The sequence below is a fragment of the Microcystis wesenbergii NRERC-220 genome, assembly GCF_032027425.1.
GTDB classification, from domain to species: Bacteria; Cyanobacteriota; Cyanobacteriia; order Cyanobacteriales; family Microcystaceae; genus Microcystis; species Microcystis wesenbergii_A.
In genome coordinates this window covers 2687631-2744546 of sequence record NZ_JAVSJA010000001.1, presented here as the reverse complement: position 1 = coordinate 2744546, position 56916 = coordinate 2687631, and the positions used below count along the sequence as shown (strand labels likewise).

The 56916-nt window shown below is 43.3% G+C and carries 58 protein-coding genes, 1 tRNA gene and 2 pseudogenes (1 of these 61 cut by a window edge); 24 read left to right on the top strand and 37 right to left on the bottom strand.

Going from position 1 to position 56916, the window contains the following annotated elements; translation table 11 throughout:
• Both rcbX and RAM70_RS13610 read left to right on the top strand, forming a co-directional pair.
• Positions 1-300: the 3' portion of a RuBisCO chaperone RbcX gene (gene rcbX, locus RAM70_RS13615; protein WP_002732424.1), read on the top strand. It extends 99 nt beyond the left edge of the window; the window shows 300 of its 399 coding nt (coding positions 100-399); its start codon lies off the left edge, out of view; its stop codon occupies positions 298-300.
• Positions 301-315: 15 nt separating this feature from the next.
• Positions 316-651 (top strand): ribulose bisphosphate carboxylase small subunit, encoded by a 336-nt coding sequence (locus RAM70_RS13610; protein WP_002741682.1) that lies wholly within the window; start codon positions 316-318, stop codon positions 649-651.
• Between the two features lie 154 nt (positions 652-805).
• On the opposite strand, the gene RAM70_RS13605 is transcribed toward RAM70_RS13610, so the two are convergent.
• The 8 genes from RAM70_RS13605 to RAM70_RS13570 form a co-directional block, all read right to left on the bottom strand.
• Complete coding sequence (locus tag RAM70_RS13605; RefSeq protein ID WP_312674202.1) at positions 806-1123, bottom strand: type II toxin-antitoxin system HicB family antitoxin; 318 nt, start codon at positions 1121-1123, stop codon at positions 806-808.
• A gap of 11 nt (positions 1124-1134) precedes the next feature.
• A complete protein-coding gene (locus RAM70_RS13600; RefSeq protein ID WP_312675916.1) occupies positions 1135-1248 on the bottom strand; it encodes a type II toxin-antitoxin system HicA family toxin in 114 nt (37 codons plus the stop codon).
• 204 nt (positions 1249-1452) lie between these two features.
• Complete coding sequence (locus tag RAM70_RS13595; protein WP_312674200.1) at positions 1453-1764, bottom strand: transcriptional regulator; 312 nt, start codon at positions 1762-1764, stop codon at positions 1453-1455.
• Positions 1761-2117, bottom strand: coding sequence for a type II toxin-antitoxin system RelE/ParE family toxin (locus RAM70_RS13590; RefSeq protein ID WP_002735616.1), 357 nt, complete (start codon positions 2115-2117; stop codon positions 1761-1763). The genes RAM70_RS13595 and RAM70_RS13590 overlap by 4 nt, the downstream gene beginning before the upstream one ends.
• Positions 2118-2128: 11 nt before the next feature.
• Positions 2129-7273, bottom strand: coding sequence for a tetratricopeptide repeat protein (locus RAM70_RS13585; RefSeq protein WP_312674196.1), 5145 nt, complete (start codon positions 7271-7273; stop codon positions 2129-2131).
• A 39-nt stretch (positions 7274-7312) separates the two neighbouring features.
• Positions 7313-7921, bottom strand: a complete 609-nt coding sequence (locus tag RAM70_RS13580) for a COP23 domain-containing protein (RefSeq protein WP_312674194.1) — start codon at positions 7919-7921, stop codon at positions 7313-7315.
• Positions 7922-7980: 59 nt separating this feature from the next.
• Entirely contained in the window at positions 7981-9096 is a 1116-nt protein-coding gene (locus RAM70_RS13575) for a S1C family serine protease (protein ID WP_312674192.1), read from the bottom strand.
• A 260-nt stretch (positions 9097-9356) separates the two neighbouring features.
• On the bottom strand, positions 9357-9851 hold the full coding sequence (locus RAM70_RS13570) for a tetratricopeptide repeat protein (RefSeq protein WP_312674190.1): 495 nt from the start codon (positions 9849-9851) through the stop codon (positions 9357-9359).
• Between the two features lie 178 nt (positions 9852-10029).
• Between RAM70_RS13570 and RAM70_RS13565 the strand changes: the two genes are divergently transcribed.
• On the top strand, positions 10030-10587 hold the full coding sequence (locus tag RAM70_RS13565; protein WP_002763043.1) for a Uma2 family endonuclease: 558 nt from the start codon (positions 10030-10032) through the stop codon (positions 10585-10587).
• A 45-nt stretch (positions 10588-10632) separates the two neighbouring features.
• Here the strand turns inward: RAM70_RS13565 and RAM70_RS13560 are convergent, their stop codons facing one another.
• Positions 10633-10809 (bottom strand): hypothetical protein, encoded by a 177-nt coding sequence (locus tag RAM70_RS13560; protein ID WP_312674189.1) that lies wholly within the window; start codon positions 10807-10809, stop codon positions 10633-10635.
• Between the two features lie 239 nt (positions 10810-11048).
• On the opposite strand from RAM70_RS13560, the gene RAM70_RS13555 reads away from it, so the two are divergent.
• Together RAM70_RS13555 and RAM70_RS13550 are read left to right on the top strand one after the other, a co-directional pair.
• A complete protein-coding gene (locus tag RAM70_RS13555; protein WP_041803658.1) occupies positions 11049-11285 on the top strand; it encodes a DUF4160 domain-containing protein in 237 nt (78 codons plus the stop codon).
• A complete protein-coding gene (locus RAM70_RS13550) occupies positions 11269-11517 on the top strand; it encodes a DUF2442 domain-containing protein (protein WP_002785172.1) in 249 nt (82 codons plus the stop codon). The genes RAM70_RS13555 and RAM70_RS13550 overlap by 17 nt, the downstream gene beginning before the upstream one ends.
• A 196-nt stretch (positions 11518-11713) precedes the next feature.
• On the opposite strand, the gene RAM70_RS13545 is transcribed toward RAM70_RS13550, so the two are convergent.
• The 6 genes from RAM70_RS13545 to RAM70_RS13520 form a co-directional block, all read right to left on the bottom strand.
• The gene (locus RAM70_RS13545; RefSeq protein ID WP_002788060.1) at positions 11714-12010 is read right to left on the bottom strand and encodes a type II toxin-antitoxin system HicB family antitoxin; all 297 of its coding nucleotides are present in this window, start codon (positions 12008-12010) and stop codon (positions 11714-11716) included.
• 11 nt (positions 12011-12021) lie between these two features.
• Positions 12022-12210: a type II toxin-antitoxin system HicA family toxin gene (locus RAM70_RS13540; RefSeq protein ID WP_016514488.1), complete on the bottom strand. Its 189-nt coding sequence runs from the start codon at positions 12208-12210 to the stop codon at positions 12022-12024.
• Positions 12211-12227: 17 nt separating this feature from the next.
• Positions 12228-14936, bottom strand: coding sequence for a tetratricopeptide repeat protein (locus RAM70_RS13535; protein ID WP_312674182.1), 2709 nt, complete (start codon positions 14934-14936; stop codon positions 12228-12230).
• Between the two features lie 231 nt (positions 14937-15167).
• On the bottom strand, positions 15168-17630 hold the full coding sequence (locus tag RAM70_RS13530) for a CHASE2 domain-containing protein (protein WP_312674181.1): 2463 nt from the start codon (positions 17628-17630) through the stop codon (positions 15168-15170).
• A gap of 15 nt (positions 17631-17645) precedes the next feature.
• Entirely contained in the window at positions 17646-18773 is a 1128-nt protein-coding gene (locus RAM70_RS13525; RefSeq protein ID WP_312674179.1) for a DUF1822 family protein, read from the bottom strand.
• A 2-nt stretch (positions 18774-18775) separates the two neighbouring features.
• The gene (locus tag RAM70_RS13520) at positions 18776-20023 is read right to left on the bottom strand and encodes an RNA polymerase subunit sigma-70 (protein ID WP_312674178.1); all 1248 of its coding nucleotides are present in this window, start codon (positions 20021-20023) and stop codon (positions 18776-18778) included.
• A gap of 272 nt (positions 20024-20295) precedes the next feature.
• On the opposite strand from RAM70_RS13520, the gene ftsH3 reads away from it, so the two are divergent.
• Both ftsH3 and miaA read left to right on the top strand, forming a co-directional pair.
• On the top strand, positions 20296-22149 hold the full coding sequence (gene ftsH3, locus RAM70_RS13515) for an ATP-dependent zinc metalloprotease FtsH3 (RefSeq protein ID WP_312674176.1): 1854 nt from the start codon (positions 20296-20298) through the stop codon (positions 22147-22149).
• A gap of 306 nt (positions 22150-22455) precedes the next feature.
• Positions 22456-23403, top strand: coding sequence for a tRNA (adenosine(37)-N6)-dimethylallyltransferase MiaA (gene miaA, locus RAM70_RS13510; RefSeq protein ID WP_312674174.1), 948 nt, complete (start codon positions 22456-22458; stop codon positions 23401-23403).
• Here the strand turns inward: miaA and RAM70_RS13505 are convergent.
• The 3 genes from RAM70_RS13505 to RAM70_RS13495 are packed head-to-tail and all read right to left on the bottom strand — an operon-like array spanning position 23345 to position 26677.
• Positions 23345-24751 (bottom strand): DUF2079 domain-containing protein, encoded by a 1407-nt coding sequence (locus RAM70_RS13505; protein WP_312674172.1) that lies wholly within the window; start codon positions 24749-24751, stop codon positions 23345-23347. The genes miaA and RAM70_RS13505 overlap by 59 nt on opposite strands.
• 12 nt (positions 24752-24763) lie before the next feature.
• Positions 24764-25621: an amino acid ABC transporter substrate-binding protein gene (locus RAM70_RS13500; RefSeq protein ID WP_312674170.1), complete on the bottom strand. Its 858-nt coding sequence runs from the start codon at positions 25619-25621 to the stop codon at positions 24764-24766.
• Between the two features lie 18 nt (positions 25622-25639).
• Positions 25640-26677 (bottom strand): AI-2E family transporter, encoded by a 1038-nt coding sequence (locus RAM70_RS13495; protein ID WP_045356336.1) that lies wholly within the window; start codon positions 26675-26677, stop codon positions 25640-25642.
• Between the two features lie 638 nt (positions 26678-27315).
• Between RAM70_RS13495 and RAM70_RS13485 the strand changes: the two genes are divergently transcribed.
• Both RAM70_RS13485 and RAM70_RS13480 read left to right on the top strand, forming a co-directional pair.
• Complete coding sequence (locus RAM70_RS13485) at positions 27316-28098, top strand: pentapeptide repeat-containing protein (protein WP_312674166.1); 783 nt, start codon at positions 27316-27318, stop codon at positions 28096-28098.
• Between the two features lie 48 nt (positions 28099-28146).
• A complete protein-coding gene (locus RAM70_RS13480; RefSeq protein ID WP_312674165.1) occupies positions 28147-28599 on the top strand; it encodes a DUF8637 domain-containing protein in 453 nt (150 codons plus the stop codon).
• Between the two features lie 17 nt (positions 28600-28616).
• On the opposite strand, the gene RAM70_RS13475 is transcribed toward RAM70_RS13480, so the two are convergent.
• The 5 genes from RAM70_RS13475 to RAM70_RS13455 all read right to left on the bottom strand — a co-directional run bounded on the left by RAM70_RS13475 (position 28617) and on the right by RAM70_RS13455 (position 33621).
• The gene (locus tag RAM70_RS13475) at positions 28617-29282 is read right to left on the bottom strand and encodes a ParA family protein (protein ID WP_002739071.1); all 666 of its coding nucleotides are present in this window, start codon (positions 29280-29282) and stop codon (positions 28617-28619) included.
• A gap of 236 nt (positions 29283-29518) precedes the next feature.
• Complete coding sequence (gene gatB, locus RAM70_RS13470) at positions 29519-30991, bottom strand: Asp-tRNA(Asn)/Glu-tRNA(Gln) amidotransferase subunit GatB (RefSeq protein ID WP_312674160.1); 1473 nt, start codon at positions 30989-30991, stop codon at positions 29519-29521.
• A gap of 497 nt (positions 30992-31488) precedes the next feature.
• A complete protein-coding gene (locus tag RAM70_RS13465) occupies positions 31489-31866 on the bottom strand; it encodes a hypothetical protein (RefSeq protein WP_045356419.1) in 378 nt (125 codons plus the stop codon).
• A 42-nt stretch (positions 31867-31908) separates the two neighbouring features.
• Positions 31909-32796 carry an alpha/beta fold hydrolase gene (locus RAM70_RS13460; RefSeq protein ID WP_312674158.1) on the bottom strand — a complete coding sequence of 296 codons (888 nt, stop codon included), beginning with the start codon at positions 32794-32796 and terminating at the stop codon, positions 31909-31911.
• 117 nt (positions 32797-32913) lie between these two features.
• The gene (locus RAM70_RS13455; protein WP_045356327.1) at positions 32914-33621 is read right to left on the bottom strand and encodes an SIMPL domain-containing protein; all 708 of its coding nucleotides are present in this window, start codon (positions 33619-33621) and stop codon (positions 32914-32916) included.
• 334 nt (positions 33622-33955) lie between these two features.
• Here RAM70_RS13455 and RAM70_RS13450 point away from each other — a divergent pair, with 334 nt between their 5' ends.
• On the top strand, positions 33956-34939 hold the full coding sequence (locus RAM70_RS13450; protein WP_312674156.1) for an RpnC/YadD family protein: 984 nt from the start codon (positions 33956-33958) through the stop codon (positions 34937-34939).
• Between the two features lie 207 nt (positions 34940-35146).
• On the opposite strand, the gene RAM70_RS13445 is transcribed toward RAM70_RS13450, so the two are convergent.
• Positions 35147-35794 carry a PEP-CTERM sorting domain-containing protein gene (locus tag RAM70_RS13445; protein ID WP_045356323.1) on the bottom strand — a complete coding sequence of 216 codons (648 nt, stop codon included), beginning with the start codon at positions 35792-35794 and terminating at the stop codon, positions 35147-35149.
• Positions 35795-36043: 249 nt separating this feature from the next.
• On the opposite strand from RAM70_RS13445, the gene RAM70_RS13440 reads away from it, so the two are divergent.
• The gene (locus RAM70_RS13440) at positions 36044-36646 is read left to right on the top strand and encodes a Uma2 family endonuclease (RefSeq protein WP_045356321.1); all 603 of its coding nucleotides are present in this window, start codon (positions 36044-36046) and stop codon (positions 36644-36646) included.
• A gap of 121 nt (positions 36647-36767) precedes the next feature.
• Here the strand turns inward: RAM70_RS13440 and murA are convergent, their stop codons facing one another.
• Entirely contained in the window at positions 36768-38081 is a 1314-nt protein-coding gene (gene murA / locus RAM70_RS13435) for a UDP-N-acetylglucosamine 1-carboxyvinyltransferase (protein ID WP_312674155.1), read from the bottom strand.
• A gap of 191 nt (positions 38082-38272) precedes the next feature.
• On the opposite strand from murA, the gene RAM70_RS13430 reads away from it, so the two are divergent.
• Both RAM70_RS13430 and RAM70_RS13425 read left to right on the top strand, forming a co-directional pair.
• A tRNA-Leu gene (locus RAM70_RS13430) sits at positions 38273-38356 on the top strand.
• 62 nt (positions 38357-38418) lie between these two features.
• Positions 38419-39207 carry a TrmH family RNA methyltransferase gene (locus tag RAM70_RS13425; protein ID WP_288000015.1) on the top strand — a complete coding sequence of 263 codons (789 nt, stop codon included), beginning with the start codon at positions 38419-38421 and terminating at the stop codon, positions 39205-39207.
• Positions 39208-39227: 20 nt separating this feature from the next.
• On the opposite strand, the pseudogene RAM70_RS22980 reads toward RAM70_RS13425, so the two are convergent.
• The 5 genes and pseudogenes from RAM70_RS22980 to RAM70_RS13395 form a co-directional block, all read right to left on the bottom strand.
• Positions 39228-40105 (bottom strand): annotated as a pseudogene (locus tag RAM70_RS22980) (TIGR02391 family protein).
• Positions 40106-40258: 153 nt separating this feature from the next.
• Entirely contained in the window at positions 40259-40444 is a 186-nt protein-coding gene (locus tag RAM70_RS13410) for a hypothetical protein (protein WP_312674151.1), read from the bottom strand.
• Position 40445: 1 nt separating this feature from the next.
• A complete protein-coding gene (locus tag RAM70_RS13405; protein ID WP_312674149.1) occupies positions 40446-41012 on the bottom strand; it encodes an ATPase in 567 nt (188 codons plus the stop codon).
• A 155-nt stretch (positions 41013-41167) separates the two neighbouring features.
• Complete coding sequence (locus RAM70_RS13400) at positions 41168-41656, bottom strand: DUF29 domain-containing protein (RefSeq protein ID WP_312674148.1); 489 nt, start codon at positions 41654-41656, stop codon at positions 41168-41170.
• A 272-nt stretch (positions 41657-41928) separates the two neighbouring features.
• Entirely contained in the window at positions 41929-42621 is a 693-nt protein-coding gene (locus RAM70_RS13395; protein ID WP_045356417.1) for a Crp/Fnr family transcriptional regulator, read from the bottom strand.
• A 354-nt stretch (positions 42622-42975) separates the two neighbouring features.
• Here RAM70_RS13395 and RAM70_RS13390 point away from each other — a divergent pair, with 354 nt between their 5' ends.
• Positions 42976-43164, top strand: coding sequence for a hypothetical protein (locus RAM70_RS13390; RefSeq protein WP_002737442.1), 189 nt, complete (start codon positions 42976-42978; stop codon positions 43162-43164).
• Positions 43149-43445, top strand: coding sequence for a type II toxin-antitoxin system RelE/ParE family toxin (locus RAM70_RS13385; protein ID WP_045356305.1), 297 nt, complete (start codon positions 43149-43151; stop codon positions 43443-43445). Before RAM70_RS13390 ends, RAM70_RS13385 begins: the two co-directional genes overlap by 16 nt.
• Positions 43446-43660: 215 nt before the next feature.
• Here RAM70_RS13385 and RAM70_RS13380 read toward each other — a convergent pair whose 3' ends face one another.
• Complete coding sequence (locus RAM70_RS13380; RefSeq protein ID WP_312674140.1) at positions 43661-45112, bottom strand: GTP-binding protein; 1452 nt, start codon at positions 45110-45112, stop codon at positions 43661-43663.
• A 158-nt stretch (positions 45113-45270) separates the two neighbouring features.
• Between RAM70_RS13380 and RAM70_RS13375 the strand changes: the two genes are divergently transcribed.
• Together RAM70_RS13375 and RAM70_RS13370 are read left to right on the top strand one after the other, a co-directional pair.
• Positions 45271-46179 carry a transglutaminase family protein gene (locus RAM70_RS13375; protein WP_045356301.1) on the top strand — a complete coding sequence of 303 codons (909 nt, stop codon included), beginning with the start codon at positions 45271-45273 and terminating at the stop codon, positions 46177-46179.
• 373 nt (positions 46180-46552) lie between these two features.
• A pseudogene (locus RAM70_RS13370) lies at positions 46553-47283 on the top strand (IS4 family transposase); the annotation flags it as partial.
• Between the two features lie 404 nt (positions 47284-47687).
• On the opposite strand, the gene RAM70_RS13365 reads toward RAM70_RS13370, so the two are convergent.
• Positions 47688-48425, bottom strand: coding sequence for a phycocyanobilin:ferredoxin oxidoreductase (locus RAM70_RS13365; RefSeq protein WP_045356299.1), 738 nt, complete (start codon positions 48423-48425; stop codon positions 47688-47690).
• Positions 48426-48719: 294 nt separating this feature from the next.
• On the opposite strand from RAM70_RS13365, the gene RAM70_RS13360 reads away from it, so the two are divergent.
• Positions 48720-51032 carry a transglutaminase TgpA family protein gene (locus RAM70_RS13360; protein ID WP_312674136.1) on the top strand — a complete coding sequence of 771 codons (2313 nt, stop codon included), beginning with the start codon at positions 48720-48722 and terminating at the stop codon, positions 51030-51032.
• A 163-nt stretch (positions 51033-51195) separates the two neighbouring features.
• The gene (locus tag RAM70_RS13355) at positions 51196-51351 is read left to right on the top strand and encodes a hypothetical protein (RefSeq protein WP_190381345.1); all 156 of its coding nucleotides are present in this window, start codon (positions 51196-51198) and stop codon (positions 51349-51351) included.
• 107 nt (positions 51352-51458) lie between these two features.
• Here RAM70_RS13355 and RAM70_RS13350 read toward each other — a convergent pair whose 3' ends face one another.
• Genes RAM70_RS13350 through RAM70_RS13340 form a run of 3 tightly spaced genes read right to left on the bottom strand, consistent with a single transcriptional unit; the run spans position 51459 to position 52234 of the window.
• Positions 51459-51725, bottom strand: coding sequence for a Txe/YoeB family addiction module toxin (locus RAM70_RS13350; RefSeq protein ID WP_072024749.1), 267 nt, complete (start codon positions 51723-51725; stop codon positions 51459-51461).
• A gap of 43 nt (positions 51726-51768) precedes the next feature.
• Positions 51769-51915 carry a hypothetical protein gene (locus tag RAM70_RS13345; RefSeq protein WP_190381750.1) on the bottom strand — a complete coding sequence of 49 codons (147 nt, stop codon included), beginning with the start codon at positions 51913-51915 and terminating at the stop codon, positions 51769-51771.
• 1 nt (position 51916) lies between these two features.
• Entirely contained in the window at positions 51917-52234 is a 318-nt protein-coding gene (locus tag RAM70_RS13340; protein ID WP_312674133.1) for a type II toxin-antitoxin system Phd/YefM family antitoxin, read from the bottom strand.
• Between the two features lie 225 nt (positions 52235-52459).
• Here RAM70_RS13340 and RAM70_RS13335 point away from each other — a divergent pair, with 225 nt between their 5' ends.
• Positions 52460-52708 (top strand): hypothetical protein, encoded by a 249-nt coding sequence (locus RAM70_RS13335; protein WP_045356295.1) that lies wholly within the window; start codon positions 52460-52462, stop codon positions 52706-52708.
• Positions 52709-53034: 326 nt separating this feature from the next.
• A complete protein-coding gene (locus tag RAM70_RS13330) occupies positions 53035-53499 on the top strand; it encodes an SRPBCC family protein (RefSeq protein ID WP_045356293.1) in 465 nt (154 codons plus the stop codon).
• 73 nt (positions 53500-53572) lie between these two features.
• Here the strand turns inward: RAM70_RS13330 and RAM70_RS13325 are convergent, their stop codons facing one another.
• A complete protein-coding gene (locus RAM70_RS13325) occupies positions 53573-53776 on the bottom strand; it encodes a ssl0294 family protein (protein ID WP_002778572.1) in 204 nt (67 codons plus the stop codon).
• Positions 53777-53846: 70 nt separating this feature from the next.
• On the opposite strand from RAM70_RS13325, the gene RAM70_RS13320 reads away from it, so the two are divergent.
• The 3 genes from RAM70_RS13320 (at position 53847) to RAM70_RS13310 (ending at position 55995) form a co-directional block, all read left to right on the top strand.
• Positions 53847-54362, top strand: a complete 516-nt coding sequence (locus RAM70_RS13320) for a DUF1499 domain-containing protein (protein WP_045356292.1) — start codon at positions 53847-53849, stop codon at positions 54360-54362.
• 37 nt (positions 54363-54399) lie between these two features.
• Positions 54400-54897, top strand: coding sequence for a DUF427 domain-containing protein (locus tag RAM70_RS13315; RefSeq protein ID WP_045356290.1), 498 nt, complete (start codon positions 54400-54402; stop codon positions 54895-54897).
• Positions 54898-55113: 216 nt separating this feature from the next.
• The gene (locus tag RAM70_RS13310; protein WP_045356288.1) at positions 55114-55995 is read left to right on the top strand and encodes a 4-hydroxybenzoate solanesyltransferase; all 882 of its coding nucleotides are present in this window, start codon (positions 55114-55116) and stop codon (positions 55993-55995) included.
• A gap of 289 nt (positions 55996-56284) precedes the next feature.
• Here RAM70_RS13310 and RAM70_RS13305 read toward each other — a convergent pair whose 3' ends face one another.
• Positions 56285-56851: a hypothetical protein gene (locus tag RAM70_RS13305; protein WP_045356286.1), complete on the bottom strand. Its 567-nt coding sequence runs from the start codon at positions 56849-56851 to the stop codon at positions 56285-56287.
• Between the last annotated feature and the right edge of the window lie 65 nt (positions 56852-56916).

Genomic DNA, 56916 nt, shown 5'->3' with positions numbered 1-56916 from the left:
AATCCGACTTTGGCTATTTGGCTGAGTCACTATACTTCTAGCCATTCCATTCAGGATGGCGAGGCCTATATTGCGGGGTTGATGACTGAGAATAAAGAGTTAGTTTTGCGGATCATGACGGTAAGAGAACATTTAGCCGAACAGGTTTTAGAGTTCTTGCCAGAGATGGTAAAAACGGGAATTATTAATGACAATACCGAACATCGTCGGCAACTTTTGGAACGTCTCACCCGTACTGCTATAAGTCAACCAGAGACATCGGAATTAAATCTCGATGTTGATGATCTACCCAACCCATAAGGAATCAAGAAACCCATGAAAACTTTACCTAAAGAGAAGCGTTACGAAACCCTCTCCTACTTGCCCCCCCTCACCGATCAACAAATTGCTAAACAAATTCAATACATGATCGATCAGGGTTATATTCCTGCTGTGGAATTTGAAAAAGATCCCAAACCCGCGGATTATCATTGGACGATGTGGAAACTGCCTTTATTCTCTGTTTCTGGTCCCCAAGAAGTTCTTAATGAAGTTCGCGAGTGCCGCACCGAGTATTCTGATTGCTACATCCGCGTTATCGCTTTTGACAACATCAAACAATGTCAAACCATGAGCTTTATTGTTCATAAACCCAATGCCGGCCGCTACTAATTTGGTTGTCATCTAATTATTAACTATTGAGGGGGGTTCTTAAACCTCCCTTTTTTTTGATAGAAAACGGTTTTCTTGAAGAAACCCGTTTTCTACTCATGCACTGATGCAAAAAGGGGAATAAATAATCAGTCTTTAATAACCAGATTTAGTATCAGACAGATTTAGGTGTTGGGTGTTGGGTTTCGCTTTTCCTTGGATGGTTTAAAATAGCTTCTGATACCTCAATGAGCAGAAAAGCGATCGCATCTTGATGATCCGCGTCGGTTAAAATGGTTTCTAGGGTGCTAGGGGTGGGAATTTCGTCCCCATCTGCCAACATGAAGGAAATATGACCTTTTAAGGCTTCAGTTGCCATTTTTTTCGCTTCTTCGATGGTTTCTCCTGCACTAATACAACCCGGAAAGTCATAAAATTGTACCCCATAATCACTATGGTTATCTTTATGAACGGTGGCTAAATAAGTAATCATTGATTTCTCCTTTATCGTAATTTAATACCTGCTTGTTTTTCGATACTGATTAGGGTTTTAAGGGGAATATCCTTTTTAGGGTGAGGAACAGTCACTTTCCCTTTTTTATGGGGATGTTTAAAAATCCGTTGAGTAACGCACAGAAAACGGGTTTCTCCGAGAAACCCGTTTTCTACTCATGCACTCATGCAAAAAGGGGAATAAATAATCAGTCTTTAATAACCAGATTTAGTATCAGACAGATTTAGGTGTTGGGTGTTGGGTTTCCCTTTCCCTGAGAATTGAGAGGTTTTCTTTAACATATTTATTCGCTCAACCCAACCTAGAAACTACGGGCGCTCACTACTTAATTTAATCACTTGTTGCTCAGAAAATTTAAGGGTAAGTTCCCATTCTCCCCCTAATTCCCTCATCATACTGGTTAAATTTTCTAGGGTAAGATGTTGTTTTAAATCATCTGATTTTGCTGAAAAACAGGGCTGTTCACTTTCGCTTTCCGTGATTTCTCCTGAAGAAAGTCTTAGGCGTTGAAGAAGTTCATCAATGATTTGCATTTCTTGTAAAAGTTCTTGGGTTTTAGCTTCAATTTTTGCCCTTCTTTCAGAGGGCAGTTTATCCATTTCTTCATCAAAGGTAATCATAGATTTTGCTCCGTTAAGGTTTTTAAATAGGCTTCAAATCTTTTTTCGGCGATGGGAATGTTTTTTTCATACCATCTTTTATCGCCAGTTTTATTCCCTCCTACTAGCATGATAGCTTGACGGATAGGATCGAAAGCAAAAAGCACTCGCCAAGGTTGTCCTTGATGCTGTACTCGCAATTCTTTAAGGTTGGGGTAACGACTGCCTTGAAGAGTGTCAACATAAGGTCGTCCTAACAAGGGTCCTTTTTGTTTAAGTAGCCCAATATAAGCCAAGATTGAATCTTGTACAGTTTCTTCTTGTTCGTATAGCCAATCTCGAAAGGCTTCATCAAAGATAATATTCCATTCCATCTTTTTTTGTCCTAATTTTTACTCATTTCTTGGCGAATCATGCTGATTAGTTTTTGAGCTTGTTGATAACCTGCTTCATTCCCTTGTTGACGATATAATTCTGAGGCTTTTTCGGCATCAGCAAGGGCTTTTGGAAACTCTCTTGTCAGGGCATAAACAACCCCCCGATTGACGTAAGCATCAGCATCATTAGGATTAATGTCAATGGCTTTGTTGTAGTCAGAGAGGGCTAAATCGTATTTCTGCTGGTTATAGTAAAGATTCCCCCGATTGTTGTAAGCATTAGCATAATTAGGATTAATGTCAATAGCTTTGTTGTAGTCAGAGAGGGCTAAATCGTATTTCTGCTGGTTATAGTAAAGATTCCCCCGATTGTTGTAAGCATTAGCATAATTAGGATTAATGTCAATAGCTTTGTTGTAGTCAGAGAGGGCTAATTCGTATTTCTGCAAGTCAGAGTAAAGATTCCCCCGATTGTTGTAAGCATTAGCATAATTAGGATTAATGTCAATAGCTTTGTTGTAGTCAGAGAGGGCTAATTCGTATTTCTGCAAGTCAGAGTAAAGATTCCCCCGATTGTTGTAAGCATTAGCATAATTAGGATTAATGTCAATAGCTTTGTTGTAGTCAGAGAGGGCTAATTCGTATTTCTGCAAGTCAGAGTAAAGAATCCCCCGATTGTAGTAAGCATCAGCATAATTAGGATTAATGTCAATAGCTTTGTTGTAGTCAGAGAGGGCTAATTCGTATTTCTGCAAGTCAGAGTAAAGATTCCCCCGATTGTTGTAAGCATTAGCATAATTAGGATTAATGTCAATAGCTTTGTTGTAGTCAGAGAGGGCTAATTCGTATTTCTGCAAGTCAGAGTAAAGAATCCCCCGATTGTAGTAAGCATCAGCATAATTAGGATTAATGTCAATAGCTTTGTTGTAGTCAGAGAGGGCTAAATCGTATTTCTGCAAGTCAGAGTAAAGAATCCCCCGATTGTAGTAAGCATCAGCATAATTAGGATTAATGTCAATGGCTTTGTTGTAGTCAGAGAGGGCTAATTCGTATTTCTGCAAGTCAGAGTAAAGAACCCCCCGATTGTAGTAAGCATCAGCATAATTAGGATTAATGTCAATGGCTTTGTTGTAGTCAGAGAGGGCTAATTCGTATTTCTGCAAGTCAGAGTAAAGAACCCCCCGATTGTAGTAAGCATCAGCATAATTAGGATTAATGTCAATAGCTTTGTTGTAGTCAGAGAGGGCTAAATCGTATTTCTGCAAGTCAGAGTAAAGATTCCCCCGATTGACGTAAGCATCAGCATCATTAGGATTAATGTCAATGGCTTTGTTGTAGTCAGAGAGGGCTAAATCGTATTTCTGCTGGTTATAGTAAAGATTCCCCCGATTGTTGTAAGCATTAGCATCATTAGGATTAATGTCAATGGCTTTGTTGTAGTCAGAGAGGGCTAAATCGTATTTCTGCTGGTTATAGTAAAGATTCCCCCGATTGTTGTAAGCATTAGCATAATTAGGATTAATGTCAATGGCTTTGTTGTAGTCAGAGAGGGCTAATTCGTATTTCTGCTGGTTATAGTAAAGATTCCCCCGATTGTAGTAAGCATCAGCATCATTAGGATTAATGTCAATGGCTTTGTTGTAGTCAGAGAGGGCTAAATCGTATTTCTGCTGGTTATAGTAAAGATTCCCCCGATTGACGTAAGCATCAGCATCATTAGGATTAATGTCAATGGCTTTGTTGTAGTCAGAGAGGGCTAATTCGTATTTCTGCTGGTTATAGTAAAGATTCCCCCGATTGTTGTAAGCATTAGCATAATTAGGATTAATGTCAATGGCTTTGTTGTAGTCAGAGAGGGCTAATTCGTATTTCTGCTGGTTATAGTAAAGATTCCCCCGATTGTAGTAAGCATCAGCATAATTAGGATTAATGTCAATAGCTTTGTTGTAGTCAGAGAGGGCTAAATCGTATTTCTGCAAGTCAGAGTAAAGATTCCCCCGATTGACGTAAGCATCAGCATCATTAGGATTAATGTCAATGGCTTTGTTGTAGTCAGAGAGAGCTAATTCGTATTTCTGCAAGTCAGAGTAAAGAACCCCCCGATTGTTGTAAGCCATAGCAAAATTACGATTAATTTCAATGGCTTTGCTGAAGTCAGAGAGGGCTAATTCGTATTTCTGCAAGTCAGAGTAAAGAACCCCCCGATTGTTGTAAGCCATAGCAAACTTAGGATTAATTTCAATGGCTTTGTTGTAATCATCTAATGCTAATTCGTATTTCTGCTGGTTATGGTAAAGAAGCCCCCGATTGTTGTAAGCATTAGCATAATTAGGATTAATGTCAATGGCTTTGTTGTAGTCAGAGAGAGCTAATTCGTATTTCTGCAAGTTTTTGTAAAGAACCCCCCGATTGTTGTAAGCATTAGCATAATTAGGATTAATGTCAATAGCTTTGTTGTAGTCAGAGAGGGCTAATTCGTATTTCTGCTGGTTATAGTAAAGAAACCCCCGATTGTTGTAAGCGTCAGCATCATTAGGATTAATGTCAATGGCTTTGTTGTAGTCAGAGAGAGCTAATTCGTATTTCTGCAAGTCAGAGTAAAGAACCCCCCGATTGTTGTAAGCCATAGCAAAATTACGATTAATTTCAATGGCTTTGCTGAAGTCAGAGAGGGCTAATTCGTATTTCTGCAAGTCAGAGTAAAGAACCCCCCGATTGTTGTAAGCCATAGCAAACTTAGGATTAATTTCAATGGCTTTGCTGTAGTCAGAGAGGGCTAAATCGTATTTCTGCAAGTTTTTGTAAAGATTCCCCCGATTGTAGTAAGCCTTAGCATCATTAGGATTAATGTCAATGGCTTTGCTGTAGTCAGAGAGGGCTAATTCGTATTTCTGCAAGTCAGAGTAAAGAACCCCCCGATTGTTGTAAGCCAAAGCATCATTAGGATTAATGTCAATAGCTTTGTTGTAGTCAGAGAGGGCTAATTCGTATTTCTGCTGGTTATAGTAAAGAATCCCCCGATTGTAGTAAGCCATAGCATAATTAGGATTAATGTCAATAGCTTTGTTGTAGTCAGAGAGAGCTAATTCGTATTTCTGCAAGTCAGAGTAAAGAACCCCCCGATTGCCATACCAAGCAGCACGGGGAGCGAGATGAATTGCCTGAGTAATCGCCGCTAATCCCTCATCATAGCGTTTTAATTCACTTAATACTACATATTTCTCGTTATAGTAATTGGGGTTATTGGGAAACAGAGAAATCGCCTGATTAATCACCGTTAAGGCTTGCTCATAATTTTCTAAAGAGCGATAAACTACACTTTGCAGTTGTAAAATACTACTGTGAAAGTTCTTTAAATCTTCCCCTTTAGGTAAGGTATTAATCGCTTGTTGCAAAGCTTCTATAGCTGGTTGATATTGACCTAAATTACCTAACGCAAATCCCTTCCCATACCAAGCTAAATAGACATTATCGGGGTCATTTTGCTTAATCGCCTCATCAAAGGCTTTAATTGCTTCCTCATACCTTCCTAACCGATGTAATTGTCCCCCCCTTTCTATCCAAATATCCGCTGTTGCATTCGTATTAGGAACAATAATACTATCAATCGCTTTAATAATTTCTTGTTTTTGTTGCTGACTAACTTGGGGTTGAGTAGTGGTTAATAATTGCGGTTTTACCTTCAATCTTTCTTGCAATCCGATAAAAGTGCTAATGGGAATCCCTAAACTAAACCCTAACTGAATTTTCCCTACCCCTGCTCCTTCTGAACGTCCATGAATCCCTATTACTCTCCCCTGGGAGTCTAAGACTGCACCGCCACTCATGCCCCCAAATGTGATGCTGGTATAAACTAATTCATAGCCTCCGGTTAAAGAAGCAACACTTTGTAATGTTCCACTTTGTTGAGTGCTTAAGTCACTTTGGCGGGTTTGTATTAATCCCCCTTCTTTATCGTTAATTGTACCGCCACTAAACAACCATTTCGAGGGATTGTTGCCAATTTTCGGAAATCCTGCCGCAAAAACATAATCTCTGGTATTTGGGTTATAATTCGCTATTTCCGCAACGGGATAATTGTCTCGGCTTTCAAACTGAAAAACTGCTAAATCTACCCCTTCCTGCCGGATGATGGTGCTTTTCTCGATGTTTCGAGTTTTGCCGTCCCTGGTGACGAAGGTGTAGGTGAAATTGACACAGGTTTTCTCCTCGGCGATTTTTTCGCAGAGGACGTGAGCGGCGGTTAAAACTGTGTAAATATTCCCTTCTTTAGCGATAATTACGCCACTTCCATTGGCTTTACTGCTACTATCAATCCGCACGGTGAAACCCTTGGCTTTTGTTTCTAATTCGGCGATATAGTCAGTAGGGGCGGTGGTTTCTATATCGGGGTTCACCTGCGGTAGAGGTAGGTTATAGGCGCTGAGGATTTCGGGACGGATGTAGGTTAATAGGGTATTGATGGAAATGCCCCAATTAACCGCTCTCATCTGTTGGATTTCTGCGTCTGTGGGTTTTGTACCGTCTTCGTAGATGTAGTTAGAGAGAATCGGATAGGCCGATCGCCCGTTAATACCGATTAACTCATCGTCGAAAAAGATACCACCGCCACTCATTCCCTGCACGATCTCGCCACTATAACCGACGCTGTAGCCCTCCCGGAGGGGTCGATCGCTCGTCTGTTCAATTTTCCCGTTATCGGTGGTGTACTGCCCCGTTTCTGCGGAATAACCAGTTACGGTGATATCTAGTCCCGCTTCCAGGGGAATGGCGCTAATTTTAGCGATCGCATAATCCCTGGTATCGCTAAACTCCAGTAGGGCCAGATCCTTATCTTCCAAAAGGGAATTCGGCGCGATCGAGGCTGTGCGGGTTTGGCCGTCGTGGGTTTGGATCTGTAGGGTGGTCGCGCCGCGGGTAACGTGAGCGTTGGTCAAAACGAGGTATATACTGCCTTTTTTCCCGATAATGATTCCCGATCCCCGATTTATCTCGCTAGTAATCTTAACAGTGACTTGACGGATCGATCGCTCGATCTGCGCGTTTGGGCTGTCTTCCGCCACGATCGCCGGAGCAGAGAAAGGGGATATCGCTTTAACCGGTACGACGGGCAGAAGTAGGAGGCTTAGGAGTAGGGGAAAGGGTTTCAACATGGTTATTATGGGGAAATTCGGGGTAAAACAGCGAAAATTCTAGCGGGTGGGAACGCAATTATTTTGCGGGCCAGCCGATCTCGTACCACAGGGCGCGTCGCGATCGGCGAGTGGTGCTTTGGCGAAAAACTCCGTCATCGAGATATAGGTTTTATCTCCGGAACTCTGGAGGAGCATATCCGAGCTTTTCCCCTCTAGGATGTCCATGAGTTGTTGCAAGACCAGATCGGGGTTATCGTGGGGTTTGAGGGTAAAAAGTTGGCTATTGCCGTCGCAGGGATCGCCGGATCGTGAAACGCTGCAGATGATCGGGTATCCTTTCGCCCGGCCGGTGGTAAGGTAGTTAAAACGCCCTTGGTCATAGGCTTTCTGGAAATTTTGCGTGACTTCCTGGCAACGAACCGGGGAACGTTTGGAGAAATATTCCGATTTCCAGCCGATAATCCGCACATTGCCGTTCCTTTCGGGAATCCAAGCGAGGGTGGCGGGGATTTTCTCTCCCGATGCGCGATCAAACACCTCTTTACAGAAGAAGGTGACGCCATTCGGGGTGGTCGATTGGCTGAAACCGGGGGCGATACCACCGAGGAGGACAGTGGCGAGGAGGCCGACGCAAGCGAGACGGTGGGAAATATATCTAGAGTTCATAGGGATAGTTCCTCAGAAAATAGGGATTAGAATCGTGATTAGGGTCAAAATGGGATTATTTAAGGGTTAGCGGCGGCGTTGAGGGTGTAGCGACCCGATTCACCCCCTTCGCGAGAGTTGGCCACTAGGATATAAACTCCATCGGTGGGTAATTCGGTTACGAGTCGAGCGTTAAAATCCCCGGGAGCGCGATCGTCGTTGTCCGCTATTTTCTCGAATTTCTCCCCCTCAGAGGATTTAACAACGCGGTACAAGGTCAAGACGGGATTAATCTGTTGGCTGCTCATGTCTAGGACAACTCTCTGTCCGGCGCGACCTTGAAATTGATAGAGGTCGTAGTAGCTGCCATCCTGCAACTGAGCATCGCCTTCCCTTAACTCGCCCTGGATTGCCTGACCGTTGAGGGCAAGGCTGAGGATGGGCTGCTCTTGATTCCCCCTAGCCAGGGTAGAGACGGAAGAGACATCCCCTCGCTCCACTGCCTTCAGGAAAGCTTGCAGGCGATCGAGGGAGATGGCAAAATTAATGCCACTTTTGGTATAGCCGATCGGCTTTCCTTGGGAGTTATAAACTAAACTTTGGTTATCGCCTTGATAATGTACGCCGACTACTTGTCCCTGAGAGTTTAACACCGGACCTCCCGAATTACCGGGGTTTGTATTGGCACTGTGTTGAATTTGCCCCTTCTGGGGGTCGAGGCGGCTGATAATCCCTTGGGTGAGGGTATTTTGATAGTCTTCTTCTAGGGGTGTACCGATGACGAAAACGCTTTCGCCGACCTTGGCGGAGTTCGGACGGGCGAGGGGAAGATAGGGCAGGTTTTGGCGGTTATAAATCCGCAGGACGGCTAAATCCACGCCATTTTTAGCGAAGCCGATCACGTCTGCCGAGGCCTGCTGTCCGTTGGAAAATTTCACCGTCACCACCCGGGGGCCGTCCGCAACAACGTGGGCGTTGGTAATGATGATACCGTCGGGACTGACGAGAAAGCCGCTACCGTGGCCGCTGCCATTTTTGACGGTGACGACGGCGGGGCTGGCTTTCTGATAGACTCTAGAAGCGGTCTGATCCTGGGCGAGGAGGGGTGGAACGTTTTCCATCAGGAAGTTTCCTGGTTGAACCAGTAGGCCAGTGGTGGCCAGTAGCACCGATAGGGTGAAAGTAATTGGTTTCATCGGGTTGGCTCCTCTTTAGTCGAGGGATACTTGCAAGGATGTTATCGTTGGTTTTTTCCCAATTATGCGATCAAGTTTTAAGTCTTCAGGTTGCTTTTTTCACAAAAGTTTAGAGGGGGAGAGCGATCGCTCTCCCTTGCAACTTATACCATTTTTCTTTATTCTTGGCAGGTATCTTACCCCCCCTTGCCCCCCCGACGTCGGGGGGGTTGGGGGTGAGGGCGATTAACCATCTCTGCCATTACTTATGAAAAATGGTATTACGCACCTATCTGCCGTAGTGCTTCTATGGCGCTGTTGTACATTTCTGTGTTTCCCTGCTGGCGAAATAATTCGGCGGCCGTTGTTAGATCGGCGATCGCATTTTGTCTCTGGTTAAATGCGAGGTGGACGTATCCGCGGAAATGGTAAGCGTAGGCAGCGCGGGGGTTTAGTCGGATCGCGGTGTTCAGGTCTTGAAACGCCGGCCGCCATTGTTCGCGAATCGTGTAAATCATGCCCCGACTGAGGTAAGCTTCGGCATAGTCCGAATCGAGTTCGATCGCTCTGGTGAATTGAGCGAGGGCGAGATCATATTTTTCCTGTTGGATGTAGTTAATTCCCCGGTTAAAGTAGGCGATCGCTTCTTTGTAGTTCGCTTGAGCGATCCGGGTTTCGGCTGGTTGTCGGCTTTCTAGGGCCATAACGGGGTGAACAGTGGCGAGGGTGGAGAGGCCGATTAGGCTGACGGTGGTGAGAAGGGCGAAGGATTTCATGGGTAGTGCCTCGGTGAGGATGATTTGAGCTTCTACCTAATTCATCGGTTGCTTTTTTGGGAATATGCAGGATAGGGCGATCAATTTTTTTTCCTTTCGGGTACAAAAGGAAAAAGCGCGGCAATCGGCATCGCTTTGTTATCATTTAGTGAAAAATACTTGTTTTTTTTGATGCAATATGGTAAGCAAATCCCCGACGATTACTGATGCGGAATTAATTCGCCTCAGTTGTCAGAACCCGGAATTAGGCTTTGAACGCAATGCAGATGGAACGTTAGTCACTATGCCCCCGATCGGAAGTATTTCAGCGAATCGAGAACTGAAAGCCGGCGCTCGCCTGCTCTACTGGGTCGAACAGAACGGGTTAGGAGAGGTATTTAGTTCTAGCGGCGGTTTTAAACTGGCCAATAGCGCGGTACGCTCTCCCGATGTGGCTTTCGTGGCGAGAGAACGTTTACCGTCCGGTTGGCAGGAAAGGGAGGATGAATTTCTCGATCTCGCGCCGGATTTCGTGATCGAGATCCGTTCTAAAACCGATAGTTTATCCAAGTTAAAGCGGAAAATGGAGGAGTATCGGGAGAACGGGGTGAAGTTAGGATGGTTGATCGATCGCCACAATAAACAGGCTTTCGTCTACCGTCAGGACGGGACGATTACCTGTTATCCCGAGAACGCGATTTTAAGCGGGGAAGATGTGGTTCCGGGGTTCACCCTAGCGCTAGAAATCTTGCTGTAAGATCGATCGCTTTTTTCGGGGTGAGATTCAAAATCGATCGAGTATCTAGACCGCGCCTAATTGCCGTAGGAATTGCAGGGCTTTTTCGCGTGCTGGCGCGTTCCCTTGCTGGCGGAACAGTTCGGCGGCTTGTCGGAAATCCTCGATCGCTTTTTCCTTGTCTAGCCGATAGACGTAAGGAAACCCAACAATAAACCCAAGGAAACCCAACAATAGACCCAAGGAAACCCAACAATAGACCCAAGGAAACCCAAAAAAAAGATTCAGACGGATTTAGGTGTTGGCTGTTGGGTTTCGCTCCGATGACCCAACCTAGGAAAGGATGCGATCGCTTTTCGTTCTCTAAAACAGTGATCGCACCAAGATGACAAGCACTGTAGCATAACCCACCGAATATTATAAAATTGATGGTGCGTTACATTTCATGCTTGGCGAAATCCGGCAAAATAAGCTTTAACCTCATGCCAGAAATTTTCAGACTGGAAGGCTATGTTTTCTTTTTCTATGCCAATGAAGGCAATGAACCCATGCACGTTCACGTTCGACGGGGCGGCGGATATGCTAAATTTTGGCTAGAGCCGCTAGAATTGGATTATGCTAAAGGTCTAAAAACCAAAGAAATTGTTCGGGCTGAAGTTATCATTACAGAAAATATAGAAATAATACGGAGGAAATGGCACGATGTATTTGGTACATGAAAGCATAGTAAAAGCTCAAAAAGTTTGGGTTGAAGATAAATGGATTTGTATTCGTTTAGAAGACGATAGAGAAATTCGTTTTCCTGCTTATAAAAATAAACGCTTATCAAAAGCAACCTTTGAACAATTAGCAGAGGTTGAGTTAATTTGTGATGGCACGGGATTACATTGGGAAACCTTAGATGAGGATTTGTCCATCATTGGCATTTTAGAAGGAAGATTGGGTGCTTAAATGTTAAATGCTTAAAAAAAATCGGCTCTACCGAACCTAGTAATCATAGCAATTATCGTCGATTGGGTTGACCCAAGGAAAACCAAAAAAAAGATTCAGACAGATTTAGATTTTGGGTGTTGGGTTTCGCTTTCCCTGAGAATTGAGAGGTTTTCTTTAACATATTTATTCGCTCAAACCAAGCTAGGGACTGCACCTAGTTTTTTACACACAATTCCTGATGGTTTAAAATAGCTTCTGATACCTGAATGAGTAGAAAAGCGATCGCATCTTGATGATCCGCGTCGGTTAAAATGGTTTCGAGGGTGCTAGGGGTGGGAATTTCGTCCCCATCTGCCAACATAAAGGAAATATGACCTTTTAAGGCTTCAGTTGCCATTTTTTTCGCTTCTTCGATGGTTTCCCCTGCACTAATACAACCCGGAAAGTCATAAAATTGTACCCCATAATCACTATGGTTATCTTTATGAACGGTGGCTAAATAAGTAATCATTGATTTCTCCTTTATCGTAATTTAATACTGGCTTGTTTTTCGATACTGATTAGGGTTTTAAGGGGAATATCCTTTTTAGGGTGAGGAACAGTCACTTTCCCTTTTTTATGGGGATGTTTAAAATGATGATGACTTCCTGTTGTACCTACTTGATACCATCCCTCATCCTTCAGTTTTTTGATAATTTCTCGACTTTCCATAATTGATGATTTCTATTTCACCCCCCTAATTGTTGTAAAATCTGCATCACCTTTTCATAAGCAGCCATATTATTCTGTTGGCGGAATAATATGGCTGCTTGTTGTAGATCAATTTTTACTTTTTCGGGTTGTCCTAATATGGCATATAAAACACCACGATTGTAGTAAGCCACAGCATCATTACGATTAAGTTCAATAGCTTTGTCGTAGTCAGCTAAAGCTAATTCGTATTTTCGTTGGTTATAGTAAAGAGCCCCCCGATTGACGTAAGCATTAGCAAAATTACGATTAAGTTTAATAGCTTGGTTGTAGTCAGCTAAAGCTGAATCGTATTTCTGCTGGTTATAGTAAAGATTCCCCCGATTGTAGTAAGCCTCAGCATCATTAGGATTAATGTCAATGGCTTTGTTGATGTCAGAGAGGGCTAATTCGTATTTCTGCTGGTTATAGTAAACACCCCCCCGATTGCTGTAAGCCTCAGCATCATTAGGATTAATGTCAATGGCTTTGCTGAAGTCAGATAGGGCTAATTCGTATTTCTGCTGGTTATAGTAAAGAATCCCCCGATTGACGTAAGCATTAGCATGATTAGGATTAAGTTCAATAGCTTTGTTGTAGTCATCTAATGCTAATTTGTATTTTTGTTGATCTTGGTAAAGAACCCCCCGATTGCTATACCAAGCAGCACGGGGAGCGAGATTAATTGCCTGATTAATCGCCGCTAATCCCTCATCATAGCGTTTTAATCGACTTAATACTGAGGATTTCTCGTTATAGTGATTGGGGTTATTGGGAACCAGAGAAATCGCCTGATTAATCACCGTTAAGGCTTGCTCATAATTTTCTAAATAGCGATAAACAACACTTTGCAGTTGTAAAATACTACTGTGAAAGTTCTTTAAATCTTCCCGTTTAGGTAAGGTATTAATCGCTTGTTGCAAAGCTTCTATAGCTGGTTGATGTTCGCGTAATTCAAATAACGCTAATCCCTTCCCATACCAAGCTAAATAGACATTATCGGGGTCATTTTGCTTAATCGCCTCATCAAACGCCTTAATTGCTTCCTCAGACCTCCGTAACCGCCATAATTGTCCTCCCCTTTCTATCCAAATATCCGCCTTCGCATTGGTATTAGGAACAATAACACCAGTAATCGCTTGAATAATTTCTTGTTGTTGTTGCGGACTAACTTGGGGTTGAGCAGTGGTTAATAATTGCGGTTTTACCTTCAATCTCTCTTGCAATCCGATAAAAGTGCTAATGGGAATCCCTAAACTATACCCTAACTGAATTTTCCCTCCCCCTGCTCCTTCTGAACGTCCATGAATCCCTATTACTCTCCCCTGAGAGTCTAAGACTGCACCGCCACTCATGCCCCCATAAGTGATGCTGGTATAAACTAATTCATAGCCCCCGGTTAAAGAAGCAACACTTTGTAATGTTCCCCCTTGTTGAGTGCTTAAAGGACTTTGGCGGGTTTGTATTAATCCCTGTTCTTTCTCGAGAATTGCACCGCCACTAAACAACCATTTCGAGGGATTGTCGCCAATTTTGGGGAAGCCTGCGGCAAAAACAAAATCACCGGTATTTGGGTTATAATTCGCTATTTCCGCAACGGGATAATTGTCCAGGCTTTCAAACTGAAAGACTGCTAAATCTACCCCTTCCTGCCGGATGATGGTGCTTTTCTCGATGTTTCGAGTTTTGCCGTCGCTGGTGACGACGGTGTAGGTGTGATCGGCACATCTGGTGGTGCCTTTGATTTTTTCGCAGAAGACGTGATCGGCGGTTAAAACCGTGTAAATATTCCCTTCTTTAGCGATAATGACACCGCTACCGTTTCCACCGCTCGTACTATCAATCCGCACGGTGAAACCCTTGGCTTTTGTTTCTAATTCGGCGATATAGCGAGTAGGGGCGGTGGTTTCTATATCGGGGTTCACCTGCGGTAGGGGCAGGTTATAGGCGCTGAGGATTTCGGGCCGGATGTAGGTTAATAGGGTATGAAGGGAAATGCCCCAGTTAACCGCTCTCATCTGTTGGATTTCTGCGTCTGTGGGTTTTGTGCCGTCTTCGTAGATGTAGTTAGAGAGAATCGGATGGGCCGATCGCCCGTTAATGCCGATTAACTCCCCATCAACAAAAATGCCGCCGCCACTCATTCCCTGCACGATATCGCCACTATAACCGACGCTGTAGCCCTCCCGGAGGGGTCGATCGCTCACCTGTTCAAGGGTTCCCTTTGTCGTCCGATACTGTCCCGTTTCGGCAACATATCCCGCGGCCACCACTTCTAAACCGATGCTGTTTTGATTGATGGTAAACTTTGCGATGGTGGCGATCGAATATTCCCGGGTATCGCTAAACTCCAGCAGGGCGAGATCTTGATTCTCCGATAGGGAATTGGGGACAATGCGGGCCGCACGGCTGTGGCCGTCGTAAGTTTGTACCTGTAGGGTTTTCGTGTTGCGGGTAACGTGGGCGTTGGTTAGGATAAGGTAATTATCGCCTTTTTTAGCGATAATTGTCCCCGATCCCCGATTTGTCTCGCTAGTAATCCGAACGGTGACTCGTTGTAGGAATTGCTCCTCGGTAAGCTCCCGATCGCCCTGTGCCGTCAGAATGGGATGATTAGAAATATTTCCGGCAGCCGGGGTGATAAGGGTTAACCCGGGTTGAGGCAGTAGGGAGAAAAGAAGGATGAGGGCGATCGAAGGTTTGATCATGGCTGTTACCTAGGGTTTGCTGAATAAATGTGAAATGTAGGCAAGGTAAGAGTTTTGTCGTTTTTCTCGTGAAACAGGTGCAAGATTTTGAGAGAATCGTGCTTCAAAACCTTGCGTCTTCATCGGCCCGGGTCCTGTAGGGGCGAAGCATTCGGGCAATCACCTATCGGTGAAACCGGAGATTTTCTATCCGAATGCTTCGCCCGTACTTTTTCAGCAAGCCTTACCTTGCTATTTTAAGTAGTAAGAACGAAGAAAAAAGAAGATACCGGAGGTGGTGAGAAGTGCGATCGCTGGGGGGATAATCGGAACCCAGAGACCGAAATAACTAAAGAGAAGCCAACCGATACCGGTGAGGGAAATCATAGCGATCGCCACTGTCAAAAGTACCGTTTTTACCCGAAGAAAACGCCACGTTAATAATCCCCCCACCAGGGACCAACCCAGCACCCAGAAAGCCTCCTGTAGGGGATTCCAAAAAGCGATCGAGGTACGTTTTCCTTCCATTGTATCGAGAATTTGACTGACCGCGTGCGCGTGCAAATAAACCCCCGGAATTGCTTCCGATGGGTTGCGACTAAAGGGGGTTAAAAAATCATCAATCCCGGGTTCTGTTACTCCAATCAGGACAATTTTTTCCCGGACTGATTCGGAATTAAAACGCGGATCTAAAACCTGTCGGAGAGATTTTTTCGGGGCAATTTTGATGATTGCATCGATGCCATTATCGGCGATTCGACGGTAAGCGAGCATAACTTGACGGCCGGATCGGGTATCGGATTGACTGGTTCTGTAGGGGCCGCGGTTGGATTGTAGCCAGTCACCGAGATGAGTATCCCCGATATTAATTTCTAGAATTCCCCGCTCCAGTTTATTGCAGTCAAAATCTTGATTCTGGGATTCTAGATATCGTTTGGCAATTAGGAGACTAAAACTAGGAGCATAATCTTTAAAATTACAGGACATTGAGTCAACTTTGGCCAAAGAATCCGGGGGAAGACAGGGAGAGGTGCGATCGAGTTTTGCCTGATATAAAAAACGACGAATTCGGGGAACTCCGGCAATGGTTTCGTCTGGGACTATGTTACTAAAACCACTCTGATTTTTTGGCAGTTCCGGGGGTGGGGGAAATCCGTCCGGTTGCGGGTAATTATTAAACTTACAAATCGAGATAAAATTAGGAGTATTTTGTAATTGTTTGGCTAGGGGTGGATAATCTTGACTGGCAGCGATGGGACGGAGGATATCTAAGGCGATAATTTGCGGTTCGTAGGGCAGTAATTTATTTAAAAGCTGCGATAATGCTTCTCCTGCGAGGGAACGTTTTCGATCGCTTCCCGGTATTGTTGGTCTTTTCATACCCATGCGATCTTGATATTCCCAATCTTGGCGATCAATGGTAATAATTAATAATCTTTCATCGGGTTTATCTTTGGGTTTTAGTTGCATCAGACGATCATAAATATTTAATTCTAAGGGTTCTAAAATTCCTGTTTCTCTTATTGCCAAGACTGTCATCATTACGGCTAAACCTAAACCGAAAGTTAGAGCAAATCGTCGCCAATTTTGTTGTTTTTGAGGGGAGTTACTAAAACTATGCCAAGTGGGGGGTTCTTCGGTGGGATTGGGGCAAACTACGGGCAGCCAACTGGCACAGGGATAGTCTTTTTCCCAGTCATCGTGCAGATTTTTTTGGGCTTCATGTACGGCACTATAGAGAGATTTATTATTGGTAAAAGCGGTTAAAAAGTATTGCAGAAATTTGGGAGAAACAGGATCGGGTAATTTCTCGCGCATAAAGATTAGATGGGGTAATGCCATCCCTTTTTCCCGTGATAGTTGTTGTGCTAAACCAATACCATCACAGGAGTTAAATATCGCTAACTTTAACCCGTTTTTAGTGGCTTCTCCCAGGGAAAAGCTAAAATCAGCTATCTTTAATTTATGAGTTTCTGTTAGTTGAATTTCGCAATCTTGGCCATCTTCTGTACTGGCACTATGACCGCTAAAAAAGAGAATATTCCAAGTTTCTTGACGCAATAACTGATTTAATTTTTGCGGGTGGGGAGCTTTTTCCCAGATAATTTCCGCTCCTGCTTTTCCCGCAATATCGTCTAAAGTTTTGCGATCTTCTTCGAGAAATTTTAAGTCGGTGGCATAGCCTAAAATGGCTAAAATCCGAATTTTTTCATGATTTTTTAATTGTCTGGCTAAGGTATCGTATTCTGAGACAATAATGGCTATATCTGCGCCGGTATTTTGGAGAATTTCCCATTTTTCCCAGGGGAATCTTTGTAGCCAAATATTATCGGTTTGTACCCAGATACGAAAGTTATTACCAGAGCGCAGAATTGCGGTTTTGATCGGTTCAAATTCTGGGCTATTATTCAACCATTTGTTTAAGTTATCCTCAAATAATTTGGCTTTTTCTTGGCAGTTTTTAAAAACTAAACTCTGCTGAGAACTATTGGTAATTTGTTGGGGATTGCTATCTTTTAAGACTTTAAAAAATCCCTCTAATTCACTATAGTGACGTTGCCATTGACGGTAAAGAGTTAATAACTCTAAATTAGCTGGTAGCCTTGCTTTGATCACAGTTTGGGGACGAGAATTAAGATCGGGACGAATTTCTAATTTTACTTTAAATCCCCGATCAAATGTGCCATCTAGTTCGAGAGTTAGGAGTTTAATCATTAAGTTTTTCCTCGCTTATACTTGTAAATATTCGGTTACTATTGCCGATTCTAAAGCCACTTCAATAAAGAATTTATCCCCCAATTCAGCATCAAATCGATAACGAATAAATTCATCGTTATCTGTGGCAATTACTTCTCGAAAAACCTGACCAGTTTCGGTGAGAATACTTAATTTTAAATGGGGGGGTAAAGTGCTTGTTTCTCCCGTGGGGTAAACAGTCGCTTGCAGGCTAAATACTTCTTCAGTTTTAGCGATAGTAATCATCAAAGCGAGGGAATTTCCCAGTAATTCTACTCCTAAATCTTTGATGCGTTTAATTTCTGTATTTTTGAATGCTGGAACCAGTGACAGTGAGCTAAAATCGAGGATACTTTGCCAATCAATGGGGAAATTATCAGTAAACCAATTGGTTAACTTGACGGGGGATTTTTGCCGACGGGTAATTAAAATTTTTCTCCAGTTACTATTGACGATAACTGCTGCCCATTCTTGAAAAGCAATAGCTTTTCTGGGAAAGATTAACTGAGGATTAGCTAAGATGTCTAGTAAGGTTGTCAATCTATCTAAAGATAGTTTTTCCTCCATCTTTTCCGGTTCAATCTTCACTGGTTGTAATTGACACTCTCCCCATAAATTCAAAGAATCTGATCCTGATTGCAGTTGATTTCTCGGTAGAGAGTAGTTAAGATTACGCTTAATATATTGTCCTTTTTCCTTAATATCTTTATGGGTAGTATAACCCCAAATTCTCAGATAACTTTCGGCAGTGTTTACCTGTACAGCTAGATAATAATCACCAATTAATTGAGGAATATCTACCCATTCTTGAGGAATTTCGAGCGCTTCTAGATCCAGAGTTTCGCTGGCAATAACTATTACTGACTTTTCGCCTAATTTAACGGTAAAACCATTAACTCCTAGTTGCCAGAAATCCTCTTGATTTTCTACTAAGCTAACCCCAGGCATCCCTGACTGTAGATAGTTAAAAATAACTTGTTGACAGAGATAATTAACATAAAATCTCTGACGAATACTGGCATCAGTAAAACTGGCACTTTTTGCCCAACTTATCTCTTGAATATCTGCGGGTATTTCTAGCCAAATGCTATCAGGAGTTAGTTCTAACCAATCATTAACCATAATTAATCCTCCTGAGTTGTTGCGCTGGTTTGATAGTAGTATGTTAGCCATGGTTCTATTGCCTTACTAATAACTTCTCTATCGTGAGACTGGAAAGAAATATGCAGGTTTTCGCTGGCCCAGGGTAAAAACTTTTTAGCGAGGTGACGATAAACTTTATCCAGTTCCCTAGAAACCTGATATTGTTTGATAACCACCGTGGTAATTTCTGTAATCTTAGCGGCAATTGCCACTTGTCCCAACCCTGAACCATAAGTCATCTCTAGAATTAACTGAATTTGCGGATGCAGTTTTGCCTGTTGCGGCTGCTGACAAATCTGTGAAATTTCTGCGCGTAACCAAGCTAGAATTTTTTGGTGATTTTGTTGCGACTCGCGAAAATTTTCCGCCGCTTCTAATTGCTGCCAAGGGGTATCATGGAGAGTATCTTCGATCATTTCCTCCCTCGTGCTACTTTCCCCATCCCCGAAAGGTTGCTGTAGAGAAATTGTTTTTCCTTGGGGAAATAAATGATCAGAAATAGCTTTTCCCGCATCCTCTAACCATCGGTTAATTGTCGCAGAACTGATTTTGATGGTAGAGTGGCTATCCGAGTTATAAGCAGCGGCGATTTTTTGCCAGATTTCTGGACTAGGTTCCTGAATTTTACCATCGGTTTTGATTTTTGCCTGGGCATAAATTTCTTTATAGTAATCCCAAGCTAAAAGGTAATTTTCGAGAGTTTCTCCCACTAATCCCCTCGCCAGGAGAGCTTGGCTGAGACGCGCTCCGGTAGAATTAAGTAGTAGGCTCCAAGTATTATGGCCGAATGCTTGACTAATCTGACGGATGCGATCGATTAAGCGATATTTAATCCTCTGATTGGCAAAATTATCGAAGCGAGTAGAGAATAAAGGCTTAAAGTCAGCTAAGATAGCCTCAAAACCAAGAATTCCTTCGTTAAAGTAGTCTTCGATCTGATAATCTAGTTTAGCTTGATATTTTTGATAGATTTCGGCAGCAGCCCAGTAGCAAGGTTCCTGCAAATAAGCGTATAAATGCCCACGAAAAAGATGATTTTGGGAACCGGGATTCTGATACTGTTGGTGAAAGAATAGAGACCAATATTCCTCGGACTCGACATTAGGATCGATTGGGCCATAGCTTTCCATGTTACGACGCAAACGCCGATCGCAATTCCATTCTGTCCTATTTTGCTGCAAAACTAAAAAGCAACAAAACTTCTCCAGCAAAGTCTCTCGTTTTTTCATCTAGCTAGTCCCCGTGGAGGTCAACTAAACTCTCTATCGTTCCACTTGCAGCTTTTATGCAGTATTTTGGCATTTTGTTACAAATTGATCATACTCGGTCTAGGAGAGTCACATTGACATACTCCCCAACCCCCAACAGCTAACCCCGATGGAGGACCAGAACGGGCATATTAAAAAAAAACCTGTCCACTGTTCCTGAGAAACGTTAACATAAGTTAACAACCCCTTGACAATCGATAAAATCATCCTCAATTTATCAGGAGTTCGACAGCGTGAACAAAAACGGTAATAACAAAAAATGGCGCAATGCGGGACTATATGCCCTATTGTTAATCGTAGTCCTTGCCTTGGCCTCAGCTTTCTTCGATCGCCAGCCAGCAGTGCAACAAACTTGGAAGTATAGTGAATTTTTACAGGAAGTACGGGAAGGTAAAGTAGAAACCGTGCGCTTAAGTGCCGACCGGCAACGAGCGATCGTACCCACCCAAGACGGTACGAACGTATTGGTTAACCTACCCAACGATCCGCAATTAATCAACATCTTGGCAGAAAATAACGTTGATATTTCCGTACTGCCCCAAAGAGAAGAAGGAGTATGGGTAAGAGCCTTCAGTAGCCTATTTTTCCCTATATTGCTTCTTGTTGGTCTATTTTTCTTGCTCCGTCGCGCCCAAAGTGGCCCCGGTTCCCAAGCGATGAACTTCGGCAAATCGAAAGCAAGAGTACAGATGGAACCCCAAACCCAGGTTACTTTCGGTGATGTGGCCGGGATTGAAGGGGCAAAATTAGAATTAAACGAAGTGGTGGACTTCCTCAAAAATGCCGATCGCTTCACGGCAATTGGGGCAAAAATCCCCAAAGGAGTCCTTTTAGTCGGTCCTCCGGGGACAGGTAAAACCCTACTCGCTCGCGCGGTAGCTGGAGAAGCAGGAGTCCCGTTTTTTAGCATTTCCGGTTCGGAATTCGTGGAAATGTTCGTCGGGGTGGGTGCTTCTCGCGTCCGCGACCTATTTGAACAAGCGAAAGCGAATGCACCTTGTATCGTCTTTATCGATGAGATTGATGCTGTCGGTCGTCAACGGGGTGCCGGTTTAGGGGGTGGTAACGATGAACGGGAACAAACCCTCAACCAATTATTAACGGAAATGGACGGTTTTGAAGGTAATACAGGTATTATCATTATCGCCGCCACTAACCGTCCTGATGTGTTGGATGCCGCTTTATTACGTCCGGGTCGTTTTGATCGCCAAGTGGTGGTGGATCGTCCCGATTACGCTGGCCGTAAGGAAATCCTTAATGTCCACTCCAGAGGCAAAACTTTGGCCCAAGACGTGGATCTCGATAAAATCGCTCGTCGTACCCCCGGTTTTACCGGTGCCGATCTAGCTAATTTGCTCAACGAAGCCGCAATTTTAGCCGCACGTCGCAATTTAACCGAGATTTCCATGGATGAGATCAACGATGCGATCGATCGTGTTCTGGCCGGTCCTGAGAAGAAAAATCGCGTCATGAGCGAAAAACGCAAAACTTTAGTTGCTTACCATGAAGCTGGTCATGCTTTGGTGGGTGCTTTAATGCCGGATTACGATCCCGTCCAGAAAATTAGTATTATTCCTCGCGGTCGCGCTGGGGGTTTAACTTGGTTCACTCCTAGCGAGGATCGCATGGAATCCGGGTTGTATTCTCGCGCTTATCTGCAAAATCAGATGGCTGTAGCTTTGGGGGGTCGTTTAGCTGAAGAAATTATCTTCGGTGAGGAGGAAGTGACTACGGGTGCTTCTAATGACCTGCAACAGGTGGCACGAGTAGCGCGGCAAATGGTCACTCGTTTCGGCATGAGCGATCGCCTGGGGCCGGTGGCTTTAGGTCGTCAAAATGGTAATGTTTTCCTAGGTCGTGATATCGCTTCCGATCGAGATTTCTCCGATGAAACTGCGGCAGCTATTGACGAGGAAGTGCGTAACCTAGTGGAACAGGCCTATCGTCGCGCTAAAGAGGTTTTAGTCAATAACCGCGTCATCTTGGACCAGTTAGCGCAAATGTTAGTGGAAAAAGAAACCGTGGACGCGGAGGAGTTACAAAATATCCTCGCTCATAACGATGTGAAAATGGCGGCTTTAGCTTAAGTTTTGTAACATTTTCTTGACAAACAGCATCCTGAAGGGTGCTGTTTTTTTTGTTAAATGACAAACTTAATTTCTTGCTGATAAGCTGTTAATCAGCTTAACAATACCCTGTTTAAGTGCGTCTTAAGTAAGTGGTTATAATTAAATTGAAGATATATCCCCCCTTAATCCCCCCTTGATAAGTAGGGTTGATTCATGAATCAACCCTACCTTGATGAGGGGATGTCTGATAATTTTTAACGCCTACCTACTTAGCTTAACATTCCTGTCTTTTCACTGATTACTGTTCACTGTCATGTAGCATTGATGACTACTTCCTCTTTACCTATTTTAATTGTTATTTGTGGGGCAACTGCCACGGGAAAATCAAGTTTAGCCCTACAATTGGCTGAAAAGTTTAATTCAGTAATTCTCAGTGCCGATTCCCGACAAATCTATCGAGAATTTAATATTGGCACCGCTAAACCTAGCTTAGAAGAATGTCAGCGGATTCCCCATTATCTAATTGATATTTGTGATCCTCAAGATAATTTTACCCTAGCACAGTACCAAGAACAAGCTGAGGATTTAATCACCACTCTCCACTATTCTCCTCTGTTTTTGGTCGGTGGTACGGGACTTTATATCAAGTCCATTGTCAAAGGTTTAAAAATACCGAGGGTTTCTCCTCAACCGGATTTAAGACGGCAATTACAAGCTTTAGGACAATCCTATCTTTATCAAATTCTGATGCAGGTAGATGAAGAGGCCGCTAAAAAAATTCATCCCCATGATCAGGTCAGGACTTTACGCGCTTTAGAGGTTTTTTATCTGACAGGAAAACCTATCTCTAGTCAGCAGGGAGAAAATCCCCCCACTTATCCAATTTTACAAATTGGTTTAGATTGTTCCCCAGAAAGTTTAGACAAGCGGATCACTGTTCGCACTGATCAAATGATTGCAAAAGGATTAGTAGCAGAGGTGCAGCATTTGGGGGATAAATACGGTTGGGATTTGCCACTTTTGCAGACTTTGGGTTATGCAGAAATTAAGCAATATCTCCTCGGAGAAATTTCTTTAGAACAGGCGATCGATTTAATTATCCTCCACACCCGTCAATTTGCCAAACGTCAGCGCACTTGGTTTCGTGCCGATGCTGATATTGTTTGGTTTCCCATCGATAAAGAAAATTTATTGGAATCGGTGGAACGACAAATTATTTTGTTCCTTGAGGGGTTGTCAAGGCCCGATATAAAAACACATGATCCTGATTAACGATTAACTGAAAGTTCTCATTTTGATTCAGTTTATTTAAGTGATCATCAATTAGTTCTGGTGAACTAGACCAACCGGGATGACGGCGATCGAGTAGGATATAATTAAATTGATTTAAATCGAGGGATTGGGAACCTTCGATCGCTAATTTGATCATTTCTCGATGGGTAAGATGGGGGGCAATTCTAGAAGTAGTCAAGACACTCTCACTGGTGGTAATTTGGGTTAGAGCTTTTTGGGTGGCGGACCAAGTATCGAGGGAATTTAAATATAGTGACCAAAAATAGCCGTATTTAGCTAAGGCAAGAAAGGCAATAGTTGCCCAAGTAATTATCCATTTAGGTTTTTTTAACCAGTTACCATTATGGGCTAAAGTGGCGATAACCGCTAGAAATAAAAAGGGCAAAATTGGCAGGGAATATTGAGTGGTTAAGTTTTTTTGTGGGGCATGATCTGCCAATAAATTTAAAGCGAGTGCGGGAATAGCAGCAATTATTGGGGCAGAATAACGCCAGGATAAACCCCAAACTAAGGGAATAATTAATAGGATTAAGTATTCTAGATTATTGCCAGTAAAGATTTTTCCCAAGACAAGATCGGGTTTGAGGAAAAGATTAAAGATAATTGCCGGTAAACTATCTCCTAGATAACTATATCGAGAATCAGCCATTTCAATAACTGCTGATTTTCCTGTCAGGAGAGGGATTAATAATTTCGTGGCGATAATAAACCAAAGAATGCCAGTGATAATAGCAATTATTCCTGGGATTTTTTTCTTTTCCCAGAGAAGTAACCAGATACCCATTCCCAACAATGTTAAAGAGAGAATTGCTTTACAACCGAGAATAACAATGATTCCTAGACAAAATCCCCAGAGATTATTTAATCTTGCGGCCAAAATTGTCCAAAAAATGGCTGAAACTGCGATAACTTCAGGATGAAAATCAAAGAGATTAACGTTAAAAATCAAAGGATAGAGCAGATAAACTAAGGCTAATGTATAAGCTTTTTTTTCTTCTAATCCCGCTTCTATTGCCAATTGCCAGAGGGGAAAAACGGCAATAGAAAGGGAAAAAGCTTGTAAGAAAAGCAACCAATAAACGCTAGGATAAATTTTATAAAGTAAGGCTATAGGATAGAGAATAAAAGCGATATGGTCGCCTAAAATATGGTAGTCAACAAAAGATATAATCGGTGGTTTACCTTGAGAAATTAGGTAAACTCCCTGATCGAACCAACCAAGATCGAGAGCGTTAGATTGAAATAAAATATGTCTGATGCTGCTGCAAATAAACAGGATTATTGTGCCGCAAATAACTAACCAAAATAAATAATTTTTTTTGTGCATAATTATCAAGTTTTACCTGGATTCTTCGGGATTATTACGACAATACTGCCAGGTATGTATAAAATAGGAAGCAACTTCATTAAACCATGTTTTAAAAATATTTCTGTTCTCACTGGTGACGATAACCCCATTAATAAACTCTTGCCATTGGGAATCATTAGCGGGAAGAATAAAACCATAATAATCACAATTTAAAGGATTGCGGGGGATAAGTTGATAATCTTTTCCTAGGGATAAACCGAGAATGACAGCTTCTCCAATTAGCAGAATACCATCACTAGCAAAAGCATCTATTCTATTCCTTCTTAAACTTTGGATACCTCGCAGTCTTCCCGTCACTCCTTGAAATTCCTGATAGGTAGCAAGAGGATATTTTTGTCTTAATAATTCTTGAGTGCTGGTATCTCGCAAAACTCCAATACTTATACCTTCTAAGGACGAGGAAAAGTTAAAATTCTTCTGACTATCACTCCGAACTAAAAACTGAGTTCCCGTCACAAAAAAAGGACGGGAAAAACTGACAACATTGGGTATATTTTTTCTGATACTATTAGGACCACACTCGAAATCAACGGTTTTATTTTCCAATAACTGGAAGCGATTAAATAAAGTTGATTTATAAATTTTGACACTGATGATTCGGAGGTTTAATTTATGCTTGAGTTCCTCCCTGAGCAATTGGATAAAATCTAAGCATAATCCCTGCAAATTATTATTACTATCTCGATAGCCAAAAGGAATCGCATCTTCTCTCATCGCTACTTCTAATAATCCCGTGCGTTTAATTTTTTCTAGCACTGTTTCAGACTTAGCTGGGAGAGCAGCAAAAACATTAGATAAAATAACGAGAGTAAGAATGATTAATTTCATGGTTTTTGCCGAGATTATTTAAGATTTGTTATGACCGTGATCCCATTGATCTAAAATGTCTTTGAATAATAATTCATCTAACCATGTTTTTACTACCACTGTCAAAGGTAAAGCCAATAATAAACCTAAGATGCCAAACATTTGAGCAAAGAAAATTTGAGCGATTAGGGTAATTGCCGGTAGTAAAGATACCTGTTTAGCCATGACAGTGGGTGTCAGCCAATAACTTTCGACATTTTGGATAATAAAATAGAGAATCAGAATAGCGACAATTTTCCAAGGTGCATCGATAACAGCAATGAGGATCGGAAAAATCACACTAGCAGTCGGTCCGATATTAGGGATAAAATTGAGCAATCCTGCTAGGATAGCATGAACGAGAACTAGATTAATTTGTAGAACCAAAAGACCGAAACCACTGAATAATCCTACCATAGTTGAACTAATGGCAATTCCCAACAACCAATTACCTAAACCGGCTTCCGATAGGGTAAGAATTTCCTCAGCACGACGACGATAGAAGTTAGGAAATAATTTTAAGAAAGCTTGTCGATAGGGTTGGGGGTTGGCTAACATCATCATTGCTAACACCAGCACGAATAATAATTGCAAAATTGCCGCAACTGAGTTAGAAAAGAAGGTAAAAAAGTTACTAAAAACGAAGGTTCCTAAGGGTTGTAACTGCTGGACTAAATCACTTAAATTAGGCAGCGATGGCAACCAATCAAATTGAAATTGTTGTCGCCATCGAATCGAGTTATTGCGGACTAAATCCCAAGCTTGCGGTAAAAGTTCAATTAATTTTTGAAACTGTTCGATAAAGGGAGGAACAATAATTATAAAAAATAAAATCACAATTCCTAGACTCGTCAGCAGGGTGATTAAAATAGCCAAACCCCTTTTAATCCCTAATCTCTGCAATCCTTTCACACATCTATTTAAGGCTACGGTAAACACGATCGCCATAAAAATCAATAATAATAGCTGTCGAATCTGCCACAATACATAGAGAGCCATTATTAAACAGATAAACCCCACCCACTGACCAAATTTCACGACCTTGATTTATCCTATCGGGACAAGTTTTATCATACAGCAGTCGGGAGTCAGCTTTTTCAGTTATCAGTGATCAGTTACCAGTTATCAGTGGGACTCTGGCTCTTCGTTACTCGGGATGGTTCCATCGGGTGGCATAAATCGACTAAATCCTTATCTGGCAAGAGACTTAATTGATTAGTTCGTTCTAGAGCAAAAACAATTGACAAAAATCGCTAAATGTTTTTCTCCATAAGGGTTTCATTCCTTATAACCCCGTCCATTGCATAACACAAACCGAAGAACCTGGAGTGTTAAGTGAGTAGTATATGGACGACAACAACAGTGCTGTCTTTTCACTGATTACTGTTTACTGTTCACTGATAACTGACCAAATCTCCCCACTTCCTCACTTCCCCAACAGCATAAATCAAGTTTTGTATCAAAAATTTGCTAATTTTGCTGTTATGTGCTATACAATTACGCCACAAAACAGGATAGAAAAACGAGATTTTTTTAATTACCAGACATTTTCTCAAATTTTATGGCAACTCTCCCAGAGTCAAATTATCCTAAAGAAATCCTATCTTAGAAAATCCGACAAGACTCAGAGGAATTGTGGCCGTTAATGCTTTTATCCTTGTACTAGGACTTCGATGATGAAAGAATTGGAGCGATACTATAAAGTTTTAGGGTTAGATCATGGGGCATCTCTCGACGAGATCAATCAAGCCTACAAAGACTTGGTGTTTATTTGGCATCCCGATCGCATTCCCAAAGATAATCAGCGTCTTTTGGAAAAAGCCACCGCTAAACTGCAAGAAATTAACCAAGCTAGGGAACAATTGCGGCAAATTCATCAAAATTCTCCTAAACGCTCCAATTCCGCCCCTAAAACTGAAAAACAGCCCGCCCACGCCTATAAAACTGCTTCCCCCTATCAGCCTCACCCTAGCCAACCCGGCCAAAATTCCCAAACCCACAGTCATAAAACCCATAGTCAACAAACCCATAGTCAACACAGCCACTCCCAGAATAACCATCAGGTCCACAATCATGCCGCCTGGCGCCCTCACTATCGGGATTTAAACGGAGCCGATTTACAGGGAGCCAACCTGAAAGAAAAAGATCTCTCTAGTCGCAGTCTCATCGGGGCAGATTTAAGCCATGCCGACTTAAGCGATAGCTTCCTGCACAAAGTTAACCTAGAAAAGGCTAATCTGTACAAGGCTAATCTTTTTCGCGCCAATCTCCTCGAAGCTAACCTTAAAGGCGCAAATTTACAGGAAGCCAATCTCATCGGGGCGGATTTAAGCGGGGCAGATCTGTCGGCGGCGGATTTACGCGGGGCAAAAATTGGCTTTGGTAAGCGTATTATGGTGAAATTAACTGGAGCAATTTTAACGGGAACAATTCTCCCCGATGGTTCGATTCATCAATGAATAACCTCCTGCTAATTTTGATATTTTTTTAATAGGAACTATCACCTGATGGGCATTTATTACACAATCGCTGCTGTTTTTCTAGGGATGCAATTAGCTGGAGGAGAAAATTTATCGGCAGCGAATTCTGATTTTTTACTGCTGCAAAAAGCTCTAGAAAAACACAATTTTATCGTTAAAATTTCCCCGCCACCAGTGCGAGGAGCCTACGGGTTATTTGATAGTAAAACTAGAATTATTTGGATTCATCCCCTAGTTTTTGACTTAGGTATTGCCCGACCGACATTAATTCATGAAGCTGTCCATGCCGCTCAACTTTGTCATGGAGGCAAAACAGTTAAAGCACTCAATTTAGGCATAGAACCACCGGCAATGACTAGAAGATTTTTTATGAATTATGAGGGTTTTAGCAGACAAATTGAAGCGGAAGCCTATACTGTTCAAGTTCAGCCCGATGGTCTAGATTTAGTGATTTCTTTACTGCAAAAATATTGTGCTTAGAAAACCTGTCCTTAAATCTACCAATCCCGTTCTAATTCTTCGGCCACACGACGATAATCGGCGCTGGCTTCTTGGGCATTTTTACCGCGCCAATTGGTAATAGCTACCCCGTCTAAAACGGCTTTTTCGTGGGCCTTATAATTTCTGACAAAAGCATGACAGGCGGGAATACCTAATTCTAATAAAGTATTTTGTGCTTCCAAAGTTTCCTTAAGACTACGAGAATCCACTTTTGTTAATAAAACCCGATAGGCAATTCCTAGGGGTTTAACTGCCGTGCGTACCGTGTCAATTAAAGCCATTAAATCCATCGGTGCGGGAGGAGTCGGTAAAATTAAATAATCTGATTCTGCTATTACTGCCGTAAGTAATTCGGAACGCAAAGCTGGTGGTGTGTCAATCACGATCAGATCGTACTCGATAATTTGACGCAATTCTCCTAATTTCTCTGTATTAATTTGCTTGGCTAAATCAAATACCATACCCGCTTGATTTCTTTCCACCCACCAAGTGGAGGAACCCTGCGGATCCGCATCCACCAGCAAAACACGCTGATTCTGCCCCCAAATTGCCGCTAAATTGACCGCAGTGGTGGTTTTACCCACACCACCTTTACCGTTGACAACAGCGAGAATTTTTGGGCTATTAGGCTTTAATTGCGAGGTGGTTGGGGAATTTGGCATTTTCAGTTATCGGTTATCAGTTATCAGTTATCAGTTATCAGTTATCAGTTATCAGTTATCAGTTATCAGTTATCAGTTATCAGTTATCAGTTACCAGTTACCAGTTATCAGATTTGAGTTTTAAGTTCACTGATTACTGTTTACTGTTTACTGGACGGCTACGCCGTGCCTTTGGCAACATTGAAAAAAAGCTCCCCACTGATTACTGATTACTGTTTACTGATCACTGAATATAACTAACCAGAAAGTTTTTGATCTAAGATTTGGCTAGTTAATTTAGGATCGGCTTTACCGCCGCTTTTTTTCATGACTTGACCGACAAAAAATCCCTTAAGATTGGTTTTACCCGCCCGGAATTTTTCTAACTCGCTTGGATGGGCGGCGATAATTTCCTCGATCAGTTTTTCGATCGCAGAAGTGTCAGAAATTTGTATTAATCCTTTCTTTTCCACCAGCGCTTTTGGTGAACCGCCTTGGCTGAGAAGTTCGGGTAAAATTTCCTTAGCAATTTTGCCACTAATTGTTCCCGTTTCAATCAGTTTAACTAATTCGGCTAAGTCTGATGCTTGCAGGGCAATTTCCGTGATTGTCAGCTTATTATTATTCAAATAAGCGGCGATATCTTGACTGATCCAGTTAGCGACTAATTTCGCATTTGCCCCCGCAATTACGGCAGTTTCAAAATATTCGGCCACGGTGCGATCATCGGTTAAAACCCTGGCATCGTAGGGGGAAAGACCAAATTCTTCTTCATAACGAAGACGTTTACGAGCGGGTAATTCTGGTAATTCTTCCGCCCAAGCTTTTAACTGTTCGGGGGAGACTTCTAGGGGGGGTAAATCCGGTTCGGGAAAATAGCGATAATCGCTAGAACCTTCTTTTTTCCGCATACTAATCGTCCGCTGAGTAGCTTCTTCCCAAAGACGGGTTTCCTGTACGATCAATTCCCCATTTTTGATCGCTTCAATTTGTCGATCGATCTCGTATTCTATGGCTTTTTGGATAGCACTAAAGGAGTTCATATTTTTAATTTCTACCTTAGTCCCGAACTTTTCAGTGCCTTTTTTACGAACGGAAATATTGACATCGCAGCGCAGGGAACCCTCCTGCATATTGCCGTCACTGATGCCGAGATAACGCACTAAACGCCGTAATTCTTGGGCATATTCCGCCGCTTCGGCCCCGGTGCGTAAATCCGGTTCCGAGACGATTTCCAATAATGGTACACCTGTACGATTAAAATCCACGAGGGAATGGGTGGAACCGGAGAGACGTTCGCTGCCAGCATGAACCAGTTTTCCCGCGTCTTCTTCCATGTGCAGACGGGTAATGCCGATAATTTTGCGGCTAACTTCCTTAGTTTTTTTATCGACGATCTCGATTTCTAGTTGACCCTGTTCGACAATAGGGAGATCATACTGGGAAATTTGATAATTTTTCGGCAGGTCGGGATAAAAATACTGTTTGCGATCGAATTTGCTATGAGGTGTGATTTTACCATCGATAGCTAATCCCAGTTTAACGGCACTGGCCAGGACTTCTTGGTTAAGGACGGGTAATACCCCCGGATAACCCAAACAGACGGGACAGACGTTAGTATTGGGGGGACTATCGAAGTTGGTGGGACAGGAACAAAATATCTTGCTTTTGGTGTTGAGTTGACAGTGGGTTTCTAAACCGATAATTGCTTCGTATTCAGTGGCAGACATATTTTCTCGCTCTCGCCGACACAGGAATGATCTGTTTACTCATTATAGTCGCGATTCTGGAGCATTCCCTCCCTTCAAAAAACTTAATACTGTAGTTAATAATAACTCTAGGCAGCCTGAATATAACTGAAAAAAGATAATTTATCCAACCAATGTACGCCATTATTTTTGATTTTATCAAAGGCATAAGATACATAGGTCGAGTTCGTAAATATTCTGATTGACTGGTAGCATTTGAAATGCCTACACAGCAAGCAGCCGACAAAATTAGCCAATTGTCAATAGCCTTTGAGATGCCTTTACCCTGACCCCGGAGGAGTCGGTAAGTACCTAAGCAAAATTAATTACACATATCTACCCCCCCTTGCCTCTTGCCTCCTGCCTTTTGCCTTTCTTCACTAGGAAATTTATTTTGCACGACTACTTAGCTCTTCAAATCGACTCCAGTTTGTCCCCCTGGGATAATTTTAATCATGACTGTCCGCTAACAACCAGAATTATCGGTTAGAAAGAGCGCAGTTTCCCCGCGACCAACCCCATTCTTCCACTCCCACGGAAATTTGCGAACCGGGACGGACATCTCCTTTCGATAAGTCTATCAGAGTCACACTGACTGCGGCGAATAAACTGCCACGATAAATCGGTTGTCCTTTGTTGTTAGTATTTTTAAAACTAAGGCTAGAAACTTGGGGAGGTTGACCAGAACGCGTCCAGCGAATGCGTTCAAAACGTCCATTGAGAAATTCTGCCGAATAGGACCAACCGTTATTCATGCGACCTCGACAAAAAAGCTGTTGTGTGGCCACGGTAGCAGGAATATTGACAGATAAACTCAGAAGGCTGAATGCAGCGAGAGTGATCGGCAAAAATTTCATAAAAGTTGGCACCATAGGGTCAAATAATCCCATTATAAGTTCTTAGCTCGCAAATTTAACTATCGCGGCTGCGGTAAGTTCCGGTTTTTCGAGGTGGGGAACATGACCACAGCGAGGAATCCAGACCAGTTGATTATTGGGTAAGGCCTGCTGAAATATCTTCGCGTCTTTTGTGCCTAAGATTTGATCGTTTTCTCCCCAAATAATCAGCGTTTCTCGGTTTATTTGGCTTAATTTCGGCAAAAATGCCCCATAACCGCCACTTTTGGTAAAGGAGATTAAAGCCTCACTCCAGTGGGGACAATTCAGGTGCAGATTGGCACAGGTGCAAGCATCAACAGTGGCCAAAGTTGCATCAAAATAGGCAGTACGACTGATATTTTGACGCACGCGGGGATTGGCTAAAAAATTAGTTGCCCACTTATCGAGGGGAGAAAACATCAATTTACCCAAAACTGGGGGGTTAGCTAGTCCTGCGCTGTCAATCAGGACTAATTTTGCCACTATTTCTGGGTAGGAGAGGGCAAAATCTAGGGCCACTGCACCCCCCATGGAAGCACCGACTAAAATTATCGGTTTGGCGATCGCAGTTCTCCAGAAATGGTAAAGATGGCTTTTAATAGTTTTCGGAGATACTTGTAAATCTGGGTATCGCTCAGTAAAACCGAAGCCGAGTAGATCTATCGCCCAAGTTTCCCTATTTTGGGCGAGGAAAGGTAGTAAACGCCGAAATTCCAGCAGGGAACTATCAAAACCGTGCAGGAGGACAAAAGGCGGTTGACCTTGCCCTTGTTGACTATAGGTAGTTAGAATCGATCGAGGATAGATGGGGCTATCGATGGCAATTTGTTGGATATTTTCGAGGAGAGCAAGGGAGGTATCTTCACTCAATCCCTCCCTAACAGTGGGTAAAAAGTTGGGATAATTCACGGATGAGGGGGACAGTTTTTTCTAGAGTTTCCGAGCATCGGCGTTGATTTTATCAGCCTGTATCCAAGATTTCCGGTCAAAAAAACCCAGGCTGATAACTGATAGCTGAAAGTTATCTTAATAGCTAATTTCGAGGGTGACAGCAGCGCGCAGGGTTTGTTCCCCTCCGATAACCGGGCTACTGGCAGCATCGGCACTCCGAAAAACCGCTTCTGAGCGAGCTATTGGCACGGGATTACCTGTATTACCCACTTGGATAGAAACCGTTTCTTTCGGCACTAAACCGAGGGCTTGTAACACGATTGTCGCCTGTTCTCTAGCTTGTTCCGTGGCTTTGATGAGAGCGGTTCTTTGGGCGGCTGCGATCGCTGATTCTCCAGCAGTAAAACTGACCCCATCGATGCGTGTTGCCCCGACTTTCACCGCTTCATCGATTAAAATCCCCGCTTGGGCTATATCAACCTGAAAACTAATCAAATTAGCCCCGATATAACCGATTAAACGTCTTTGATTGTTGCTGAAGTCGTAATTGGGCTGTAAACTAATGCCGGTGGTTTCCAATTTTTCCACTTGACGGGAACGGAGAAATTTAACCACCGCATCGCTACGATTGGCGGTTTCCCGCTGCACCTTACCCGCTTCTTTGCCTTGAATTTCTACCCCTAAGCGCACTATTGCTTGAGAAGTGGCGATATTTTCTATTCCTTCTCCCGTTACGGTAATTGTCCTCAATTCTCTTTCGTTTGCGTAACTAGGCATAACTAATCCGGTGTTGATGAGGATAAGGGACAGCAAAAAAGCCAAGCAAAATTTTCTGTAATTCATGAAAAATCCGTAGCGATCGATACTATATTTCGATTCTAGCCTTTATTTTGGGCAATTGATCGCAAGATTATCCCTTTTCTGTCACTTTCGGAATATTAGCGACTAAGCTCTGGGAACTTGAGAAGGGGCCTTTAAGCAATGAGTGTGAAGAACCACAGAGACACAAAGAACACAAAGACCGATCGCTATTATATAAGTTAAACTTGTTACACAAAGAATAAGAGATCCGATTGGTTCGCACACTGGTGCTGTTGATTAAAAAGATAAATTCTCAAAACTTGCTATGATCTGACAAGATTATTATTGTACTTTCTCGGCTTAATTATCCCCTGCAATGACTCGCCAAATTCACGACCAATTTGCCAAGGAATATTTAGAAGAACTCTTAGGGTCTCTGGGAACGATTAAAAAGAGCAAGAAAGTCAAGAGTGAAGTTCAAGAAATCGATGTCTGGTTTGAACCAGACAGTTCAGCATCAAGGACTGAATTACCCTTGGGCTTACTCGCTAAAATGGCGGCGACTTGCTGCTTATTTGAACCCTTCCGTAATCCTCCCTCCGAGGTAGAGATTCGCAGTTGCATCTCAAAGTTATATGCGGTTCATGGCGAGGTCTTGAGGAAGGCGAAACGGACAAACAAAACTCTAACTGAAGCTGAACTACCAGTTCTCTGGATTTTAACGCCTACTTTTTCGGCGAGAATGATTGAAGAAGTCGTGGGAATCCCCCCTTCATTCCTACCAGAAGAGGGGATGAAAGAGGAGTGGGGAAAAGGAGTTTATTTTTCCCCTAGCCTGTTCAAAACAGGAATTGTCGCCATCCATCAATTACCAGTCAATGAGGAGACTTTATGGTTGAGGGTGCTAGGAAAAGGAGGGACACAGAAACGAGCAGTAGAAGAATTAGTGCAATTGCCTGAAGGTAATCCTTTCCAAGAGAATTTACTGGAAATTCTGGCCAACTGGCGCAAGAGTTTGGAATTAAGAGATAATTTAAGTGCCGAAGAACAGGAGGACATTATGAACCTATCACCAGCTTATTTACAACAACGAGAAGAGTGGAAACAAGAAGGGATACAAGAAGGGATACAACGAGGGATACAAGAAGGGATGCAAGAAGGGATACAACGAGGCAGTTTAGAAGAACGGTATTCCCTGATAACCAGTCTTCTGGAAGGACGCTTTGGCAGCCTAGATGCAGAATTATCTGGTCTGGTGGAACAGATTGCCCAACTTCCCATCTCCGAACGCACCGGGTTACTTCTTTCTCTGGCTAATTTATCTCGCTCAGAACTGTTAGAAAGATTCAGGGAAAATTAAACTTTCAATCCCCCTAAGCTAGGAAAAACTATCCCCAAGCATTAATGGTAGTTTGTCGGCTGAATTATGCTCAAATCTTGCTTGCGGATAGAAAACGGGTTTCTCCGAGAAACCCGTTTTCTGTGCGTTACTCAACGGATTTAGTATGACAACTGATAAAAACCCCTCTAATTAATGAAAGGGAATTGTCGGATTTTATTGATGGTATTAGGAGACTTTTGTGGTTTCTTTTTCTGAGGATTTGGAGGATTTCAATTGGCGCTTGAGGGTTGAAGCTGCGCCGAGAGTGCCGAGGACGAGGAGACTGAGGGTTGAGGTGGGTTCAGGCACTAGCATAGTACCGGTGTTGGTATTGGTAAAAGAGAAGCTCAGGTCATTGTAATTAAATGGACCATTAAACAGATCTTCAAAGCTGACTAAAGTTTTGTTTGGCATCCAGTTTTCTTGCACTCTGGCATGAGTCTTGTTGTCTGGATTTCGGCTAGCGGGTCCGGTAAAAAAGTTATTCCCTGTATTTTGGACAAACAGTCGGAATATCAATTCAGCACCGATAGAAAAAGAACCTAATGATACCGTACTACCCACTGTCGAAGAGAGATTATTGAAGATAAAAAGATCGTTAGAAAAATCTCCATCGTCACCAGGGTTGCCTAATCCATCAAGCATTAAGTACAAACTGTTGCTGAACGAGGCAGAATTGCCCTCATAAGTCGCTATTACTGGAGAAGTATTACTTACCAACACTTTTATCCCTTCAGTGCCTGGGGATGCTATGGGAAAGGAATATGCCGCCATCGGAGCGGAGACAACCGCCCCAAAAACTGCTCCTAGTGAGAAATACCAAACGTGATTCATTATCTTTCTCCTGTGTTAACTTTACAGTGTTAATTTCACGTCCGTATGATACACATTACCCCCCCCCGAACTGTATTCTAAGCTACATTTTTATAAATATTTACATTCCTCTCCGTCAGGCTTCTTTGGCAACGATAAGAGCGATCGCCTTCTATCTTTTAGTAGTCAATAATGCCGATGACTAGAGCTAAGTTAAGATTGAAGGGCATTCAGTTGTTAATTCGTGTAATTCTTGAGTAGGGCGAAAATATGACGACACTACTTGTGCAAGCGACCTCGGCTCCTTTGATGATTGATCTTCCTTGGATTATGCCGATGACGGAGGAGCAATTTTATGAATTTTGTTTAGCCAATCGGGATTTACGCATTGAACGCAGCGCTAGTGGAGAAGTGATCGTTATGCCCCCTGCTTTTTCAGATACGGGTAATCGCAATCTTAATATAGCTGTGCAACTGGGGAACTGGTCAGAACTAGATGGAACGGGGCTTGGGTTTGATTCCAGTGCGGGTTTTACGCTGCCCAATGGTGCGACTCGTTCACCCGATGCTGCTTGGATTAAATTAGAACGCTGGAATGCTTTAACAGAAAAACAAAAAGCCTCTTTTGCCCCCATCTGTCCCGATTTTGTCATTGAATTACGTTCTGCTAGTGATACAGTATCCAGTTTGCAGAAAAAGATGGAAGAATATATTGCCAATGGTACTTTATTGGGTTGGTTAATAGATCGCCAAAATCGCCAAGTCTATATTTATCGTCCCCATCAAGAACCGGAGATTTTAAATGCTCCTGAAACCATTAGTGGTGATCCAGAATTGCCGGGGTTTGTATTAGTAATGGCTAAGATTTGGTAAATGCGATCGCTGATGAAAGGTTCCGTCAATATAGAACAACTAAGCACGATTAACGCTGTTCTATCGGTGTTGCTCACGGGAATCCTCAACACTGATAGAACAGCGATAACTAATCATCCTCTTAAGATTGGGTCAGGGTAGCCAATTCTGAGGCCAAAGGATCAACCCGGCGTAAATTTGCCCCTAATGCTCTTAATTTACCCTCTAAATTATCGTAACCTCGATCGAGGTGATGGAGTCCCTGCACAATAGTAGTCCCCCGGGCTGCCAATCCCGCCACCACCAAAGCTGCCGAAGCGCGTAGATCCGTGGCCATCACCGGTGCCCCGGAGAGGAAAGGCACACCGCGCACTAAGGCCACATTTCCTTTGACCTTGATATCTGCTCCCAGACGCTTTAATTCGGCCACATGACGCAGACGGTTTTCAAAAACCGTCTCATTAACCACACTACTGCCCTCGGCTAAAGTTAATAGAGCCATAAATTGGGCCTGCATATCCGTGGGAAAACCGGGATAGGGCAGGGTTTCCATATCGGTGGCTTTTAAGTCTCTAGGGATAATCCGGAGACGATTGGGACCATCTTCCACCACTTCCGGACCGATTTCGTGCAGTTTGGCAATTACCGAAGCTAAATGGCTGGGAATCACGGGATAAAGACTAATTTCCGAGCGGGTAATCGCCCCAGCTATCAGTAAAGTCCCGGCTTCAATGCGATCGGGAATGATACTGTAATCGGTACTGTGCAGACGGGAAACTCCCTCGATGACAATTGTATTGGTCCCGGCACCGCGAATTTTTGCCCCCATGGAAACACAAAAATCGGCTAAATCAATCACCTCTGGCTCCTGGGCCGCATTACCGAGAATGGTTTCCCCTTCCGCTAAAGTCGCCGCCATCATTAGGGTTTCCGTCGCTCCCACACTGGGATAATCCAGATAAATATTCGCCCCTTTCAGACAACCATTACCCTTAACGCGGGCGTGTACCATGCCCCGATCAATTAATACATCTGCACCCATTGACTGTAGGCCCCTAACGTGCAGATCCACTGGTCTGGCCCCAATGGCGCAGCCGCCGGGAAGGGGAACTTTTGCTTCTCCTAAACGGGCTAAAATCGGTCCAATGGCAAAAAAACTGGCTCGCAACTGGGAGACGAGATCGTAGGGTGCTTGAGCTTGTTGGAGGTCTCTGCCATCAATCTCTAGTCTATCTCCAGTGCGACGGACTTGCACGCCCAAAGCCGAGAGAATTTGACTCATCCGCTCGATATCGGCTAGGGCTGGTACATTACTAATCTGGCACTCGTCGGAGCAGAGTAAAGCCCCCGCCATAATCACTAGAGCGGCATTTTTGGCACCACTGATCTTAACTTCACCCTTGAGAGAGTGACGACCTTGAATTTCTAAATAGGGATGCTCGGTATCGATGGTCATAGGATGATTCATTTATCTTGGTTGGGAGTCTTGGCTAAGGAAAGCTTCAGCAAAATGAGACTGCATTTTATCAGATTTTTGAGGAAATTATTCGTGATTCTACCCCGAAAAGCGATTTTTGTCTTAATTATCTCAACTATCTTGACTTATGGATTGTCCGATAGTATAATAAAAGATTGTGAAAGAAGAATGCGGAACTGGCGGAATTGGTAGACGCGCTAGATTCAGGTTCTAGTGTCTGCAAAGACTTTCGGGTTCAAGTCCCGAGTTCCGCATTATCTCCCTCAAGACGCAGTTGTTTAGGGTAGCCCTAGCGGGGTGAAAAATCCGATTGGCTATGATTAGCAGTGTTCAAAACCCTTTAATCAAGCAAATTCGCAAGCTACACCGCACTAGAGAGCGACAGGAGCAGAATTTGTCCTTAATTGAGGGAACGCACTTACTAGAGACGGCTTTAGCCCTGAATTGTTCCCTAGAGACGGTTTGTTATACTGAAAAGTGGCGGCAAAGACAGGGACAATTAGCAGAGAAGCTTCAAAATCAAGCCAAACGAGTCGAGATAGTTTCCCCAGAAGTCCTCGCTTCCCTAGCAACAACGGTTAATCCCGATGGTGTGATTGCCACTATTTCCCGTCATCACCTTCATCCAGTCCCCCAAAATCCGCTACAATTGGGCTTAGTTTTGGAAAGATTGCAGGATCCGGGTAATCTCGGCACTATTATCCGCACTGCCGTGGCTACAGAGGTACAGGGTATTTGGTTAAGTCTCGATAGCGTCGAAATCGATAACCCCAAAGTGATCCGCAGTTCGGCCGGGGAATGGTTTCGATCGCCCCTGGTGGTAGAATCGGATTTATCGGCTTTAGTGAAAAAATATCAAGCACAGGGGGTAAAAGCGATCGCGACTTTACCCACAGCCACCAAAAGCCATTGGGAGATTGATTTTACCCGTCCGACTTTAATATTATTAGGCAATGAAGGAGCCGGTTTATCACCCCAATTAGCGGCTTTAGCCGATGAAACGGTGAAAATTCCCCTCTTTGGTGGTGTGGAATCTTTAAATGTTGCGATCGCTACTGCTGTCATCCTCTACGAAGCTAGAAGACAATTATCGGTGAATATTTAAACCAGACAAGAATTAGAGATTTATGTATTCTCGTTTTCTGTCTCCCAATCTAAATTATCTAGCATCTTCAACAATAAATTAATGAATACGATAATTTCTCCACCCTCCTCTGGTTTAGGATCGATGAATCGATGAGCGTAACGGTTACGAAAAAGCTTCATTGTACCCGAATATAAATCACGGTATGCCTCTAATTCTTCTGATGGAAGCTTATCTTTTTGTACAGATTTATTGCTTCCAAAAATTAGGTTAACAATACCATTACCCGTGGCTTTTTGATTAATATTATCAATATTTCCCAGTTTCCTCATGCGGTCTTCTAAAACCACTGTCGCATTGCGAATCGCAGTATCCCACGCTTTTGGATTATCTCCACCCGCACTCACAGAAAAACGGACTCTCTCCCATAGTTCGGAGTCTAAATGTTCAACTTCAGTCAAGGGAATTAGATGAGGAATAGCCGAGCGATTGGGTTCGTCAAAGTTAGAATCAACCGCTTCATAAGCTTTTCCTGTTAGAGCGCCTTTGTATTGATGCTGGCTTTTTTGTTGCCACTTAAGTAGGTAGGCGTTAAAAATTATCAGACACCACCCTTATCAAGGGTAGGGTTGATTCATGAATCAACCCTACCTTATCAAGGGGAGCAGGGGGGATCGAACCTAAAATCCATTTTTAATTTAATTATAACGAGCTACTTAATATAACCATATTCTTCTAATATATCGAAGGTTGCGAATTCGACCTCAGGACAGCTATCAGAACCCGTGTAATTTGGCCAACTAGGACCTCCGAAAACCTGACAACCCCACAAAATATTGTCCTCGGCGGGAAAATAACCAGCCCGTACTCCTTCAACTATCCATCGCAAAAGGTTTTTTCGTTTTTCTGTTAAGGTCATATTTATACCTCGAAAGGTAAAGAACAGTACTATTATACTATGTGCTTTTGATTTTCGTAACGGGAATTTGCTAAAACCGACATCTATATAAATCCCTCGGATAGGTGAAACTGTTTCTATGAATAGTGCAATTTGAGACAGTCAACCAATTTTTTACACTTCCGTTTTTTTGGCAGATTTTGGCGGAATTTGCGCGGCTGTTAAGGTGAAAATTTGGCCATCTTTGAAAATGCTGATAGATTCTCCTAAGAGACGGTGTCTCTCAATTGCTTCTGCGATTGCGACTCTAACACCTGTATCGATTTTCTGATGCAGTTCCGTTAAGGTGGGTTCAGTCATTTTAGTTTCTGGTAATGATTCGGAAGGTGTCTGGGTTATAAATAATAGGAGGTTGATTAAATCCTAACGCAGCAACTAAGTGCGGTTCATCCCCAGAATTATCATAGATAATCCAAGTATCGCATAAAGGTAAATACAACTGCATGAGGTTAATACGTCCCCGCTCATAACGACGACGAACCACATCTTCAGGAATATTATGACCGCCACTGGCTACCCTTCTGTGAACTCTCTGTAAAGCTAATTCTGGACTTTGTAGCCAAAAATAAATAAGATTGAGCCTATAGCCAGAACTGCGACAGTCTCTCAAAAAACGGGCAAAATGTCGGGCTGCCAGGGTGCTTTCAAAGGCAAAATCTATTCCTTGGCACTTCAGTGTTACCAACCTTTCTAACATCAACCGTCCTGCTTGGATAGCAACCGACTCAGGATTAAAAGGTGAGAGTCCGGCGGCAATTTCATCGGCGTTAACGTACTCGATAACGCCTAAAAAGTTGGGTAAAATTTTTTTAGCGACGGTGGTTTTCCCGGAACCATTGGGGCCACCAATTAGATAAACGTCAGACATGAGGGAAAAGCTCGTCCTCCAGATTATTTTGAGATAACCTCGAACTAAGTCGCTGATTATAATTAAATTGAAGATAGATTTTGGTTTCGATCCCCCCTTAATAAGGGGGGTTTTTGACAGTTTTTAACATCTAACTATTTAAGTATCAGTGGCTCTCAAATTTCCGTAAGAAAAGGTGCGATATCGATGGGGAACCAATCCCCATCTAATACTTGTTCGAGAGTGAATATAGACTCTAGGGGAATTATATTTTTATCGACAATTCTCCCATCAATTAGGGTTTGTCTTGCGTCTGAATAGGCCTCCCCAAAGGAATTAATGGCATGATTTTTTAGCGTTTGGGTTTTGATCTTTTTTTTCAGTTGCACTCGAAAAGTGGCTATCTCTCCCAGCCAATGACGTGCGTTTCGTTCTCTTTCCGCTGCCCAATAACTCAGTTTCAAAAGATGGATTAATAGTTGAGTTAATAAACTTTCGACGGCCTGGCGCTCGCTTCTCCCCATGCACTCCACTTCCTCGATCAGATTTTCCCAGTCCACTCTGTCAAACTCTTTTCGCTTTAAAAGTTCGGCGGTTTTTTCTGTCCAGAGAACAAAATCTTCCTCGTAGAGAACGGAGAGGGATGGCGGGGTTTGTGCGGTCATAATAGATTTCTGGGGTTGCTGATTGGCGATGGGAATCTGCTTGTGTGGGGTTTTTAAAACCTAGAGCCAAAGTAAGTAGCTGGTTATAATTAAATTAAAAATGGATTTTAGGTTTGATCCCCCCTGCCACCCCTTGATAAGGGGGGTGCTGATCCCCCCTTAGTCCCCCCTTAATAAGGGGGGTATCTGATGATTTTTAACGCCTACCTACTTAACTTTTGGATAGGATGCACGGTTGGCAAGTAGCTTGAGTCAGCAACACCGCAGAAAAATTAATTCTGACTCAAAAATAAGCTGGGCAATCCGATAAGATTATCCTGCTTAAAAAAGATCGAATTTTGTTGTCGCAATTTACCGATTAATCTTGTTACTGTGACTCTGGTAGTGCCGATGGCGCTGGCAATTTGAGCGTGAGTTAGGGGATAGGGAAGATAATAGCCTTCTACACAGGGTTGACCGTATTCTTCCAATAATATAACCAAGAACCCCATTAATCGATCGAGGGAGCGTTTTTGACCGAGAATACTCAACCAAAATAACTTACGCTGGTATTGATGGCGAAAAGTTTCCATAACAGCCGATCGCAATTGCGGCCATTTTTCTAGGTCTTCCCAGTATAACCAGACTAACTCGGTTCCGTCTAGATGAGCTTGGGCTTGTAATTGAAAGGGAAATTGAGAAACAATCTCAAAAGGTTGACCTGCACCCACAAAACCAAGAAATACTTCCTCACTATCGGCCATAGGTAGTTGACGGGAGGATTTTTGGTCAATAACGTTAACTTGTGCCTTACCAACAATACGAATCGCCCCAGATTCGACAAAGTATAATAGCCCGGGGCGCGTGGCTACTTTTTCATCTTTGGCAAAGGTATGGTTACGATAATGGGATTTTGCCCAGTTAAAGATTTCTGTTTCTTGACCGATTAAGGGTATAAAATCCGACGAAGGAACCGAAGAAGACATTAAAATTAATAACCCACTGGGGCGTTGAGGGAACTGTAAACTAATGTAACAAAAAATTGCTGCGATTGGGGGGGGTCTTGTGGCCGCTAGATGGTTATCGGTCAATAATCCCTAAAAGTTGCGGGGATTGAGCAGATAGGAGAATTATTAAGTATTCTTAACAGTATCGCCGCCCCAATGTTACAAAAGCTAGATAATCACCTTATCTATTCTTAACTTTTTCTCGCTTTTCTGGGGACTATGGCATAAGATAGGATGCGTAACTATAATTTTCTATCCGATGATAGATGATAGATGATAGTTGATAGATAACTTAAATTTATACTTTTCCTTAAAAACTTCGGTCAAACTTGTATGAATAGCATTAGACAAAAAGTTGAATCCCTCTTGAATCAATTACCAGATGATTGTTCAATTGAAGATATTCAGTATCATTTATACGTTCTGGAGAAGGTGCGTCAAAGTTTGAACGCTGCCTCTCTGGAGAATACAATCCCCCAAGAAGAAGTTGAGGGTCTTTTAAACAAATGGCTGATCGAGTGAATTATCGCCTTGTCTGGTCGCCCAAAGCAATTGAAGACGTGGATGCGATCGCATCTTATATTAGTCGAGATTCCCCGTCCTACGCGGCGGCCGTCGTACGTCGAATTCTTGATATAAGCTATTCTTTAGAAAATTGTCCCCTAGAAGCGAAAAAATGCGCCGAATTTAACGATGATACCATCCGAGAAAAGTCTGCCTATGCCTACCGTCTGATCTATCAAATTCAAGGGGCGGTAGTTATTATAGCGGCGATCGTCCATAGCAAGCATTTCTTGGATTGATCGAGTCAGTGATCAGTGATCAGTTATCAGTTATCAGATTTGAGTTTTCAGTTCACAAGGGCCGAATCTAAAACCAAATTTGTTAAGCTAAAAGCTTTAATCTACTCAGTTTCTAGCCTTCTTTTTAGGTAGGAGAATTGCCAGATTCTTTCTGGGAGCCTATTGCCTGTTGCCTATTGCCTCTTGCCTTCAGTTCACTGATTACTGTTTACTGTTTACTGATCACTGAAAAGTCCCCCAACCCCCAATTTTGAGCCTAATTCCCGCTTAATCCGGTTGAGAATCGAGGTTTCATCGAGGGAATCGAGAATGCTGGCCACCACTGCCTTGGGGCCATCGGGTCCCCAGGTGGCCCCATTAGCGAGATAGGTTTTCGTCACTTGGCCGATCGCGTAACAGGATACACCGGCAACTCCCGCTTGAGTCAGGGCGATCGAAGTATAGGGAAGGAGAGAAATACCGCCAGTGGCAGGAATCGAGAGACCGAGTAATCCTTTTAGGGAACTTAAGCCCAAAACCGCTAAAAATTCGCTGGCACTAATGCCACCCATATTGAGGGCAATTTTTTGTAAAAGAGCGATCGCCCCCTGACGAGTTAAATCGATGCCGTATAAGCGAGAAAGAGCGAGAATCATGGCTAGATCGATGACTGCCCCCGTAAACAGATCCAACACCGTCACCGGATTGAGAGCGATCGCCGATGCTTTGATCATCACTGCTTTTTGAATCAATTGATTAGCGCCACGATCACGGATAGCCATTTTGCGGGCGACAATTTGCTCGTTTACCTCGTCCGCATACAGCATAGAATTGAGTGCTACGAGCGATTTACCCTCTCGCTCTAGAATTTCCAAAATTTTGAGTTTCAGAGCTTCTATCTGGGGTTTTCCGCGAAATCGTTGCGTTTTTAGCCGCCCATCCTGCCCTTTAACCGTCTCCGCCAGGAGGGGAGAGGCCGCCACCATAACAATCTCATCGGGGGAGAGTAATTCTTTCACCCGTTCTGAGGCGATTTTCTCATAGATAGCGAGGCGATCGACTTCCGGATACTGATCGATTTTATTAAAGACCAAAATCATCGGTTTTCCTGCTTCCCGCAACTTGGCCAGGGCGGAAAATTCCACTTTGGTCATATCACCGGAGATGATAAAAAGGATTAAATCCACCTGCTGCGCCACCTGACAGGCGAGAATTTCCCTCGTTTGCCCATCTACCTCATCAATACCGGGAGTATCAAGCAATTGCACCTGAGCATTACCCTGGCCGTTCAGGGTCAGACGCGCTAGATTGGGGAAAGTATCATCGCTGCTTAACTGCCAATTTACCCCTTTAATGGTGCGGGTAACTCCGTGTAGGGGACCGGTTGTAAAGATTTCTTGACCGACCAGAGCATTTAAAATCGAGGATTTTCCCCGGCCCACCAGTCCAAAAGCGGCAATTTGAATCAGGGATCGATCGAGTTTTTCTAGCAGGGCCACTAGGCGATCGATCTCCGCTTCTAGACCAATTTTCTCGATCGAGGTAAGATCGAGACGCTCAACAAGTTTGCCCAGAGAATTGCGCGCCTGATTATAGTTGAGTTCTTCTTGAATAGTGCCGACACCTCGAAGTGCTTGTTCTAGGTCTTCGGTATTCCAAGCTCGATCGAGGAACGGGTCAGAGGTCATTTCAGTTATCAGTTATCGGTTATCAGTGATTAAGTAGGTGGGTGTTAAAAATTGTCAGATACCCCCCTTATCAAGGGGGGATTAAGGGGGGATCAAGGGGGGATCAAGGGGGGATTTATCTTCAATTATAACCAGCTACTTTATTAAGGATAATCAGGATGAGTGTCATCTACGACTTGGAACACATCACCACCTATCATTATCGTAAACCGGTAACTTTTGGGGAACATCGGGCGATTTTTTTGCCTAGTGCCGGTCACGGTGAAAGAATTATCAGTTATTCTGTAGAAGCGAATATTGCCGCCAAAACGCGCTGGACTATGGATACTCTATCTAACAACGTGGTAGGGCTTGAATTCGCCGAAGCAGCGTCAGAATTAATCGTTACCTGTCGATTACGGGCAGAACATTTTGGCTTAAAAGCGATCGCTGATTTTCCCCTCGCTCAACGGGCGATCGAAATTCCCATCCAGTACACCCCCGATGAATGGTTAGATCTAGTGGCGTTTATGCGTCCCCACGCCGAGGATGCCGACGGCAGCCTGGCAGCTTGGGCCAAAAGTTTTGTAGCGGGGGACCAAGATGATACCCTCGATGTCATGGAAAGAATGATGGCGGCTATCAAAGATAATTTTACCTACCAAGCCCGGGAGAGTGAAGGAACTCAATCCCCCGGAGAAACCCTGCGGCTAAAGTCGGGAACTTGTCGCGATTATGCTTGGTTGATGATCGAAGCTTTGCGAAGATTGGGTTTAGCCTGTCGTTTTGTCAGTGGCTATCTCTACGATGCTGCCCTCGACGGTGGCGAAGTGGGGATGACTGGCTCTGGCGCTACCCATGCTTGGTTACAGGTTTATCTACCGGGGGCCGGTTGGCGTAATTATGATCCGACTAATCAAATTACCGCCGGCTTTGATTTAATTCGAGTGGCGATCGCTCGTCATCCCGGTCAAATCATACCTCTTTCCGGTTCTTGGTTTGGTGATGCCGATGACTATTTGTCTATGGATGTTAAAGTGACCATCCGCAAGCTGGGGACGCTGCCAGATTTTGATCCCAGGGAATAGGTTGAATTTCGGGTTTTTCCTTGACCGGCGATCGGCTTCTAACTCCCCCAAAGGAAAACTTCCTACTTCACTATTAGGATAACTGCTACGGCGGATTCAGGCTCAGTCTGGTACATCTTCTAAGGGTCAAGGCTTATCCAATAAGGAGTTGTCTGTGCCAGATGGATAGAGGAATCGCCGTAAGTAGGTAGGTGTTAAAAATTGTCGGCTCCCCCCTTATTAAGGGGAAATTAAGGGGGGATCGGCACCCCCCTTAATCAGCTATCCATTAGTCAGATCTTTCTTAACAAAAAGAGAAGAAACTTAAAAAAAGGGGAAACGATTGATAGGTATAGTTTTGAAAGAAGGAATTAAGGTGGAGGTGAGCAAAAAAATGGAGAAATGGGCAGCCCAAGAATTACAGTATGCAGACCTAGGGGACACCAGAAGAAAGAAAAGGTTAATCAGTATCGTGGAAAATTTGGCCAGCCAATCTAGTACAAGAGTGCCACAAGCTTCGGGAAATCTAGCCGCCGCCAGTGCCACATCCGACTTTTGGAATTCCCCCTATTTTCACCCCTCAGATATAATTGCCGCCCAAGCTAAAAGTACAGTAGAAAGAATCAAAGAACATCCAATAGTTTTGGCAGTTCAAGACACAACAAGTTTAGACTTTACGACGCAAAAAGCCAAAAAAGGAATGGGTTATCTAGATTGTCAAACATCCTTTGGTCTCAAAGTTCATACCACATTAGGAGTGTCCCCTGTCGGAATACCTTTAGGACTAATTAATCAATATGTCTGGGCAAGAGAAGAAAAGAATTTAGGGATTGCCAAGCAACGCAAAAAAGAGAAACCCAAGAAAAAGAAAGTCAACGATGGTTAAATTCTTGGTCAGAAACACAACAACAAATACCCGAAGATATTCAAGTAGTAACAATCGGAGATTGTGAGGCAGACATATTTGATTTATTTGACCAATCAAGAAGTCCTAACTCTCATTTATTAATCCGAGGGACTCATAACCGAAAAGTTAACTATCTCGACGACAAGGAAACGTCAGGGCATCCAGAGACTAAATATTTACATCAATCTATCAGAGAAATTCAAGCCTGTGGTCTCTTATACTAAATCTGGTTATTAAAAACTGATTATTTATTCACCCTTTTGCCTCTTGCCTGTTGCATGAGTGCCTGTCCTGATATGTAGGGTTTGCGGCAAAAAGTTTGTTGGTGGGGTTAGGAGTCAGTCCCGATGAAAAAATTTTCACCCCCACAGATGAAAGAGGTTTCCTTCCCTACACCCCACACCCTACACCCTCTTTCAAGTCAGAAGGGGAAGTCAGAATAACAGAATGACCTTGCGTGCCTAGAAGCGGAACCCTTTGCAATCGCCTCCGGAAAGTGCAAGGGTTTTGAGTACCTCGGCTCGATTTCTCAACGTTTGTTTCTGGCACTTTTCTTGAAAAAAAGTCCCAAAATCGTTTTCTAGTAAGGCTTCCAGTAATATTCAGCCTACCCTAGTTCAGTTTAATCGGGCAAATCAAAGAGAACACCCGTCATATAACGCTCTGCCCATTCCCAACCAAAGGCTTTTTCTAGTACACGCCGAGTTTTATCGTTTTTTTGCTGTTGACTACAATAATCCCGTTGTCCCTGTAAATAAATGCGCGCTTCTTCCCCAGAAAGAGGCTGACTTTCCTTAGCACATTTGCAGTGAATTGTCAAGAAATCTGTTACTCTTTGTAAAAATTGTCGTTCCTCGGCGGCGGTTTCGGGACGAATAAACAGACAATATTGGGAGAAAATATGACCCCAAGAAGGCAAATCACGAGCTTGGGCGAAATCGACCGCCGGTAAAGCCGCTAAAGCTTGATTATAGGCACTAGGGAGAGTTTTATCGCCACTGGTGGGAGAAAGATCCACAATAGCGGCACTGATTCCCGCTTTGCCGGAGACTATATCACATCCAAACATCGGCAGCGGATATTCTGGACGGGGGAACATGACACAGTGAAGGATATCCAAACCATTGCCCAGTTTAGCCAGTTCTAGGTGCATTTTGCGGAACTGGGGAGTTTGATAGCAGCGATTCTCGATAATTAATTTTTCCCCTTCTAAACGTCCCTCCACATAGCCTAAACCTTCCGGCAACTCAAAGGGCGACAAATCAAGATAATTTTCCCAGTGGGAGAGAATTGCCGTGGCTAATTGTCCAATCAGGGGATGAAGTAACGGTAAAATTTCAGGCTTGGTAACGGCTATCATGGGTCAGTAATCAGTAATCAGTAATCAGTTATCAGTTATCAGTTATCAGTTATCAGTTATCAGTTATCAGTCATCAGTCATCAGCTTTTTTCTCCTTATCTCCTTATCTCCTTATCTCCCTATCTCCCTATCTCCTTATCTCCCTATCTCCCCTGCTCCCTTCTCCTGTCTCCTGTCTCCTGTCTCCCGTCTCCTGTATCCTGACATCTAAAATCCACTTTACCCCATGGAGCGATCGAGATTAGAACTGGGAAACATAAAATTAACTTTTTGATCCTTCTCCCAATTTAGCCTATGGTTAGCAGTGCCGCTCGTCCAAGACCTTCCTTAAAAACCCTCTGGCAAAAGATAGAATCTTCTCCCTTGCCAGAAACCGAGGAATCGATTATTTTAAGAATTCTGGTGCAAGCTTTAGTAATCGTCGGTATTATCGCCACCGATGTGGCTACTGATAGTTATACCGGTATTTGGGCCGTTCCTCTCAGTATTATCGGCGGAATCTGGAGTTGGCGACGCAGGAAAAAGCGCAATATCGGGGCAAAATTTTGTATAGCGATCGGAATGTTGGTAGTGTTGGCGCTATTCTTGGGTAATATCGTTGCGATGCAGGATAGTCGCATTGCCCTAACACAATTATTAATTCAACTGCAAATTCTCCATAGTTTTGACCTGCCCCGACGCAAAGATTTGGGGTATTCTATGGTAATCGGTTTAATTCTCTTGGGAGTCGCCGGGACAATCTCCCAAACCCTCGCTTTTGCGCCTTGGTTAATCCTCTTTCTGCTTTTATCCCTACCTACCCTAGTTTTAGACTATCGTTCTCGTTTAGGTTTAGATAATCTCAATCAGAGTCTCCCTTTCTTCTCAAGGAAATCCCCCCGTCTAGCCACAAAAAAATTAGTTTCCCCGCAAAATTCTCCCCTTTCTCCCAAACGTTTCGGGATTTTCTTTCTGACAATTCTCCTCTTGGGATTGACAATTTTTGCCCTGATGCCGCGTTTTCCGGGTTATCAAATTCAATCTTTTCCCGTCAATAGTCCAGCAGGTATGGAAAATCAGGATTTTGAACAGGGAGACCGACAAATCGTTAACCCTGGCTATGTGCGCGAGGGTGAAACGGGGAATGGTGGCGTAAATAGCGGTAATAGTCCCACTACAGGGTCAGGACAGCTAGATCCTACCTTTTATTACGGTTTTAACAGCCAAATGAACCAAAATCTGCGGGGAAGTATGACTCCTCAGATAGTCATGCGGGTACGTTCTCAAGCCCCCGGATTCTGGCGGGCCATGGCCTTTGATCGCTATACTGGCCAAGGGTGGCAAATCTCGCGGGATCAAGAATTAGAGGATTTAAATCGCAATCGTTGGTCCTATCGCTTTTTTGTGCCACTACCCGCAACCCAGGCCAAAACCCATCAGGTAGTCCAAAGTTACAGCATTGTCTCCAGTTTACCGAATATTATCCCCGCTCTTACTTCGCCCCAGTTTCTCTTTTTTCCCACTCGACAGGTATCTTTGGACCGAGAAAACAGCTTAAGGTCGCCGGGGGGGTTAGCGGAAGGGCTAACTTATACTGTAATCTCACAAGTGCCGGAACGCAATCGCAGCCAATTGCGCTCGGCCCCAGAAACCTACCCTAAAGCTATTCTCAAGTATTATTTACAAATTCCTGCCGAAATTGCCCCGAAAGTCCGCCGAAAAACCGAGGAATTGCTGGCAAAATCTCCCACACCGTTAACCTCTCCCTACGAGAAGGCCCTATATTTGGCCCAAGCATTAAAGCAAAACTACGAATTAAAAACCGATTTGCCCTTTTTAGCCGAAAATGAGGATTTAGTCTCGGCCTTTTTGTTTCGTTTTCAGGGGGGTTACGCCGATCATTTTTCCAGCGTGTTAACGATTATGTTACGCTCGATCGGTATTCCTGCCCGATTAGCCACCGGTTTTGCCCCTGGCCAGTTTAATCCTTTTACTGGCTTTTATGTTGTCCAAAATACGGACGCTTACGCCATCACAGAGGTGTTTTTCCCTGGTTACGGTTGGTACACTTTCGATCCTATCCCGGGCCACGAATTAATTCCCCCATCCTTTGAGGAAGTGGAACCTTTTAGCGTCCTCAAGCAATTTTGGCAATGGGTAGCCGGATGGTTGCCTTCCCCAGTAACGGGTTTTCTCGGTCTGATTTGGGACAATGTTATCGTTACTATCGGTAAGTTATTGGCCTGGTTATGGCGTTTTATTTCCGGCAGTCTTTTGGGGGGAATTCTCGGTGGTTTAGTGGGGGTCGTCTTCGCTTACGCTGGTTGGTTAGGATGGGGACAGTTCCATGGTTGGCGTCGGGGTCGCAGGTTGTCCAAACTACCACCGATCGAGCGTTTATACCAGCAAATGTTAGGAATCTTAACAGAGGCCGGTTATAGCAAACATCCCGCTCAAACCCCTTTAGAATACGCCGCCGCCGCCCGCAGCGTCCAACCGCCGCCAGTGGCGAATATTATCGAGGAGATTGCTCGCGCCTACGTTGATTGGCGTTATGGCGGTAAATCGGCTAATATCGAGAGTTTACGCCAACGTTTTCGAGAGTTGCTCAAGCTAGTGAAAAAATGAGCTTGAGCCTATAGTTAGGGTTGGCTGAAAAACTTTTTCAGCCAACCCTAAATAATCAGTCTTTAATAACCGGATTTAGTATAATTAGGGCTAAAGCTTTGGCTGTTACTTAGGCTGCTCCCACAGCCTAGTAGCTTGGCTATGGCTTCTATACCAGCACTTTTTGAGAATTTACATCCGCAAGCGCCGGATTGAAGCTCGACGGGTCGAGATTGCCGCTAACGCTCAGGAAGTGTTTAAGGCAGTAGAAACAGAAACCGCTAAACAGAGAACCTTTGAAGAATTGAAATCTTATTTGTTAGCGGATGACGATGAATGATTTTAGCGACGGATAGCAAATTTAGGAAAAGCTTTTCTTGACAAAAGATAACTTTTTTTTCCGGTGCTTACCCTAACGGAAGTCCATGATGTAACGATGTCTTAACGCTACTCATAATGTGTCCACATCCGCAGGATTTTAACTATACCCTCAGATTGAATAACTTCGTACACAAGACGATGCTGAATGCTTATTCGCCGAGAGTACACACCATTCAAATCTCCCACTAACTTTTCGTAAGGCGGGGGATTTTGGAATGGATTGACCTGAAGAATGTCAAGCAACATCTGCGCTTTATTTTTTAAATGACTAGAATTAAGCTTCTTATAGCGGTAAGCGCTTGAGTGAGATACAGACCAAGCTTTGCCTAGCATGGTTTATAGCTTGTGACACTGTACCTAATACGACTGCACACCGCTATAAGCTAGTGAGGTACACATATTTTTCTTCCCTTTTGACTTTTGCCTCTTGCCTTTTGCCTAAAACCCATAACTTTTGTACCTCAGCAGACTGAAAAACGCTATAGCGTCTTTCTGCGCCTGTTTGGTGTAAACCAATTTCCATCTCACCATTCTAGCTCCTCAGCACATTCTTCAACCGGCGTTGCCAGTCCCTCCCGAATTGATTCTCGCATCCCCGGAATTGAGAGGAGATATAACGTTTCTTGTACCGATTTCCAATGCCCTTCAGATAGCAAAACTGCATTACCATCGCATCCCTCAATAATAATGGGTTCGTGGGACACAGTCACCGAATCAATCAAATCCTGCAACTTTTGTTGAGCCTCATTAACTGGGATCATAACCCCTCCTAATTGTTTTCTACCAGTGCCGAAAGAAAATCTTCTGATAATCCTAGCACCAATTACCCAAACCTGACTCAAGCTATAACCAATCTTGACAAAAAATCTTTTCCCGGCGCTTATACTGTCGGCACTGGTTTTTCGCAACCAAAGTAAATTACATATCTTAAATTGAGAGTAACTAAACTTGACAATCGGTTTAACAATGCGCTAGAGTAACCGAAACTTCTAAACTGTAACGCTGGCTGAAGGGAGGCTATTAATTTCGACTAAATTTCTTTACTACTAAACCAAGAAAATATAATTATGACAAACTATCAAACAGAAATTAAAATCAAAGTCCTTTTAGATGTTGCTGAAACTTATTGGAATGCAACGGAAGAAGAGCGTCAAAAAATAGAAGAAAAAATCGCTTTTTATGTTAAATATTCAAATTTATCTAGAAAAGAATCTCTGGAAAAATTATATAAAACGATGGATACTGTTGGACAAAAAGCACAAGAGAGAGGATTAACCACTGAAATTTTAGAATCTCTCTTAAATGAAGATGACTAGACGCTTTGTTATCGATACCAATATTATTATCAGTTAATATCGAGAGATTACACCAATGTTTTCGAGAGTTGCTCAAGCTAGTGAAAAAGTGAGCTTGAGAGCAGTTATCTTAATGGTGAGGTAGGAAGTTTTCGTTTTGGGGAGTCGATCGCCGGTCGTCCATAGCAAATTAGGTTACACTTTATCTTGATGAGAAAGGCTATAAACAAGACTATGTTAAGAAATGTAATCAAGGCCGAAACCCTTACTGTTGCCTTGTCTGCACAGTTAACTGTACTTTTGTCCGACTACCGATAATTCTCAGCCAGCAATTTATAAGCAGATCAATGTCATCTTGTCAAGTATTTGAACAATCAATTCAGATTAAAGCTAGTGCGACGACGGTAGAGCGTTGTATCACGGATTTAGAGTTAATGCGTCGTTGGTTGAATCCGGTGTTCGTTTTTGAACCTATCGGCGATTGGAAGACCGATATCGGTGGGAGAAGTCGTTTTTTGATTCAAATCCCCCTAATTCAGCCAACGCTAAAAAGTACGGTGATTGAGAGAGAACCGGGGTTAATTGTCTGGCAATTGGAAGGTTTTTTTTGCGGATGCGATCGCTGGGAATGTCAACCCAATGATGACGGCACTTGTCTAATCAATCGTTTTGAGTTTGCGATTCCTAATCCGGTTGTGGGGTGGGGATTCCAGCAATTCGCCGCCAAATGGACTAAAAAGGATATGGAAGCGCAATTAAGACGCTTAAAAAGAGTAGCCGAGGAAATTTATCTACTTTCAGCAACAAGTTAAGCTGATGGGGTGGTAAGCGGGGGGTTTTGGGGATGGGAGAATACCCTCACCCCCAACAGCTAACCCCTGATCCCTAATCGATCGAGATCGACTGGGGACTGTTGCCGTTATCCTGATTATTGTCGTTAAAACTGACTAATCCCTGCTCTTCTAACCATTTTTTGAGGGGATCGTCCGAAAGTTTCAAGCGCAGTAATCCAGAGGCAAAACCACCGAAAAAAGCGATCGGTTGTTGAATCAGTTCTTTAACAACGGGTTGTAATTCATCGAGAAACATCTTATTCTATCTCCTGATCTTGTCACACCTATCAATGTTAAGTTAATTGAAGTGATTCTGTGAGACTAGCATGACTGAAACTTCCGACACGGTGAAAAAATCTTTCCGGCTAACCCCGTTTATTTTCCTAGGAATACTGCTCATCTGGCTAGGAATTAGGTTAATTGCTCCCGATAGCGTCAGTTTATTCGCCGGTACTCGTCCCGATTATTTGGGAGTCAGGGAGGGTAAACTGGCCTCTTGTCCGACCACTCCTAATTGTGTTAGTAGTCAGAGTCAGGATCAGGCTCATGCGATCGAACCCCTTAGTTATCAGGGTAGCGGTGAAAAAGCGATCGAGCAATTAGCTAAAATTATCGCCTCCCAACCGAGAACTAAAATTATTAACCAAGATAGTAACTATCTCTACGCCGAATTTAGCAGTCAATGGATGGGATTTGTCGATGATGTGGAATTTTCTCTTAATCCTAGCAAAAATGCGATCGATGTTCGCTCGGCCTCCCGGTTAGGAGAATCGGATTTAAATGTCAATCGAGAACGAGTGGAAACCCTGAGAAAACTCTTTTCAGTGATCAGTAATCAGTAAACGGTGAACTGACTCGGAGAATACGATAAGAAAAATTATGTTTCGTCCCCAACCGATACCAGCAAAAGCAGGACAGGAATCCGTCTGGGATTATCCTCGTCCCCCGCGCCTAGAATTATCGCCTAAACACCTAAAAATTATCTTTAATGGGGTGATAATTGCCGATACTAAAAGCAGTTATCGAGTTCTAGAAACCAGTCATCCCCCAGTTTATTATCTACCGCCCCAAGATATTAAAATGGAATACCTGCAAGCCACAGCAGAAAAGTCTTTTTGTGAGTGGAAAGGTCTAGCCGGATATTACAATATCACCGTTGGGGATCAACAGGCAATTAACGCCGCTTGGTATTATCCGGACCCGACACCAGAGTTTCAGGCAATTAAGAATTATCTGGCTTTTTATCCCGCCAAAATGAGCGCTTGTTATGCCGACGGTGAATTAGTACAACCGCAGCCCGGCAACTTTTACGGGGGATGGATAACCTCCGATGTGGTTGGTCCGTTTAAAGGCGTTCCTAATAGTTGGGGCTGGTAATCACGTTAAGTAAGTAGTCGTGCAAAATTAACTTCTTGGTTAGGAAAGGCAAGAGGCAAAAGGCAAAAGGCAGGAGGCAAAAGGCAGCTACTGGCCAAAATTAATTAATTTTCTCCCCAAAACCCCACACCCTACACCCCACACCCCACACCCTACACCCCACACCCCACACCCCACACCCCCTTAACTCCTAGTTTCTACTTTTTACGAGAAATTATGACTATATCCCAACCCGATCTAGAACCCACTTGGATGACGATTATTCGCCTCTTGCGCTGGGATAAACCCGCAGGTAGGTTAATTTTGATGATTCCCGCTTTATGGGGGGTATTTTTGGCGGCAGACGGGGTGCCACCGCTACCCTTGATCGGGGTGATCATTTTGGGAACTTTGGCCACTAGCGCCGCCGGCTGTGTGGTTAACGATCTTTGGGATCGGGATATTGATCCACAGGTTGATCGCACTCGTAACCGTCCTTTAGCGGCCAGAGCTTTATCGATCAAGGTTGGTCTGATTATCGCTCTGATTGCTTTCTTTTGCGCCGCAATTTTAGCTTTATATCTGAATTTACTGAGTTTTTGCCTATGTTTAGCCGCCGTTCCCTTGATTATCTGCTATCCTCTCGCCAAGCGTTTTTTTCCTGTACCCCAATTGGTTCTTTCTCTCGCTTGGGGTTTTGCGGTTTTAATCTGTTGGAGTGCCGTCACCGGGTCGTTAAATAGTAATACATTTATATTATGGGGAGCGGTGATTTTTTGGACATTAGCATTTGATACAATTTATGCTCTGTCCGATCGAGAGGATGATCTCAAGGTTGGTATTAACTCCAGTGCCATATTTTTCGGCAAATACGCTCCGGAAGCCGTGGGGGTCTTTTTTGCCCTGACAGTGGGTTTATTGGCTTGGGAGGGGCAAAAAATGCAGTTATCAGCCTCTTTTTGGCTAGGGTTGGGTCTAGCGGCGATTGCTTGGTTGCGTCAATACTGGTTGTTACGTCAATCGGATTTACCCAAACCAGTTTATGGTCAAATGTTTGGTCAAAATGTTTGGGTCGGTTTTATTTTATTAGCGGCTATGATTGCGGGGAGTTTGTATTAAAACTCCCCCAAGAATGTCCCTAGAGTCAGCAACTAAGCTCTTCCTAATTTAAATTGCTTGTTGAGACGAGGCAAGAGGCATTCATGCAACCCCTCCAACCCTAGTAGGGTTGATTCATGAATCAACCCTACCTTGAATCAAACCTACCTTGAATCAACCCTACCTTGAATCAACCCTACCTTGAATCAACCCTACTAGCAGGGGGGAGTAAGGGAGATTCGGCTAATCTAAGAATAAGCGGTTTAAATACGTCTTAGCTTATCGAAAAAATCGGGTCTAAAACCTCGCCTTAATCTGACTCTAATAATCCCATTACCGTAGCTGATGGGTGTTCACCCGTCATCAAAGCTACCCGTCTTTGAAAATTTTTCTCCACAGCAATGCAGGTATTTAAGGGATCTAAAATACCCTTTCTGATTTGCCTTTCCCAAGAATAATTTCTTTCTCGGTGTTTAAATCTTGATAATTGCTGGGTGAAAACAGTAACCACTTGATAAATGATTTTTAAATCGTAAAGAGAGTCAATTTGAGAAATTTTAACCGCTAAAGCCCGAAATTGACGGGATATTTCTTGAGCTTGCTCTTGACTACAGCCATGGTCATGATGATAATAATTAACTACTTCTGCCATGTACTGAGCGTGTTTAGCGGCATTTTGAATGCTATGTTGAGCATTTTCCACGGGAGCAAGAAATCGATCTAATAATAGCTGTTGGACGTAGGCATCGCGAAGGGACGAATTAGAGATTATTTGCAATTCGGCCATTCTTTCTTCATGTTTACGGCGATTTTCGGCATAAATCTCCGTCAGAATAGTATCTAACAGCTTGGGAATCGGATAAAAGACATCAATCATAGGAAAATTTAGCTTAGTTTGTCTAGAGATAAGAAACTCTATTGATAGAATTACCCAAAATTGTA

Coding starts and splice junctions, on each gene's coding strand:
- RAM70_RS13565 (WP_002763043.1), top strand. CDS start 10,030: ATGGTAAGCAAATCCCCGACGATTACTGATGCGGAATTAATTCGCCTC.
- RAM70_RS13505 (WP_312674172.1), bottom strand. CDS start 24,751: ATGCACAAAAAAAATTATTTATTTTGGTTAGTTATTTGCGGCACAATA.
- RAM70_RS13330 (WP_045356293.1), top strand. CDS start 53,035: ATGTCATCTTGTCAAGTATTTGAACAATCAATTCAGATTAAAGCTAGT.
- RAM70_RS13455 (WP_045356327.1), bottom strand. CDS start 33,621: ATGAATTACAGAAAATTTTGCTTGGCTTTTTTGCTGTCCCTTATCCTC.
- RAM70_RS13445 (WP_045356323.1), bottom strand. CDS start 35,794: ATGAATCACGTTTGGTATTTCTCACTAGGAGCAGTTTTTGGGGCGGTT.
- RAM70_RS13440 (WP_045356321.1), top strand. CDS start 36,044: ATGACGACACTACTTGTGCAAGCGACCTCGGCTCCTTTGATGATTGAT.
- RAM70_RS13605 (WP_312674202.1), bottom strand. CDS start 1,123: ATGATTACTTATTTAGCCACCGTTCATAAAGATAACCATAGTGATTAT.
- RAM70_RS13345 (WP_190381750.1), bottom strand. CDS start 51,915: ATGGAAATTGGTTTACACCAAACAGGCGCAGAAAGACGCTATAGCGTT.
- RAM70_RS13315 (WP_045356290.1), top strand. CDS start 54,400: ATGTTTCGTCCCCAACCGATACCAGCAAAAGCAGGACAGGAATCCGTC.
- RAM70_RS13500 (WP_312674170.1), bottom strand. CDS start 25,621: ATGAAATTAATCATTCTTACTCTCGTTATTTTATCTAATGTTTTTGCT.
- RAM70_RS13375 (WP_045356301.1), top strand. CDS start 45,271: ATGAGTGTCATCTACGACTTGGAACACATCACCACCTATCATTATCGT.
- RAM70_RS13465 (WP_045356419.1), bottom strand. CDS start 31,866: ATGAAATTTTTGCCGATCACTCTCGCTGCATTCAGCCTTCTGAGTTTA.
- RAM70_RS13590 (WP_002735616.1), bottom strand. CDS start 2,117: ATGGAATGGAATATTATCTTTGATGAAGCCTTTCGAGATTGGCTATAC.
- RAM70_RS13405 (WP_312674149.1), bottom strand. CDS start 41,012: ATGTCTGACGTTTATCTAATTGGTGGCCCCAATGGTTCCGGGAAAACC.
- RAM70_RS13335 (WP_045356295.1), top strand. CDS start 52,460: ATGACAAACTATCAAACAGAAATTAAAATCAAAGTCCTTTTAGATGTT.
- RAM70_RS13485 (WP_312674166.1), top strand. CDS start 27,316: ATGAAAGAATTGGAGCGATACTATAAAGTTTTAGGGTTAGATCATGGG.
- RAM70_RS13535 (WP_312674182.1), bottom strand. CDS start 14,936: ATGATCAAACCTTCGATCGCCCTCATCCTTCTTTTCTCCCTACTGCCT.
- RAM70_RS13520 (WP_312674178.1), bottom strand. CDS start 20,023: ATGAAAAAACGAGAGACTTTGCTGGAGAAGTTTTGTTGCTTTTTAGTT.
- RAM70_RS13540 (WP_016514488.1), bottom strand. CDS start 12,210: ATGGAAAGTCGAGAAATTATCAAAAAACTGAAGGATGAGGGATGGTAT.
- RAM70_RS13480 (WP_312674165.1), top strand. CDS start 28,147: ATGGGCATTTATTACACAATCGCTGCTGTTTTTCTAGGGATGCAATTA.
- RAM70_RS13595 (WP_312674200.1), bottom strand. CDS start 1,764: ATGATTACCTTTGATGAAGAAATGGATAAACTGCCCTCTGAAAGAAGG.
- RAM70_RS13610 (WP_002741682.1), top strand. CDS start 316: ATGAAAACTTTACCTAAAGAGAAGCGTTACGAAACCCTCTCCTACTTG.
- murA (WP_312674155.1), bottom strand. CDS start 38,081: ATGACCATCGATACCGAGCATCCCTATTTAGAAATTCAAGGTCGTCAC.
- RAM70_RS13530 (WP_312674181.1), bottom strand. CDS start 17,630: ATGATTAAACTCCTAACTCTCGAACTAGATGGCACATTTGATCGGGGA.
- RAM70_RS13350 (WP_072024749.1), bottom strand. CDS start 51,725: ATGCTAGGCAAAGCTTGGTCTGTATCTCACTCAAGCGCTTACCGCTAT.
- RAM70_RS13450 (WP_312674156.1), top strand. CDS start 33,956: ATGACTCGCCAAATTCACGACCAATTTGCCAAGGAATATTTAGAAGAA.
- gatB (WP_312674160.1), bottom strand. CDS start 30,991: ATGTCTGCCACTGAATACGAAGCAATTATCGGTTTAGAAACCCACTGT.
- RAM70_RS13400 (WP_312674148.1), bottom strand. CDS start 41,656: ATGACCGCACAAACCCCGCCATCCCTCTCCGTTCTCTACGAGGAAGAT.
- RAM70_RS13365 (WP_045356299.1), bottom strand. CDS start 48,425: ATGATAGCCGTTACCAAGCCTGAAATTTTACCGTTACTTCATCCCCTG.
- RAM70_RS13385 (WP_045356305.1), top strand. CDS start 43,149: ATGGCTGATCGAGTGAATTATCGCCTTGTCTGGTCGCCCAAAGCAATT.
- RAM70_RS13425 (WP_288000015.1), top strand. CDS start 38,419: ATGATTAGCAGTGTTCAAAACCCTTTAATCAAGCAAATTCGCAAGCTA.
- RAM70_RS13380 (WP_312674140.1), bottom strand. CDS start 45,112: ATGACCTCTGACCCGTTCCTCGATCGAGCTTGGAATACCGAAGACCTA.
- RAM70_RS13395 (WP_045356417.1), bottom strand. CDS start 42,621: ATGTCTTCTTCGGTTCCTTCGTCGGATTTTATACCCTTAATCGGTCAA.
- RAM70_RS13525 (WP_312674179.1), bottom strand. CDS start 18,773: ATGGTTAATGATTGGTTAGAACTAACTCCTGATAGCATTTGGCTAGAA.
- RAM70_RS13545 (WP_002788060.1), bottom strand. CDS start 12,010: ATGATTACTTATTTAGCCACCGTTCATAAAGATAACCATAGTGATTAT.
- RAM70_RS13410 (WP_312674151.1), bottom strand. CDS start 40,444: ATGACTGAACCCACCTTAACGGAACTGCATCAGAAAATCGATACAGGT.
- RAM70_RS13570 (WP_312674190.1), bottom strand. CDS start 9,851: ATGAAATCCTTCGCCCTTCTCACCACCGTCAGCCTAATCGGCCTCTCC.
- RAM70_RS13390 (WP_002737442.1), top strand. CDS start 42,976: ATGAATAGCATTAGACAAAAAGTTGAATCCCTCTTGAATCAATTACCA.
- miaA (WP_312674174.1), top strand. CDS start 22,456: ATGACTACTTCCTCTTTACCTATTTTAATTGTTATTTGTGGGGCAACT.
- RAM70_RS13580 (WP_312674194.1), bottom strand. CDS start 7,921: ATGAACTCTAGATATATTTCCCACCGTCTCGCTTGCGTCGGCCTCCTC.
- RAM70_RS13585 (WP_312674196.1), bottom strand. CDS start 7,273: ATGTTGAAACCCTTTCCCCTACTCCTAAGCCTCCTACTTCTGCCCGTC.
- RAM70_RS13310 (WP_045356288.1), top strand. CDS start 55,114: ATGACTATATCCCAACCCGATCTAGAACCCACTTGGATGACGATTATT.
- RAM70_RS13575 (WP_312674192.1), bottom strand. CDS start 9,096: ATGAAACCAATTACTTTCACCCTATCGGTGCTACTGGCCACCACTGGC.
- RAM70_RS13320 (WP_045356292.1), top strand. CDS start 53,847: ATGACTGAAACTTCCGACACGGTGAAAAAATCTTTCCGGCTAACCCCG.
- RAM70_RS13475 (WP_002739071.1), bottom strand. CDS start 29,282: ATGCCAAATTCCCCAACCACCTCGCAATTAAAGCCTAATAGCCCAAAA.
- RAM70_RS13305 (WP_045356286.1), bottom strand. CDS start 56,851: ATGATTGATGTCTTTTATCCGATTCCCAAGCTGTTAGATACTATTCTG.
- RAM70_RS13550 (WP_002785172.1), top strand. CDS start 11,269: ATGTATTTGGTACATGAAAGCATAGTAAAAGCTCAAAAAGTTTGGGTT.
- RAM70_RS13360 (WP_312674136.1), top strand. CDS start 48,720: ATGGTTAGCAGTGCCGCTCGTCCAAGACCTTCCTTAAAAACCCTCTGG.
- RAM70_RS13325 (WP_002778572.1), bottom strand. CDS start 53,776: ATGTTTCTCGATGAATTACAACCCGTTGTTAAAGAACTGATTCAACAA.
- RAM70_RS13555 (WP_041803658.1), top strand. CDS start 11,049: ATGCCAGAAATTTTCAGACTGGAAGGCTATGTTTTCTTTTTCTATGCC.